49 protein-coding genes and 2 pseudogenes are annotated in these 57,671 nt (G+C 60.6%); 20 read left to right on the top strand and 31 right to left on the bottom strand.

Annotated elements, in window-relative coordinates; translation table 11 throughout:
* Window positions 1-35: 35 nt before the first annotated feature.
* The 7 genes from C8K63_RS08520 to C8K63_RS08490 all read right to left on the bottom strand — a co-directional run bounded on the left by C8K63_RS08520 (window position 36) and on the right by C8K63_RS08490 (window position 11,374).
* Window positions 36-1,049, bottom strand: a complete 1,014-nt coding sequence (locus tag C8K63_RS08520; protein ID WP_108216314.1) for a YhcG family protein — start codon at window positions 1,047-1,049, stop codon at window positions 36-38.
* 147 nt (window positions 1,050-1,196) lie between these two features.
* Complete coding sequence (locus C8K63_RS08515; RefSeq protein ID WP_108216313.1) at window positions 1,197-2,015, bottom strand: YfaP family protein; 819 nt, start codon at window positions 2,013-2,015, stop codon at window positions 1,197-1,199.
* Window positions 2,016-2,018: 3 nt separating this feature from the next.
* Complete coding sequence (locus C8K63_RS08510; RefSeq protein ID WP_371920739.1) at window positions 2,019-3,662, bottom strand: DUF2300 domain-containing protein; 1,644 nt, start codon at window positions 3,660-3,662, stop codon at window positions 2,019-2,021.
* Window positions 3,640-8,199, bottom strand: a complete 4,560-nt coding sequence (locus tag C8K63_RS08505; RefSeq protein ID WP_108216312.1) for an alpha-2-macroglobulin — start codon at window positions 8,197-8,199, stop codon at window positions 3,640-3,642. Before C8K63_RS08505 ends, C8K63_RS08510 begins: the two co-directional genes overlap by 23 nt.
* A complete protein-coding gene (locus tag C8K63_RS08500) occupies window positions 8,196-8,834 on the bottom strand; it encodes a DUF1175 domain-containing protein (protein WP_177413225.1) in 639 nt (212 codons plus the stop codon). The genes C8K63_RS08505 and C8K63_RS08500 overlap by 4 nt, the downstream gene beginning before the upstream one ends.
* Window positions 8,831-10,543 (bottom strand): DUF2138 domain-containing protein, encoded by a 1,713-nt coding sequence (locus tag C8K63_RS08495; protein WP_108216310.1) that lies wholly within the window; start codon window positions 10,541-10,543, stop codon window positions 8,831-8,833. The genes C8K63_RS08500 and C8K63_RS08495 overlap by 4 nt, the downstream gene beginning before the upstream one ends.
* Before the next feature lie 39 nt (window positions 10,544-10,582).
* Window positions 10,583-11,374 carry a YfaP family protein gene (locus C8K63_RS08490; RefSeq protein ID WP_108216309.1) on the bottom strand — a complete coding sequence of 264 codons (792 nt, stop codon included), beginning with the start codon at window positions 11,372-11,374 and terminating at the stop codon, window positions 10,583-10,585.
* 278 nt (window positions 11,375-11,652) lie between these two features.
* Here C8K63_RS08490 and C8K63_RS08485 point away from each other — a divergent pair, with 278 nt between their 5' ends.
* The 5 genes from C8K63_RS08485 (at window position 11,653) to C8K63_RS08465 (ending at window position 18,036) form a co-directional block, all read left to right on the top strand.
* Window positions 11,653-12,798: a Fic family protein gene (locus tag C8K63_RS08485; protein WP_108216308.1), complete on the top strand. Its 1,146-nt coding sequence runs from the start codon at window positions 11,653-11,655 to the stop codon at window positions 12,796-12,798.
* An 83-nt stretch (window positions 12,799-12,881) separates the two neighbouring features.
* Window positions 12,882-13,124, top strand: coding sequence for an exodeoxyribonuclease VII small subunit (locus tag C8K63_RS08480; RefSeq protein ID WP_108216307.1), 243 nt, complete (start codon window positions 12,882-12,884; stop codon window positions 13,122-13,124).
* Complete coding sequence (ispA, locus tag C8K63_RS08475; protein WP_108216306.1) at window positions 13,121-14,008, top strand: (2E,6E)-farnesyl diphosphate synthase; 888 nt, start codon at window positions 13,121-13,123, stop codon at window positions 14,006-14,008. The genes C8K63_RS08480 and ispA overlap by 4 nt, the downstream gene beginning before the upstream one ends.
* A gap of 91 nt (window positions 14,009-14,099) precedes the next feature.
* Window positions 14,100-15,998 (top strand): 1-deoxy-D-xylulose-5-phosphate synthase, encoded by a 1,899-nt coding sequence (gene dxs, locus C8K63_RS08470; RefSeq protein WP_108216305.1) that lies wholly within the window; start codon window positions 14,100-14,102, stop codon window positions 15,996-15,998.
* 151 nt (window positions 15,999-16,149) lie between these two features.
* Window positions 16,150-18,036 carry a TonB-dependent receptor domain-containing protein gene (locus C8K63_RS08465; protein WP_108216304.1) on the top strand — a complete coding sequence of 629 codons (1,887 nt, stop codon included), beginning with the start codon at window positions 16,150-16,152 and terminating at the stop codon, window positions 18,034-18,036.
* Window positions 18,037-18,098: 62 nt separating this feature from the next.
* Here C8K63_RS08465 and C8K63_RS08460 read toward each other — a convergent pair whose 3' ends face one another.
* The 11 genes from C8K63_RS08460 to nrdR form a co-directional block, all read right to left on the bottom strand.
* On the bottom strand, window positions 18,099-18,899 hold the full coding sequence (locus tag C8K63_RS08460) for a cobalamin-binding protein (protein WP_108216303.1): 801 nt from the start codon (window positions 18,897-18,899) through the stop codon (window positions 18,099-18,101).
* On the bottom strand, window positions 18,899-19,318 hold the full coding sequence (locus C8K63_RS08455) for an MFS transporter (protein WP_108216302.1): 420 nt from the start codon (window positions 19,316-19,318) through the stop codon (window positions 18,899-18,901). The genes C8K63_RS08460 and C8K63_RS08455 overlap by 1 nt, the downstream gene beginning before the upstream one ends.
* A complete protein-coding gene (gene ribA / locus C8K63_RS08450) occupies window positions 19,315-19,932 on the bottom strand; it encodes a GTP cyclohydrolase II (RefSeq protein WP_007984463.1) in 618 nt (205 codons plus the stop codon). The genes C8K63_RS08455 and ribA overlap by 4 nt, the downstream gene beginning before the upstream one ends.
* Before the next feature lie 247 nt (window positions 19,933-20,179).
* The gene (locus C8K63_RS08445; protein WP_108216301.1) at window positions 20,180-20,683 is read right to left on the bottom strand and encodes a phosphatidylglycerophosphatase A; all 504 of its coding nucleotides are present in this window, start codon (window positions 20,681-20,683) and stop codon (window positions 20,180-20,182) included.
* Window positions 20,680-21,645: a thiamine-phosphate kinase gene (gene thiL, locus C8K63_RS08440; RefSeq protein WP_108216300.1), complete on the bottom strand. Its 966-nt coding sequence runs from the start codon at window positions 21,643-21,645 to the stop codon at window positions 20,680-20,682. The genes C8K63_RS08445 and thiL overlap by 4 nt, the downstream gene beginning before the upstream one ends.
* A gap of 28 nt (window positions 21,646-21,673) precedes the next feature.
* Complete coding sequence (gene nusB / locus C8K63_RS08435; RefSeq protein ID WP_108216299.1) at window positions 21,674-22,174, bottom strand: transcription antitermination factor NusB; 501 nt, start codon at window positions 22,172-22,174, stop codon at window positions 21,674-21,676.
* Complete coding sequence (gene ribE / locus C8K63_RS08430; RefSeq protein WP_003228649.1) at window positions 22,171-22,647, bottom strand: 6,7-dimethyl-8-ribityllumazine synthase; 477 nt, start codon at window positions 22,645-22,647, stop codon at window positions 22,171-22,173. Before ribE ends, nusB begins: the two co-directional genes overlap by 4 nt.
* 91 nt (window positions 22,648-22,738) lie before the next feature.
* A complete protein-coding gene (gene ribBA / locus C8K63_RS08425; RefSeq protein WP_090325554.1) occupies window positions 22,739-23,830 on the bottom strand; it encodes a bifunctional 3,4-dihydroxy-2-butanone-4-phosphate synthase/GTP cyclohydrolase II in 1,092 nt (363 codons plus the stop codon).
* Between the two features lie 16 nt (window positions 23,831-23,846).
* Complete coding sequence (locus C8K63_RS08420) at window positions 23,847-24,512, bottom strand: riboflavin synthase (RefSeq protein ID WP_008059524.1); 666 nt, start codon at window positions 24,510-24,512, stop codon at window positions 23,847-23,849.
* 47 nt (window positions 24,513-24,559) lie between these two features.
* On the bottom strand, window positions 24,560-25,693 hold the full coding sequence (gene ribD / locus C8K63_RS08415) for a bifunctional diaminohydroxyphosphoribosylaminopyrimidine deaminase/5-amino-6-(5-phosphoribosylamino)uracil reductase RibD (RefSeq protein ID WP_108216298.1): 1,134 nt from the start codon (window positions 25,691-25,693) through the stop codon (window positions 24,560-24,562).
* The gene (gene nrdR, locus C8K63_RS08410) at window positions 25,690-26,154 is read right to left on the bottom strand and encodes a transcriptional regulator NrdR (RefSeq protein WP_003228656.1); all 465 of its coding nucleotides are present in this window, start codon (window positions 26,152-26,154) and stop codon (window positions 25,690-25,692) included. The genes ribD and nrdR overlap by 4 nt, the downstream gene beginning before the upstream one ends.
* Window positions 26,155-26,281: 127 nt before the next feature.
* Between nrdR and C8K63_RS08405 the strand changes: the two genes are divergently transcribed.
* From C8K63_RS08405 to trxA, 3 genes are read left to right on the top strand one after another with little or no spacing between them, the layout of a single operon-like run.
* Window positions 26,282-26,746: a YbaY family lipoprotein gene (locus C8K63_RS08405; RefSeq protein WP_108216297.1), complete on the top strand. Its 465-nt coding sequence runs from the start codon at window positions 26,282-26,284 to the stop codon at window positions 26,744-26,746.
* Window positions 26,743-27,399, top strand: coding sequence for a methyltransferase (locus C8K63_RS08400; protein ID WP_108216296.1), 657 nt, complete (start codon window positions 26,743-26,745; stop codon window positions 27,397-27,399). Before C8K63_RS08405 ends, C8K63_RS08400 begins: the two co-directional genes overlap by 4 nt.
* A gap of 39 nt (window positions 27,400-27,438) precedes the next feature.
* The gene (gene trxA, locus C8K63_RS08395) at window positions 27,439-28,311 is read left to right on the top strand and encodes a thioredoxin (protein WP_108216295.1); all 873 of its coding nucleotides are present in this window, start codon (window positions 27,439-27,441) and stop codon (window positions 28,309-28,311) included.
* Window positions 28,312-28,415: 104 nt separating this feature from the next.
* Here the strand turns inward: trxA and C8K63_RS08390 are convergent, their stop codons facing one another.
* Window positions 28,416-28,757 (bottom strand): hypothetical protein, encoded by a 342-nt coding sequence (locus tag C8K63_RS08390; protein ID WP_108216294.1) that lies wholly within the window; start codon window positions 28,755-28,757, stop codon window positions 28,416-28,418.
* A gap of 135 nt (window positions 28,758-28,892) precedes the next feature.
* On the opposite strand from C8K63_RS08390, the gene C8K63_RS08385 reads away from it, so the two are divergent.
* The 5 genes from C8K63_RS08385 to msrA all read left to right on the top strand — a co-directional run bounded on the left by C8K63_RS08385 (window position 28,893) and on the right by msrA (window position 32,889).
* Entirely contained in the window at window positions 28,893-29,471 is a 579-nt protein-coding gene (locus C8K63_RS08385; protein WP_108216293.1) for a DUF2796 domain-containing protein, read from the top strand.
* A 126-nt stretch (window positions 29,472-29,597) separates the two neighbouring features.
* Window positions 29,598-30,308, top strand: a complete 711-nt coding sequence (locus C8K63_RS08380; protein ID WP_108216292.1) for an ABC transporter ATP-binding protein — start codon at window positions 29,598-29,600, stop codon at window positions 30,306-30,308.
* Between the two features lies 1 nt (window position 30,309).
* Window positions 30,310-31,575, top strand: coding sequence for an ABC transporter permease (locus C8K63_RS08375; RefSeq protein WP_108216291.1), 1,266 nt, complete (start codon window positions 30,310-30,312; stop codon window positions 31,573-31,575).
* An 11-nt stretch (window positions 31,576-31,586) separates the two neighbouring features.
* On the top strand, window positions 31,587-32,105 hold the full coding sequence (locus C8K63_RS08370) for a DUF3299 domain-containing protein (protein ID WP_108216290.1): 519 nt from the start codon (window positions 31,587-31,589) through the stop codon (window positions 32,103-32,105).
* A gap of 133 nt (window positions 32,106-32,238) precedes the next feature.
* A complete protein-coding gene (gene msrA, locus C8K63_RS08365; RefSeq protein ID WP_108216289.1) occupies window positions 32,239-32,889 on the top strand; it encodes a peptide-methionine (S)-S-oxide reductase MsrA in 651 nt (216 codons plus the stop codon).
* A 118-nt stretch (window positions 32,890-33,007) separates the two neighbouring features.
* Here the strand turns inward: msrA and C8K63_RS08360 are convergent, their stop codons facing one another.
* Entirely contained in the window at window positions 33,008-33,844 is an 837-nt protein-coding gene (locus C8K63_RS08360) for a 23S rRNA (adenine(2030)-N(6))-methyltransferase RlmJ (protein ID WP_108216288.1), read from the bottom strand.
* Between the two features lie 207 nt (window positions 33,845-34,051).
* On the opposite strand from C8K63_RS08360, the gene C8K63_RS08355 reads away from it, so the two are divergent.
* A complete protein-coding gene (locus C8K63_RS08355) occupies window positions 34,052-34,546 on the top strand; it encodes a DUF2165 family protein (RefSeq protein ID WP_108216287.1) in 495 nt (164 codons plus the stop codon).
* An 80-nt stretch (window positions 34,547-34,626) separates the two neighbouring features.
* On the opposite strand, the pseudogene C8K63_RS31230 reads toward C8K63_RS08355, so the two are convergent.
* From C8K63_RS31230 to putP, 4 genes and pseudogenes are all read right to left on the bottom strand, one after another.
* Window positions 34,627-34,746: pseudogene (locus C8K63_RS31230) on the bottom strand (sodium:proline symporter); the annotation flags it as partial.
* A 21-nt stretch (window positions 34,747-34,767) separates the two neighbouring features.
* Window positions 34,768-35,097 carry a hypothetical protein gene (locus C8K63_RS08345; protein ID WP_108216286.1) on the bottom strand — a complete coding sequence of 110 codons (330 nt, stop codon included), beginning with the start codon at window positions 35,095-35,097 and terminating at the stop codon, window positions 34,768-34,770.
* A gap of 895 nt (window positions 35,098-35,992) precedes the next feature.
* On the bottom strand, window positions 35,993-37,399 hold the full coding sequence (locus tag C8K63_RS08335; protein ID WP_108216284.1) for a PAAR domain-containing protein: 1,407 nt from the start codon (window positions 37,397-37,399) through the stop codon (window positions 35,993-35,995).
* A 289-nt stretch (window positions 37,400-37,688) separates the two neighbouring features.
* A complete protein-coding gene (gene putP, locus C8K63_RS08330; RefSeq protein ID WP_108216283.1) occupies window positions 37,689-39,173 on the bottom strand; it encodes a sodium/proline symporter PutP in 1,485 nt (494 codons plus the stop codon).
* A gap of 461 nt (window positions 39,174-39,634) precedes the next feature.
* Here putP and putA point away from each other — a divergent pair, with 461 nt between their 5' ends.
* Both putA and C8K63_RS08320 read left to right on the top strand, forming a co-directional pair.
* Window positions 39,635-43,588 (top strand): trifunctional transcriptional regulator/proline dehydrogenase/L-glutamate gamma-semialdehyde dehydrogenase, encoded by a 3,954-nt coding sequence (putA, locus tag C8K63_RS08325; protein WP_108216282.1) that lies wholly within the window; start codon window positions 39,635-39,637, stop codon window positions 43,586-43,588.
* A gap of 255 nt (window positions 43,589-43,843) precedes the next feature.
* Window positions 43,844-45,646, top strand: a complete 1,803-nt coding sequence (locus C8K63_RS08320) for an acyl-CoA dehydrogenase (RefSeq protein ID WP_108216281.1) — start codon at window positions 43,844-43,846, stop codon at window positions 45,644-45,646.
* Between the two features lie 128 nt (window positions 45,647-45,774).
* Here C8K63_RS08320 and C8K63_RS31225 read toward each other — a convergent pair whose 3' ends face one another.
* From C8K63_RS31225 to C8K63_RS08305, 4 genes and pseudogenes are all read right to left on the bottom strand, one after another.
* Window positions 45,775-46,506 carry a methyl-accepting chemotaxis protein gene (locus C8K63_RS31225; protein ID WP_371920746.1) on the bottom strand — a complete coding sequence of 244 codons (732 nt, stop codon included), beginning with the start codon at window positions 46,504-46,506 and terminating at the stop codon, window positions 45,775-45,777.
* Window positions 46,507-46,638: 132 nt separating this feature from the next.
* Window positions 46,639-47,667, bottom strand: a pseudogene (locus tag C8K63_RS31220) (cache and HAMP domain-containing protein); the annotation flags it as partial.
* Window positions 47,668-47,812: 145 nt separating this feature from the next.
* Complete coding sequence (locus C8K63_RS08310) at window positions 47,813-48,115, bottom strand: cell division protein ZapA (RefSeq protein ID WP_095943229.1); 303 nt, start codon at window positions 48,113-48,115, stop codon at window positions 47,813-47,815.
* A complete protein-coding gene (locus C8K63_RS08305) occupies window positions 48,112-48,321 on the bottom strand; it encodes a hypothetical protein (RefSeq protein WP_108216486.1) in 210 nt (69 codons plus the stop codon). The genes C8K63_RS08310 and C8K63_RS08305 overlap by 4 nt, the downstream gene beginning before the upstream one ends.
* A 488-nt stretch (window positions 48,322-48,809) precedes the next feature.
* On the opposite strand from C8K63_RS08305, the gene C8K63_RS08300 reads away from it, so the two are divergent.
* From C8K63_RS08300 to selO, 3 genes are read left to right on the top strand one after another with little or no spacing between them, the layout of a single operon-like run.
* On the top strand, window positions 48,810-50,552 hold the full coding sequence (locus tag C8K63_RS08300) for a potassium/proton antiporter (RefSeq protein ID WP_108216279.1): 1,743 nt from the start codon (window positions 48,810-48,812) through the stop codon (window positions 50,550-50,552).
* 34 nt (window positions 50,553-50,586) lie between these two features.
* The gene (gene mscK / locus C8K63_RS08295) at window positions 50,587-53,955 is read left to right on the top strand and encodes a mechanosensitive channel MscK (RefSeq protein ID WP_108216278.1); all 3,369 of its coding nucleotides are present in this window, start codon (window positions 50,587-50,589) and stop codon (window positions 53,953-53,955) included.
* A gap of 48 nt (window positions 53,956-54,003) precedes the next feature.
* The gene (selO, locus tag C8K63_RS08290; protein WP_108216277.1) at window positions 54,004-55,467 is read left to right on the top strand and encodes a protein adenylyltransferase SelO; all 1,464 of its coding nucleotides are present in this window, start codon (window positions 54,004-54,006) and stop codon (window positions 55,465-55,467) included.
* 6 nt (window positions 55,468-55,473) lie between these two features.
* Here the strand turns inward: selO and C8K63_RS08285 are convergent, their stop codons facing one another.
* Window positions 55,474-55,875: a type II toxin-antitoxin system HigA family antitoxin gene (locus C8K63_RS08285; protein WP_108216276.1), complete on the bottom strand. Its 402-nt coding sequence runs from the start codon at window positions 55,873-55,875 to the stop codon at window positions 55,474-55,476.
* Complete coding sequence (locus tag C8K63_RS08280; RefSeq protein ID WP_108216275.1) at window positions 55,872-56,168, bottom strand: type II toxin-antitoxin system HigB family toxin; 297 nt, start codon at window positions 56,166-56,168, stop codon at window positions 55,872-55,874. The genes C8K63_RS08285 and C8K63_RS08280 overlap by 4 nt, the downstream gene beginning before the upstream one ends.
* Window positions 56,169-56,362: 194 nt before the next feature.
* On the opposite strand from C8K63_RS08280, the gene trxC reads away from it, so the two are divergent.
* Window positions 56,363-56,797 (top strand): thioredoxin TrxC, encoded by a 435-nt coding sequence (trxC, locus tag C8K63_RS08275; RefSeq protein WP_108216274.1) that lies wholly within the window; start codon window positions 56,363-56,365, stop codon window positions 56,795-56,797.
* Window positions 56,798-56,890: 93 nt separating this feature from the next.
* Here the strand turns inward: trxC and C8K63_RS08270 are convergent, their stop codons facing one another.
* Window positions 56,891-57,661: a ParA family protein gene (locus C8K63_RS08270; protein ID WP_015093167.1), complete on the bottom strand. Its 771-nt coding sequence runs from the start codon at window positions 57,659-57,661 to the stop codon at window positions 56,891-56,893.
* Window positions 57,662-57,671 lie beyond the last annotated feature (10 nt).

Raw genomic sequence — 57,671 nt, 5'->3', positions numbered from 1 at the left:
TTTAATGCCTGAAAGAAAGTGATTCACGACAAAAATCACCCAACCCCTTCGGTATTCAGCGCATAAAACTCCTGCAGCTTGGCTTGCAACAGTTTCTTATCCGGCAATTGCGTGTGGTACTCAGCGATCAATGCGGGCGACAGTGAGCGGTTCAGGGCGTACTCGACGATTTCGTCCTCTTTGCTTGCGCACAACAATACGCCGAGCGCCGGGTTTTCGTGTGGCTTGCGGACATTGCGGTCCAACGCTTCAAGATAAAAATCCATCTTCCCCAGGTATTCCGGCTCAAAGCGCCCGACCTTGAGTTCGATCGCCACCAGGCAGTTCAGCCCACGGTGAAAAAACAACAGATCCAGCGCAAAGTCACGCCCACCTACCTGCAACGGATATTGCGAACCCACAAAGCAGAAGTCCCTGCCCAGTTCAATCAGAAAGTCCCTGAGCTTATGCAATAGGCCTCCATGCAAATCTGTTTCTGCATGACCACGCTCCAGAGCCAGAAACTCAATCACGTAGGCATCCTTGAACACGTCCAGGGCCTGGGGATGAATTTGTCGCAGCAGTGCTGAGACTTTTGCCGGGCTGACCACTGAACGCTCAAACAGAGCCGCCTTGAACTGCCGCTCCAGTTCGCGGCTCGACCACTTCTCCTGGATTGCCATGCGCAGGTAAAACTCTCGTTCCTCCGGGCGTTTGCTCTGGTTGAGGATGATCAGATTCTGGGTCCAGGGCAAAAGTCGCAGCAGTGCTGCGACTTTTGCGTCATGCCTATAAGCCTCGTAAAACTTGCGCATGCGAAAAAGATTCGCACGGGTGAACCCCCGTAATCCAGGCTGCGTATAGGCCAGGTGCTGAGCCAGTTGTGCCACCACCCCATCACCCCACTCCGCCGCTTCAATTTTGCGACTGATATAGGCCCCAACCTGCCAGTGCAGCTCAATCAGCTCAGTGTTGACCGCCTGCATGGCGCGTTGTCGCGCGGTCACAATCAGTTGGGTGATTTCGCTGAAAGCAGAATCGAGCGAGGTATTGCCAGGAAGATCATTCACGTCAGGGCATTTCCATGTCGGTTGGAGGGCCCTCTCAATTACTCCTGATACTGACGCAGGAACAAACACAATGTATTTCTGCATGAAACAACACTAATAAGCCTCCACCTTGCCGTGTGCAAAGCCTGCGCAAGTTGCACCTCAACCTCACGGATAGCTGAACGACTTCACCATCGTCAACTCCCCCACCGCACGCATCGGCACCAGGAAAGTTTCCATCTTCTCGCTCGGCGTGCCTTCTTCGGTAATCACCGTCACTTGCGCGGTGGTCAACGCTTGCACCACGTCTTCCTGCCCCTCTTCATCACTGCTGTAGCCGCCGCCAAAGTAGTTCACGTAGACCAGATATTGCCCCTTGATCGGTGCGGGCATGGCGAAGATTTCCGGGCCGTAGCCGGTGGTGACATCGACGTCGAGCGCAGCGCCGTTGGAGGCGACGCGGTCGCCGTACCAGATGTGCGCGCCGTCGGGGGTGATCAGGTGCAAGTCGAGGTCGGTGTTGTCGCTGTCCCAGGACAGCAAAACGCGCAATTTGGCCGGGGTCGCACCGCCGCTGCTGTTGAGAAACTGCGTGCGGTGACGTTGTTGGCCATCAGGGCTGCGAACCTCGACGCTGTTGCTGCCGTTGGGGAACGAGAACGGGCGATCGAAGCGGCCGGCCGGGTCGATTTTCAGCGGCATGCTCACCCCGTTGACGATCAGCCGGCCAGGCTCTGGGGATTTGGATTTGGCTGTGGCTTTGATTTGCCCGCTGATGCGAGCGGTGTTGGCCTGCCCTGTCGAGGTATTCACCGACGAGGCCGGGTAGTTGACGGTCTGCCGGAAGTTTTCCCCTTCGCCCTCAGGCGCGCCGGTGCGCCAACCGCCGGCGGGGGTGTCGAGTTTGACGCTGTCAGCCGCCATCACTGATGGCAAGGCCACCAGCGAACAGAGCAACAGCAAGACCTGTGGATAACGGCGTGTCATGGTCTATTCCAGCAAGAGGTGGCGGGCAAGCCCTTCGATGTAGGTTTCATCCTGGCCGTTGGGGTGTGCTTCAAAAGCCAGGTGCAGGTATTCGTGGGTCAGGTCGAGACGGTCTTGTAGTGTCTGCGCGCCACGCACGTAGATGCGCTGGCGTTCGCGGTCGACATAGGGGCGGCCGAAGGCCAGACGGCATACGGCGAAGGTGCTGACTTCGCTGTACCCGGTTTCGCTTTCAAGCCTTGGGCGCCAGCCGCGCCGTTGTTTCTGCAGCCATGTTTGTGCGGCGGGCAACGCTTCGCAGGACGCGACCGGGTTGTCCCAGCGACTGAGACTGGCGCGAGGGTAGGCGTGCAGCAGGATGGCGTCGTAGCGCTGGCCGGCACGAGCCTGCTCGACGGCTTGCTGCCAGGACAGTTTGTCCGGGCCGGGCTGGTCGGAATGGTAGGTGACGGCGCTACCGGCCAGCACCAGGTCGCTGGTCCAGGCGGCGATGTCGCGAGACTCGGACGCCGCCGGACGCGGTGCGACCCGCTGACGGCTACTGCTGTCGTCGATGCTCAGGCAGTCACCGCTGCGCGTAGCGTTTTGCAGCAGGTAGGTGCGGATGGCCACGGTCAGGGCTTTGGCGGCTTCGACCGGTTCGGCACTGGCTTCGCGCTGGAGAACACGGGCGACGTATTCTTCGCGATCCAGCCGGGCGATGAGCTTGTCTTCCAGCAGAAACAGCTCGCCGTCGCTGTGAATATCCAGCGCATTGCCGTTGGCGAATTCGACGCGGTAGTCACCCTGCAACGCTCCGGAAGTCACCGCGGCGCCTCCTGACAGCACCCGCCGAAGTGGATAGCGGGAGAACAGGTCGACCTCTACGCATTTGCCTGCATCAGCAGGCCACGAAACGGGAATTACCGTAGACAATGCTTGCGCGTAATCACGCAGAACCCGCTGACTGGTGCCCCGTCCTCCAGCCCAGACCGGTGTGCCATCCGCCGTCCAACCGGCAAACCCGCCCTGACGCGATGTAGCATCCTGATCCGCCAACCAGCTCCAGGTCTTCACCCGCAAACGGCTGCCGAGTTCGCCGACGACATGGCCATCGGCGGCATTGAGTACCACATCGAGCAACACACGCCGCGCTTGATCCTGCGCCGGCAGCACGGCCAACACCTTCAACAGTTCCGCCACCGAAACCCGGGTAGCCGGTTGCAACGAAGGCAAATCCAGCAACCATTGCGGCGCCTGCCGCGCCTGCCAATAGGCTCGCCAGTCGGCATCGCCGATGCCCAACCGAGCGGGTTCGAAATACAGACCGCATGACTTCACCAACGCCTGATCTCGCTCGATCCTGCCGCCCGTCGTGCAGCAATACACCTCTTCTTTCGACTGGCCGCGGCATTCATAAGCCGGCTCACGCGCGCCGGTGTCCACTAGCCAGGCGTAGACGAACAACTTCCACACACTGCCCAGCGGTGTCTGCAAGGTCTGCGGCAACGGTTCGCGGGCGATCACCTGAGTTCGATTCAGCGACAACAAATCGCCCTTGAAGGCCAGGCGCAACGGTTCGTCCTGCGCCGTCGCCAGCGCAGGGATCAAACACAGCAAGCAACCTATCAGCAGCCTGTGCACGTCAGTGAACCGTGAGCTGGCCAAGAGCTGCTTTTTGCTCAAGCGCCTGATGCTGCGGCGCATAAACCTGGGTGAACCGCACCGGTGGCAAGTTGAACTGCCCCTTCTGCGAGAAACGCACCAAGTGCCGCAGGCGCAATTCGCCACTCAAGGCATCGACCGGAATGGCGTAGGCCATTTGTCCCGGTTCGAATCGCGCCTTTTCCAGTGACATCGGCTCAGTGCCGGCCTTGCCCATGAGTTTGATGCCCCAGGTCGTGCGTTCGACATCGGCACCCGGCGGCAGCGGCACTTCCAGCATGCCGTAACGCAACGGTCTGGCGGCTTTACTGGTGACGATCACTTCGTCGAGATAGAGGTTGTCGCTGGACAGCGGCGCGTTGCCGACCGCTTCAAGTTTGAAGGTGAAAGCCTCATCCCCCGGCACCAGTCGCGACAGGCGACGGGTGATGGTCACGGCCATCGGATCGACCACCGGCTGTTGGCTGCGGTAGCTCAATGCAGCGCGCAACGGACGCTCTTGCGCACCGGTCAGCGTCAATACCGCCGGCACGGGCGCAGCCCCCTGCCACGTCCAATACATCTCACCAGAAACTCCGTACTGCTTCTTCCAGCCTTCACCCGGCGCCAATGCAATGGTGGGCGATGCCTGCTCGATGCTGCGTTGCATCCAGGTAAGTGCCAATGCACGTTCCAGGGTCGATTGCTGTGGCAATAGACGTTGCAACAACGCTTGAGCGTGAGCCTGATCAAAGGGTTGCAGTGACAGGTTCAGCGCTTCGGCAAAGGGCTGGGAACTGACCGCCAGACGCTGCTGCGCGTCGGCCAGTTGCCGATTGAACGCGTCCGGCAAAGCGACCTTCGCTTGCCTGGCCAGCGATGCCGTCAGCACCCGTGCGGCCGCCAGCCCCAGGGCTGAATCCGGATCGCTCATGACGAGGCTGTCTTCGCCGCTGTCCATCAGGTTCGCGGCAGTGCCCTCGCCCGCTTTTGCCAGGTCATCCATCAGGCCACTGAGCAAGGTGTTGACCGGCAACTGCATCTGCCGGGCGAACGACAGGATCAGCGCCCGCTGCAACAGCGGCGTGTTCTTCGCCTGCTTGGCGTAGACCTCAAGCACCCGCTGCCAATGCTCCGGCGGCAGGCTCAGATCCAGCACCTGGCTGGCGTGCCAGTCGGCGTAATAGGCGTAGGCGGTGAGGAAGGCATCCGGCTCGCCGTCCATGCCCCACCAGGTGAAGCTCGCCGAAGGGCCGGCCATTTGCACCAGGCGCAAACGACTGTTTTGCATGATCAGGCGCAGGCGATCGCGGATCTGCGGATTCGCCGCCAGCGTCGGGTAGGCGATGCTCAACGGCAACAGGCGACTGGCCGTTTGCTCTACGCCACCGTAGGGGTAGCTCAGCAGGTCGTCGAGGGCGGAACGGAACAATGCTTGCGGGCTGTCATCCAGGCGCAGGCGGATATCACTGGCGTCTGTCGGCAGCGTCAGTGGCGTATCACCCTCACCCACATCAAGGCTCTGGGTTTGAGTCACCTGCCAGCCTTCGCCACTCGCGCTCAGGCGCACCGCCAGGGCATCTGCGGTTTTGCCGTCCTGCACCAGCTCGGCGCTCCACTCGCCATTGGCCAGTTCAAATGCTGGCAACGGGATGTAGTTGATGCCGCTGTTCAAGGTCACAGGCACGCGCTGGTCGTTGCCAGCGTAACGGGTCACCAGTTCGGCCTTGAGCGGTTTCTCGGCCTGGCTGAAGGCGAATACACCGAGGTCCGGTTTGTCGCCGGCGCGGAATCGGGTCGGCCCGCTCCACTTCAGGTACAAAGGTTTTTCCGAGCGCAGGAACTGCTTCTTCTGACCGACCTGACCACCATCAGCGATGGCCCTGGCGGTGATGCGCCAGCGGGTCAGGGAGTCGGGCATCTTGAAAGTGAAACGGGTTTTGCCGTTGGCATCGGTCAGCAACTCAGGTTGCCACGCCGCCGTGTCGACGTCCTCACGACGCGGTCGCTCCAGCACTTTCACGCCGCGCTCACTGCGATTGGCTTTGCCCGGTGCACCGGGGCTGCCCGGCAGGGCGACGTCATAACTGATGAACGACAAACTGGCGCTGGTGCGCACGTTGTTACGCCGTGGGTGATAGAAGAGCTGGTCGATGCTCGGCGCGACTTCCGGTTGCAGGGCGTAGACCATTTCATCGACCACGCTGACCGTCAGGTGTGCGGGAATCGCTTTGCCGGCGAACAGGGTGGTCAGGTCCACCGAGACGGTTTCACCCGGCTGATAGGTTTCCTTATCCGTGGTGATGGCCACGTCGATCTGTGGTGTCACCACCTTGATGCCGGCGTTCTGGAAGCTGTATTGGCCGCCCTTGGTGTACAGCACCGAGAAGGTCAGGTTCGGCGCGAAACCGTCCTTCACCGGGATGCGCGCGCGGTATTGGGTATCGCTGAGTTTTTCCAGTTTCAGCCAGTCACCGCCCCTGGATAGCAGCGCGGTCGCCTCGACCTTGTCGCGCTCCAGGGACAGCAGGGCATCGCTGACCGGTTCAGGGAGTGTGATCAACGCCAGCGCTTCATCGCCGGTAATGTACTCGGGCTTGTCGAGGACGATTTCCACGGTGCCGGGTACGGCTTTGACACCCTCGCCGGAAACCGAATGGCCGGTGGCACCGACCACCCGGCCATGATCATCCTTGAGTGTCAGGTTGTAGGTGCCCGGCCGGTCAAAGGCCAGGGTGAAACCCTTGTCCGTTGCTGCGAGTTTGCCTTCGCCGGTGCTCTGGTCCTCCAAACGCACCCAGCCAAAGCTACCCGGCGTAACGGCATCGGCCGGCTCGCCTTCGCGGGTGTAGCTGAACACAACCTTGTCACCCACCGAGCTGAAGCGTCGGGGTGCGCTCAAGCGGAAATTCGCCGCGCCACGGTCAATGAGGATTTCCTTGGTGGTCTTGACCCGATACGCCGCGCCGTCGCTGGCAAACACCGTGAGCATGTAGCGACTCGGTTTGTCGGCGGCCGGCAAATCGAGGGTCGCATTGCCCTTGGCGTCGGTGGCCAATTCGGTGCTGGTCAGCTCCACCGGGAATTGCCCGAGGTATTGCAGTTCGTTGTCGACCATCGACAGCTGTTGGGCGCGCAGGCTCAGGTTCAGTTTCGCATTGGCCACCGGCTTTCCGTCCGGGTACAGCAGCACCAGGTTGCCCTTGACCGGCTCGCCGGTGCGGTAATCCTGCTTGGCCAGATTGAGCGAAATTTCGAAGTGCGGCTTGATGTATTCAGCGACGCGGAAGGCGCTGCTGTAGGCCTGATCCTTGTAGTTGAAACGCAACTCGTAGCCACCGGCCACGGCGTTATCCGGCAGTTGGAACCGGCCCTGGGTGCCAGCCTTGGAATCGAGTTTCAACGCCAGACTTTGCAGTGCCGTTCCCGTCGCATCCAGCACGGTCACATTGACGTCGGCCGCGCTTGGCTGCACCGAGTCCCGTGCGTTCTTGAACTCCCGCCCGACGATTTTCAGCGACACCCAGTCCCCCGGCCGATACAGCGGCCGGTCGGTGAAGGCATAGAGTTTGGTGTCGTAGATTTCGCTGTCGTAGTAGAAATTCTCGGAGACAAACACCCCGCCCTCCTCGTCTTCGCCGATCACGAACGAACGCTCGGGGCTGACGTGTTTCAGGCGCAGCAGGCCGTCGGTATCGGTGGCACCGCTGCTCATCACGCCGAGGCCATCGGTCCACAGCACATTGACCTTCGGCACCGAGCTGCCTTCGTGTTTGCGCGCGGCCCACACCAGCAATTCGTCACCGGCGATCTTGCTCACCGCCACGGTGTTGGATACGAACACCATGGTGGTCGCGCGGTACTTGCCGATCAGCGCTTCCACCAGATACAGACCCGGTTTGAGATTGCCCAGCGGGATGTACACATTGCCCGGCGCGACGCTGACGAACTCGCTGGAAGACCCGGCCAGGTTCACCCCCTCAGGTGGCTGGATCGGCTTGGCCTGCCACAACGGATAGCGGAACTGGCTGACCACCGGCAAACCCGGTATCAGCGCGAATTGCGGCTGCGCATCGTAGGGCGTTGGCGCGGCCATCGCGTTGCCCATCTTCAGTTCCGGCACTTGCTCGGTGACTTGTTTACGCGACTCGTAGGAAAACGCCCGCTGCATCACCCGACGGGATTTGCGATACCAGTTGTCCCACAGGTAAGCGAGGGTATTGGACAGGCCTTCACCCTTGAACTGGCCATCGCTGACCACTCGATGCAGGTTCTTCTGGCGCTTGAGGAAGTCCAGCGGTTTGTCGATGCGGTACACCCGAATGTCGGCACCGCCGTAGGGTTCCATGCGAAACCGGCGATAGTCGCGTCCCGGTGCTTCGAGGCGCACCATCGCCTGTTCATCGCTGGCAAAACTGCTGTCGGCCAGCAGAAAAAAACTCTCGCCGGCCACCGGCACATAGCCGCTGGCCGGGACCGAATCTTCGGCGTCAACCGCCGAGAACGGCAGCAACAACACCAACATCAGAGACAGAAAACGCAGCATGCGGGCACCGGTCACGGGGAGAGAAAATTCAGTCGATAGACGCCGATGAAGTTGGGGTTGGCTGCGTCGGGTATCCATCGGGTGTCCTTCCATGTCATGAGTTGCTGCAGGCTTGCCGAACGCATGCCGTTGTCGGTGGGTGTGCTGGTGCCGGTGTGATAGGCGATGTAACGGCCCATCCAGATCATCAGGTGCTGGTCGTCGCCCTGATCGAAAAACATCAGGTCGCCAGGGCGCGCTTGAGCCACATCGCGGCTGACCAGATGGCTGTTGAACTGGATCAACTTGATCGCATTGACGTATGGCCCGACCTTGCCGCCGCCCTGCTGCCATTGCTGGGCAAGAGCGCGCTGGGCGTCGCTCAGTTGCAGCTCCGGCGGCAGGTAACGATTGGACAGGCCATTGCTGCGCAGCCATTTGTCGTCATGGACTTTCAGCGCCTCATTGGCAGCAAAGCGCACCAACCCGGCGCAGTCTTGCTGATACCAACGCGGGCTCGGGCCCTGGCTGAGTTGCTCCTGGGCGATGCGCACGAACCAGGCGCGAAACACCTGGGACTGCTGCGGGTCGAGCGACGGTGCCTCCACAGCGTGGGCACCCGCGATCAGCAACAGTGTCAGCAGGCCGAGACTTCGGATCAATGCCGTCACAGGGCTTTCCACTCCAGCGGCAGCCACTGCCAGTGGCCGTCGGGCTCGCTGCCTTCGGGCAAGGTCAGGGCGTATTTGCCGTAGCCGCCGAGCTTGCGCAGTTTCGGGATCAGGTAGGTTTGCGCGGCGTTGTAAAACACCGGTTCCATGTCCTGGGGCAGACTGTCGAGGGTTTCCTGCTGCATCAGTTGCGCCATGGAATCCGGACCGAAATAGACCGGCATCAGCAGGTCTTTCGGTACCACGTCGGCCATCGGCGGGAAGCGTTTGTCGAGGGTGCCGAGGGCCTTGTCCACCAGCTTGTCGTCGAGGGAAAACAGCAGCGTCGAACCGTGACGCGCCAGACGGACGTTCATGAACGCCTTGCCGGTGATGGCGTCGGGGTCTTCAGCGTCCTTGGCCGCATAGGGACCGAAACTGGAGCTGACCTGGCGTTGCCACTGATGGCTCTGGCCTTCCTGTTTTTCCACCACCGGGAAGGCGCCGTCTTCGACATTGGGCTCAAAGGCACCGACCATCGAGCCGAACAGGCTGCCCAAATCCCCATCCAGTTTGCCGCTGCCATCATCGTTGAGGCTGGCCACCAGCAAAGGCGTGTACAACCGCGAATCGGCATACCAGCACAGGCCCGCCGCGCCGGCCATGTGTTCGGTCAGCGCCTGGGCCACCTTCTCCTGCGCACCGAGTTTCACCAGCAGCGGCTTCTGTTGTTCGGCAGCCAGCGGCAACGCCACGCAAGCGCTGGCGCCCATGGGCATGGCTTGCCAGATCGGTTTGAAATCGAAGTCCGGCTGATTCTCCAGTTCATCCATGGCCAGAAAGCTGTGCCAGCCCTTGTCGTCCATGTCGAAACGCAGGCCGGCGAAGTTCGGAATGAAGCGCTGGTAACCCATCGCCAGCACGCTGGCATTGACTGACAGGCGTTGTTTCACCTGTGGCGTACGAGGCGGCAGGCCGAAGGCTTCGGGGAACAGTTTGTCGCCATTGAGCAACGCGGCAATGGCCGTGGTCGACACGCTGCCCGATTCTTCCGTTGCACCGCTTTGCGGATCGTAGAGTTTCGCCGGGTTGGACAGCACCACCAGTTTGTCGCCATGGGACGCAAACAGCAGCGCCTTGCTCGCGTTGTAGTTGAGTTGATAGAGCGCCACGTCGTCGGTACCGACCTTCAGTTCCGCGACCTTGCTCAGCTGCGAATCGTCCAGCGCCACTTTGGCCAGCGGCTCCAGCACCTTGGCCAGCCCGCCGCGATCCATCACCAGCAGGAAATCCTTGAGCCGCCCATCCGCCCCGCGCCACAACGCTACGTCGGCCGGTTGATCGAACAGCTGCTCGATCAAGGTGTCCTGCAGTTTCAGGTCATGTTCGTAGATGATCCGCCGCAAGCTGCCGATCAAGCCCAGGCGATCGGCGTGGCTTTCGTAATAGAAGACGAAATCTTCGGTCAGGGTTTCCTTGAGGAACGGCACTGCCAGCAAGTCCTTGGGCAACTGGCTCAGGGAATGGGTTTCCAGCAAGCCATCCGGGCGACTCATGCCCAGCTTGTCACTGGCCAACGCAGGCGCCGGGGCCTTGGGCTTGTGCATGAACCACCCCAACCCACCGGCCACAACGACGACCAGGCATAACCCGATCAGCAGCGTCGGCCAATGCAGGGAAGGTTTGGCCGCGGGTGCGCCAGCGGCCGGGGTAACAGTGCTATCACTCATGTTCACAAAACCCGATGTTCATCCGTGGAGCGGGGATGCTTAGTAGTTGAAAGTCTTGATCAGCAGCAGGTCGCCGATTGCGCGCAGGGGCACGACGAACGTCTCGCGTTTTTCATCGACGGTGTTTTCGTTGAGCACCAGGTTGATCTGCGAGGTAATCACCTCGTTCTGGTTGCTGGACTCATCGAAGTTATAGCCGTCGCTGCCGAAGTTGCCCCAATAGTTCACGTAAACCAGATAGGTGCCATGCAGCGGTGCGGTCATGGTGAACATTTCCGGACCCGGGCCATCGACGCCATCAGGGTCGAGGCCGCCGCCATTGGTCAAGGCCGGGTGCGCCCAGAAGGCATGCTGGCCATCGGGCGTGACGATGTGCAGGTCGAGTTCGGCCTTCGGATCGTCCCAACCCAACACCACGCGAATCCGCGCCGGTGTGCGCAGGTTGTTGGCTTCATAGAATTGAACACGCTTGAGGGACTGGCCTTCGGCACTGCGGATTTCGACGCTGTTGGAACCGGCACCAAACGCAAAGGGCCGGGCAAAACGCCCTTGCTCGTCGGTGTAGAGGTTCAGCGGATTGCCATTGACCGCCAACGTGTGCGGCCCGCGCTGGGTGCCGAGGGCCTTGAGGCGGCCTTCGATCATCGTGCGGTTGCGCCGCACGCCTCGGTCAATCGGTGGCGTGGGATAGGCGACTTGCGGGTTTTCGCTACGGTCCAGCAGACCGTTGTAACGCCAGCCACCCACCGGTTCCGATAACTCGGCATTCGGCGCAGCCAGAATCACGGGCGCGATAGTCAACCCGATCAGCAGCAAAAGAAATGAGCGCATGCGACGCCTCCTGCCATGCATGACGAAACCTTGCGCCCGATCCTCGGCGCGTTACAGATGTGGATACTGTGTTTCGTCTGAAAGACCCGTGACTATTGGGCCGTAGATGGCGCAAAGGTTAGCCAGTTGGTTGTTTCTTAACAATCGGATGGCTTCGAAATTGCGGTGGGAATCACGGTAACGGGTGGACGATGAGCCGAATACGCGTCATATTCGGCTCATTATGTGAGCCGAATAGCCCATCTAATCGGCTCACCCCTACTTAGAGCATCAAGTTCATGACACCTCAATGGATATGGCAGCAACCTGATTGGCCGGGTTTCACCTGGAGCGCCGAACGCTTGGCGCCCTTGTTACGCGAGTGCGTTCAAGCACAAGGTCGGCTAATGGGCATGGCCAGTTCCGTGGGCAGTTCGCTGAGCGCACAAAGTGAACTGGATGCATTGCTGCAGAACATCGTCACCTCGTCAGCGATTGAAGGCGAACAGCTGAATGTCGGTTCAGTTCGTTCTTCATTGGCGCGGCGATTGGGGTTGGAACTCAATGATGGCGACAACGTCAGCAAGCGCAGTGAAGGACTCGCGCAATTAATGCTCGATGCGACGCAGCGTTTTGCCGAGCCGCTGACACTTGAACGATTGCTGGATTGGCATGAGTGGCTGTTTCCAGAACAGGACATCGGCTTGGCCGCGCAAAGCATTCGTGTAGGTGCTTTGCGCGGCAATGGTCCAATACAAGTGGTTTCCGGTCGTCTCGACAGACCGACCGTGCACTTCGAAGCACCGCCTCGCCTGGGCCTTGAGCGCCAACTCGATGCCTTCCTCGACTGGTTTGAATCCAGCCGAAATCAGTCCGGGCTCGACCCTTTGCTGCGAGCTGGCATCGCACACTTCTGGTTTGTCACACTCCACCCGTTTAACGACGGCAACGGTCGCCTGACCAGGACGATCACCGACCTTGCATTGGCTCAAGGCGAGGCTCAGGCGATCCGTTTTTATGCCATGTCGGCGAGTATTCTCGATGATAGATCTGGCTATTACCGGGTGCTGGAAACCTGCCAGAAATCCAACACGGACATTACGGTTTGGCTCGAATGGTTCCTGCAAACTCTATTGTGCAGCCTGCAAGAAGCCATGGCACGGATCGAATCCGTGCTGGGCAAAGCGCGCTTCTGGCAGGCGCACCGGGAGTCCGAGCTGTCGACCGAGCAGACCAAAGTACTGAATCGTTTGCTGGACGGGGGGGAACATGGATTCGAAGGCGGGATCAGTGCGGCGCAGTATCAAGCCGTAGTGAAAGTCTCCAAAGCAACCGCGACCCGGCATCTGGCCGAACTTCTGGAAAAGGAATGCCTGCAACGCCTGCCGGGTGGCGGGCGTAGTACGCGGTATCAGATTCGCTATCCTGATAACTCGCCACTGTAGGAGAGTGCGTCGCTGTGAGTTTGCCCATGAACCCCCTATCTGCTAGTGTCGCGCCGGTTTAACGTCAACCGGAAATCGCCGCCATGGCCCGCAAAAAAGCTGCACTGGATTTCGAACAATCCCTCGCCGACCTGCAAACGCTGGTGGAGCGTCTGGAGAATGGCGAATTGTCGCTGGAGGAGTCGCTGGCCGCTTTCGAGCAGGGCATCGGTCTGACCCGCGATTGCCAGGCGGCGCTGGCCCAGGCCGAGCAAAAGGTTCAAGTGCTGCTCGAGCGTGATGGCGAGTTGGCCGAGGAACCCTTCGACGCGGATCAGCCAGAATGATTGCAGCGTACTCCGCCACCAGCCAGGCCCGCGTCAATGCGGCTCTGGAAACCCTGTTCATCGCGCCGAGCCCTGAGCTGGCGCGACTGTATGAGGCCATGCGCTACAGCGTGATGAATGGCGGCAAACGCGTGCGTCCACTGCTGGCCTACGCCGCGTGTGAAGCGTTGGGCGGCAAGGCCGAGCAAGCCAACGGCGCAGCCTGCGCGGTGGAGTTGATTCACGCCTATTCGCTGGTGCATGACGACTTGCCGGCCATGGACGATGACGATCTGCGTCGCGGCCAGCCCACTACCCACAAGAAATTCGATGAAGCCTGCGCGATCCTCGCCGGCGACGGTTTGCAGAGCCTGGCCTTCAGCGCCCTGCTCGATCCACGCCTGAGCACGTCGGATGCTGAAATCCGCTTGCAAATGGTCAGCGCCCTGGCACTGGCGGCAGGCCCGGCGGGCATGGTCGGCGGTCAGGCCATCGACCTCGGTTCGGTCGGCCTGAAGCTTGATCAGAAAGCCCTGGAATACATGCATCGGCACAAGACCGGGGCGCTGATCGAAGTCAGCGTCAAGCTCGGTGCACTGGCCAGCGGCCGTGCCGAGAAAGACGAACTCAAGTCCCTGCAGACTTATGCACAGGCCATCGGCCTGGCATTCCAGGTGCAGGACGACATTCTCGACGTCGAAAGCGATACCGAAACCCTCGGCAAACGCCAGGGCGCCGACATTGCCCGGGACAAACCGACCTACCCGGCCCTGCTCGGCCTCGACGCCGCCAAGGCCTATGCCCTGGAGCTGCGCGACCAGGCCCTGCATGCACTGCGACCGTTTGACGCGGCGGCCGAGCCGTTGCGCGATCTGGCCCGGTATATCGTCGATCGCCGCAGCTGACGGCGAATCCGCCAAAAAAAACCAACGCGTGGGCAGGGACCGATGCATCAGGTAAACTGCCGCATCTTTTATACCTATAACGATTCGCCTGATGCCCACGACGTTTCATGAGATTCCCCGCAAACGCCCGACCACGCCCCTGCTCGACCGCGCGAATACGCCGGACGGCCTGCGCCGGTTAGGCGAAGCCGAGCTGGAAACCCTGGCCGATGAGTTGCGCCTGGAATTGCTCTACACGGTCGGCCAGACCGGTGGGCATTTCGGTGCCGGGCTGGGCGTGATCGAGCTGACCATCGCGCTGCATTACGTCTTCGACACCCCGGACGACCGTCTGGTGTGGGACGTGGGTCATCAGGCTTATCCACACAAGATCCTCACCGGTCGTCGCGAGCGCATGGCCACCCTGCGCCAGAAGGACGGCGTCGCTGCGTTCCCGCGCCGCTCCGAGAGCGAATACGACACCTTTGGCGTCGGCCACTCCAGCACCTCGATCAGTGCCGCGCTGGGCATGGCGATTGCCGCCCGCCTGCAGAACAGCGAGCGCAAGGCGATCGCGGTGATCGGCGACGGCGCGTTGACTGCGGGCATGGCGTTCGAGGCGCTGAACCATGCGCCGGAAGTGGACGCCAACATGCTGGTGATCCTCAACGACAACGACATGTCGATCTCGCGCAACGTCGGTGGCTTGTCCAACTATCTGGCGAAAATCCTTTCCAGCCGCACCTACGCGAGCATGCGCGAAGGCAGCAAGAAAGTGTTGTCGCGCCTGCCCGGTGCCTGGGAAATCGCCCGTCGCACCGAAGAATATGCCAAAGGCATGCTGGTTCCCGGCACGCTGTTCGAAGAGCTGGGCTGGAACTACATCGGCCCGATCGATGGTCACGACCTGCCGACCCTGATCGCCACGCTGCGCAACATGCGCGATCTGAAAGGTCCGCAGTTCCTGCACGTCGTCACCAAGAAAGGCAAAGGCTTCGCCCCGGCGGAAGTCGACCCGATCGGTTACCACGCCATTACCAAACTCGAACCGCTGGACGCCCCGGCCGTTGCGCCGAAAAAGGCCAGCGGGCCGAAATATTCCGGTGTGTTCGGTGAATGGCTGTGCGACATGGCGGCTGCCGATCCGCGCCTGGTCGGGATTACCCCGGCGATGAAGGAAGGCTCGGATCTGGTCGCTTTCAGCGAACGATTCCCGCTGCGCTACTTCGACGTGGCCATTGCCGAGCAGCACGCCGTCACCTTCGCGGCCGGCATGGCCTGCGAGGGCGCCAAACCCGTGGTAGCCATTTATTCGACCTTCCTGCAGCGCGGCTACGACCAGTTGGTGCATGACGTCGCCGTACAGAACCTCGACGTACTGTTCGCCATCGACCGCGCAGGCCTGGTGGGCGAAGACGGTCCAACCCACGCCGGCAGTTTCGACCTTTCGTACCTGCGCTGCATCCCCGGCATGCTGGTGATGACCCCGAGCGATGAAAACGAGCTGCGCAAGATGCTCACCACGGGGCACCTGTATGAAGGCCCGGCGGCCGTGCGTTATCCACGCGGTAATGGCCCGAACGCGACCATCGAGAAAGACCTCGAACCAATCGAGATCGGCAAGGGCGTAGTCCGCCGCCAGGGCAGCAAAGTCGCCCTGCTGGTGTTCGGCGTGCAACTGGCCGAAGCCCTGAAAGTCGCCGAGACACTGGACGCGACCGTGGTCGACATGCGTTTCGTCAAGCCGCTGGATGAAGCGCTGGTTCGCGAAATCGCCGGCAGCCATGAATTGCTGGTGACCGTCGAAGAAAACGCGATCATGGGCGGCGCCGGTGGCGCGGTCAGCGAATTCCTCGCTCGCGAGAACATCCTCAAGTCGATGCTGCACCTGGGCTTGCCCGACATCTACGTCGAACACGCCAAGCCTGCGCAAATGCTGGCCGAGTGTGGTTTGGATGAAGCCGGGATCGAGGCTTCGATCCGCGAGCGCCTGCAACTGCTGAACATCTAAACGCAAAGCCCCGTGTAGGAGCTGCCGAAGGCTGCGATCTTTTGATCCAGGCCTTCGGCAACTCCATATCTGCAAAAATCAAAATCAAAAGATCGCAGCCTTCGGCAGCTCCCACGGGGAGTTGCGTCGCATCTGAAATCCCGGATCCTCCATGAAACTCTCTCCCTTCGCCCTGACGCTGACCCTGCTGCCGGCCGGTCAACTGCTGGCCGACACCTTCGAACGCGATCAGGCCCTGAAGCTGCCCGATGTGTTGATCAGCGCCAACCGCCAGGTCGAAGCGCGCAATGACAGCAGTGCCGCCAACACCGTGTTCACCCGCGCAGACATCGATCGCCTGCAACCCGATAGCGTCACCGACCTGCTGCGTCTCGTACCGGGCGTGCAAGTCGTGCAAACCGGCGGGCGCGGCAGCTTGCCGGGGGTTTACATTCGCGGCACCCAGTCGGCCCAGAGCCTGGTGCTGGTGGACGGTCAGCGCATCGGCAGTTCGACCTCCGGGGACAGCAACCTGCAACACATCAACATCGAGCAGGTCGAGCGCGTGGAAGTGCTGCGCGGCTCCCGCTCGGTGATTTATGGCAGCGATGCGATTGGCGGGGTGATCCAGATCTTCACCCGTCGTAGTGGCGAACAGGGCCTGCAACCTCGACTGCACATGGGCTTTGGCAGCAACCAGACTTGGGAGCGCAGCCTCGGCTTGTCCGGTGGCGATGCACACACCCGCTTCAACCTCGGCGCCAGCCTCGACGAAACCGCCGGGATCAATCGCACCCACGAGTCGTATCCCAGCGACGGCGACCATGACGAATACCGCAACAAATCCGTCAGCCTGAGCCTCAGCCATGCGCTGACCGATGACATCGAAATCGGCGCCAACGCGTTGGATAACCGCGGCAAAAGCGAGTTCGACAACCCGTTCGGGCGCTTCGACATGAATACGTTCGAGTCGGTCCAACAGCAGCCCTACAACGAATTCGATGTGAGCAGTGTCAGCAGTTACATAGACGCGCGCATCAATGATCTGTGGAAAACCCGCATCGAGTTCGGCCATAGCGAAAACCGCGAGAAGACCCTGGACAAGCTCAGCGATGAGCGCAGCGTGTTCAACACCTACCGCGATTCGGTGAACTGGCAGAACGACCTGACGCTCAACGAGCGCAACAGTTTGCTGCTCGGAGGTGACTGGTATGAAGACCGCATCAACAGCAGCACCGCATTCGATGAGGACAGTCGCTGGAACCGTGCGGCGTACATCCAGCACCGCTATCAGGCCGACAGCTTTTCCACGGAGTTGGGCCTGCGTCATGACGATAACCAGCAGTTCGGCAGCCAGAATACCTGGAGTGGCACCTTCACCCTGCCGCTGAACCCGGACAACGAAGTGCTGCTGACTTACAGCGAAGGCTTCCGCGCGCCGACGTTCAACGATCTGTATTACCCCGGCTTCAGCAACCCGGACCTGAAGCCTGAAACCTCAAAAAGCTATGAGCTGCAATGGCGCAGCCAATTGACTGAGGACAGTCGCCTGGAGACGTCGCTGTATCGCACCGACCTTGAAGACGCGATCATCTTCGGCAGCAACTTGCGCCCCGAGAACGTCGCCTCGGCGCGAATCAACGGCTTTGAAGCGGCATTGAAGCAGGAATGGTTCGGCTGGCAGAGCAACCTTGGCGTCGCGATCATCGACCCGAGGGATCGCGACACTGGCCATACCCTGGCCCGTCGCGCGCGGCGCACTTTGAGCTGGGATCTGGACCGTCAGTTCGATCGCCTGGGCCTCGGCGCCAGTTGGCAGGCAGTCAGCAGCAGCTATGACGACCTGAACAATCAACAGCCGCTGGACGGTTATGCCTTGTTGGGGCTGCGCAGCAGTTGGGCGCTCAATCGTGAAATCAGTCTGGAGCTGAAGGTCGATAACCTGCTGGACAAGGGTTACAGCCGGGCGTTGTACAGCCATCAAGGTAGCCAGTACGGGTATCGCGAGGAAGGTCGGGCGTGGATGTTCGGGGTGACCTGGACGCCTGAAATCCACTGAGATCAGTTGTAGGAGCTGCCGAAGGCAGCTCCTACAGAGGTAGTGTGTCGGTACGCCGTAATTCAGCGCTCAGGGTCGATAAGTTGACACAGCTTTGCAGTCGCCTCAATCATCTGCCCACTCGGCCGCTCCAGGCCTTTGTCCGTCACCATTCGTAACTGTCCTTGTGCCACGGCCACCACCTGCGGCCAGGCTTTCCACGCATCGAGTTGCGCCTGATCGCTGGCCAGAATCACCTCGGGATTACGCTGCAATACGGCTTCCACACTGACCTGCGGTGCCGGCAGTTTCAGGTCGGCAAACACGTTTTGGGCACCGCAGACTTCCAGCGCATCGCTGATGATCTGCTCGCCACCGACGGTGTACAACGGCCGATCCCAGACCTGATAGAACACCCGTAACGGCTTGTCCCGTCGATAGCGCTGACGCAACTCATCCAGCCGCTGGCGTAAATCGCTGGCCAATGAAGTTCCGCGTTCGGGCCGTCCAAGCTGAGCGGCAATGGACTCGATCTGTGCGGTGAGCTGGTCCAGGCTGTGGGGTTCGGCGACGAAGGTGGGAATATTCAGGCGCTTGAGCTGGTCACGCTGGGCCGGGCCGACACTACCGGGCCATAGCAGCAACAGGTCAGGTCTCAGGCTGAGCAGGCGCTCCATGTCCAACTGGCCATAGCGGCCAACGGAGGGCAGGTTCTTGAGTTCGGCAGGTCGTTCACCGGCGTCCAGCACACCGACCAGAAGGTCGGCGGAACCCAGTTCTACGACGATTTCAGAGAGCGATGGTGCAAGGCTGACAACCCGCTCGACTGCAATGGCCGTGCTGCTGGCGGCCAGCAGCGACACCGCCAGCCAGACCGCGCGCATCAACCGAGTTGACGCGGAATACGGTAGAGGTAGAACAGCACGGCGGTCGACAGCGCCAGCAGCATCAGCGGCACCGCTTCAAGACCGACGAACACCGCCAGGGCACCGATCCAGGCCGGCAGGCTGGCGGCAAGGAATGCCGTACGCCGCTTGGCCGACAGACTGATCCAGGCAGCAGGCTCATCCGGAGTGTCGAAGGCTTTCTGGGTGGCGATCAGCGCGTGTTTGTAGGCGCCGAAGAACCTCAGGCTGACAAACATCGAGGCGACTCCGGCGATGAACAACGGCATCGCCAGCACCGGCAGGATGGCTTCGCTCTGGCCGAACACCGCGTTGATCACAAACAGCGGCAACAAGGCCAGTGCCAGGTACTGCCACCAGTTGACAGACAGTCGCCGCCGCACCTGACCGCGGGTCACGCCCGGTCTACCTCGCCCTGATGCTCATTGCCCATCATGTGATCGAGCTTGCTGGCCTTGGTCGCCAGGTAGAGTCGGTTATGCGGGTTGTGGCCGGTGTGCAGCGGCACGCGCTCGGCGACCGCGATACCCATGTCGGTCAGGGCTTTGACCTTGCGCGGGTTGTTGGTCATCAGGCGCAATGACTTCACGCCCAGGTGCTCCAGCATCGGCAGGCACATGGCGTAGTCACGCTGATCGGCGGCAAAGCCAAGGCGCTCGTTGGCTTCGACGGTGTCGGCACCACCGTCCTGCAGCTCATAGGCGCGGATCTTGTTCAGCAGGCCAATGCCCCGGCCTTCCTGACGCAGGTAGAGCAAAACGCCGCGACCTTCACGGGCAATGGCCTGCAAGGCGGCCTCCAGTTGCGAGCCGCAGTCGCAACGCTGGCTGAACAAGGCATCGCCCGTCAGGCATTCGGAGTGCAGCCGGCCGAGTACCGGGGCACCGTCGGCGAATTCACCCAGGCTCAGCACAACGTGCTCGCGGCCGGTGGCTTCATCGAGAAAGCCGTGCATGGTGAATTGCGCAAAAGGCGTTGGCAGCTTGGAAGCGGCGACAAAAACGACAGGCACCGGTGTGCTCCTGATCTAAAGAGTCTGAAGATTCGCAGAGCCGGCATTGTAACAGCAGGTTCCGAGCGACGCTTAGGCTGAATTATCGGCGATAACTATCAAAAAGTTTGATATTCGCCCGCAAGACACTACCCCTGTGGGAGCGAGCTTGCTCGCGATAGCGGTGTATCGGCAGCGTATTCGTCAACTGAAAGTCCGCCATCGCGAGCAAGCTCGCTCCCACAGAGTGACGGCGGTGTCCCCCCGGTCAGGCGAAAAACCACACCAGTCCCTGCATCGCCAGCCAGGCGAACACCCCGGCCAGGACATCATCGAGCATGATCCCGACGCCGCCATGTACGTGCCGGTCAATCCAGCGAATCGGCCACGGCTTGAGGATGTCGAAGAAGCGGAACATCAAGAAACCCACGAGCAACCATTGCCAACCTTCCGGCACCAGCCACAGGGTGATCCACATCCCGACCATTTCGTCCCAGACGATGCCTTCATGGTCGTGTACCCGTAAATCGTCGGCCACTTTGCCGCACAGCCAGAAGCCGAACAACATGGTGATGCCCAGCATCAACCAGTACCCCCAGTCGGGCAGCATTTGCCACAACGGGATAAAAGGCAGCGCAACCAACGACCCCCAAGTGCCTGGCGCCTTTGGCAAGGTGCCCGAGCCGAAGCCGAACGCCAAAAAATGCCACGGATTACGCCAGACCGATGGCGGTACGTTTTCCGCCGGGACCTGATTGGGATGATCTGTCACGGTGACTCCCGAAAATGTTGATAACCCCGGGTTTGCGGGGTGATGTCTTTGCCGTCGGCGTCCAGCAACGTCACGCCCTGCCCCGTTACCACCCGCCCAATCACATGGATCGGCCAACCGTCGGCCAGCAATAGAGGCAACTCGACGGACGGTAAGGTGAAGGTCAGGACGTAATCGTCGCCGCCGCTCAGGGCCGCAACTTGTGCGCCCGCTTGACCGAGAAAGTCGAGCAGCGCTTTGGAGAGCGGCAGGCGATCTCGTTCGACTTGGATACCGACCTTTGAAGCCAGCGCGATATGCCCGCAATCAGCGAGCAAGCCATCGGAGATATCCATTGCCGAAGTGGCCTTGCCCCGCAGCGCCTGACCCAAGCCAAGCTGCGGTTGCGGCGACCAGTAATGCGCCAGCAATGGCTCGGCGATGCTCGCTTGGGCCGTGCGCTGGCCGAGCACCAATGGCAAGGCACCCGCAGCATTGCCCAGGTCGCCGCCGACACACAGCAGATCGCCCGGTTGCGCGCCACTGCGGGTTAGCGCCAGACCGGCCGGCACGCGCCCGAACACAGTCATGGTCATGCTTAACGGCCCACGGGTGGTATCGCCACCCACCAATGCCACACCGCAGCATTGCGCCATGGTGTTCAAACCACGGGCATAGGCCTGCAGCCAATCGGCAGTCACCGTCGGCAAGGTCAGGGCAAGGGTAAAGGCAACGGGGGTGGCGCCCATGGCCGCCAAGTCGCTGACGGCCACGGCCAGCGAGCGCTGACCGAGCAGAAACGGATCGCAGGGATCGGCGAAGTGCACGCCGGCCACCAACGTATCGGTAGAGATCGCCATCTGTTCCCCTGGGGGAACAGTCAGCAAGGCGCAGTCATCGCCAATCCCGAGGGCAACGCCTTCGCCGCCCTGCGCACAAGGCGCGGCGGCGAAGAAATTGCGGATCAGCTCAAACTCGCCCATGGCTTCGTGTCGACATTCCAAGCGCCAATCAGCGCTTGAACGCCTTCACTTCAGCTTCACGCAGACGCGGGGCCAGCTTGTCGAGCACACCGTTGACGAACTTGTGGCCGTCGGTGGAACCGAAGACCTTGGCCAGTTCGATACCCTCGTTGATCACAACGCGGTACGGCACGTCGGCGCGCTTGAGCAGTTCCCAGGTGGACAGGCGCAGAACCGCCAGTTCAACCGGGTCCAGCTCTTCGATGGTCAAGTCCAGGCATGGCGTGAGCGCGGTGTCGATTTCGCTCTTGAACTGCGGAACCCCGTGGAGGATTTCGCGGAAGTATGCGCCGTCGACATCGCTGAAATCGTTATCGACCCGGAACTGCGCTTCGATCTCGTTCAGCGACTGCTTGGCCATGTGCCATTGGTACAGCGCCTGGGTCGCGAGCTGACGGGCTTCGCGACGCTTGACGCTTTTCGATGGCTTGCCGGCATCCGCAGGCTTTGGATCGCGCGGGTTGAAACGATCGCTTTCGTCGCTAATCACTTGGCCTCCAACTGCGCCAGCAGGCTGACCATTTCCAGAGCGGACAGGGCAGCTTCAGCACCTTTGTTACCGGCCTTGGTGCCGGAACGTTCGATGGCTTGCTCGATGGAGTCAACGGTCAGCACGCCGAATGCGACCGGAACGCCGAACTCCATGGACACCTGGGCCAGGCCCTTGGTGCATTCGCCAGCCACGTATTCGAAGTGCGGAGTGCCGCCACGAATGACCGCGCCGAGGGCGATGATTGCCGCGAACTCGCCTTTCTGGGCGACTTTCTGCGCAACCAGCGGAATTTCGAAGGCGCCAGGTGCGCGGATGATGGTGATGTCGCTTTCGCTCACGCCGTGGCGAACCAGGGCATCGACTGCACCGCTGACCAGGCTTTCAACGACGAAGCTGTTGAAACGGCCCACTACCAAAGCGTAGCGGCCTTTAGGGGCGATGAAGGTACCTTCGATGGTCTTCAGGGTCATTCGATAGATCTCTTAAAGAGCCGGGACGCGTCTCGTACGCGCCCCTCGGTGATATTTGAACCGCGAATTCAAGGCCGGAAACAACCGGTCATTATTCGGAGGGCACGTATTCTACAACTTCCAGATCGAAACCGGATATCGCATTAAACTTCATCGGCGCCGACATCAGGCGCATTTTGCGTACACCCAAGTCACGCAGGATCTGCGAACCGGCACCGACAATGCTATAGGTGGTCGGTTTTTTCACGGCGGCGTGGTCGGCGGTTTCGCGGATGTGCGCCAGCAACACGTCGCCATCGAGCGGGTGACCCAGCAACAGCACCACACCACTGCCCGCCTCGGCAACCGCAGCCATGGCGGCGCGCAGGCTCCAGCGGCCCGGCTGCTTGACCATCAGCAGGTCGCGCAGCGGGTCCATGTTATGCACCCGAACCAGGGTCGGTTCTTCGGCACACACGTTGCCCAGGGTCAGTGCCATGTGCACGTCGCCTTCCACGGAATCACGGTAGGTCACCAGGTTGAATTGGCCCAACTCGCTGTCCAGTGGCTGCTCGGCAATCCGCTGAACGGTACGTTCGTGGATCATCCGGTAGTGAATCAGGTCCGCGATGGTGCCGATCTTGATGTCGTGTTCGGCGGCAAAAGCTTCCAACTCGGCGCGACGGGACATGGTGCCGTCGTCGTTCATCACTTCGCAGATCACGCCGCTCGGCTCGAAACCGGCCATGCGCGCCAGATCACAGGCGGCTTCGGTATGGCCGGCGCGGGCCAGGGTACCGCCGGCCTGGGCCATCAGCGGGAAGATGTGACCGGGGCTGACGATGTCTTCAGCCTTGGCATCACGGGCGGCGGCAGCCTGCACGGTGCGCGCGCGGTCGGCGGCGGAGATGCCGGTGGTCACACCGGTGGCTGCTTCGATCGATACGGTGAACTTGGTGCCGAAACCGGAACCGTTGCGCGGCGCCATCAACGGCAGCTTGAGCAGTTCGCAACGCTCGCGGCTCATCGGCATGCAGATCAGGCCACGGGCGTGCTTGGCCATGAAGTTGATGTGCTCGGGCTTGCAGCACTCGGCGGCCATGATCAGGTCGCCTTCGTTCTCGCGGTCTTCGTCATCCATGAGGATGACCATCTTGCCTTGGCGGATGTCTTCAACCAGTTCTTCGATGCTATTGAGCGCCACAAGGCACCCCCTTGAGTCAGGATTTGAGATAGCCGTTGGCGGCCAGAAAGCTTTCGGTGATGGTGCTGCCCGCAGTCGGTTCTGCAGCCTTGTCGCCCAGCAACAGACGCTCCAGATAACGGGCCAGCAAGTCGACTTCCAGATTCACCCGGCGACCCGGCTGGTACGACGCCATGATGGTTTCGCTCAGGGTGTGCGGAATGATGGTCAGCAGGAACTCGGCTCCATCGACCGCGTTCACAGTGAGGCTGGTACCGTCGACGGTGATCGAGCCTTTATGGGCGATGTACTTGGCAAGTTCTTTCGGCGCACGGATGCGGAATTCCACGGCGCGCGCGTTTTCGGTACGGGCAACCACTTCGCCCACGCCGTCGACGTGACCGCTGACCAGATGCCCGCCGAGGCGAGTGGTCGGGGTCAGGGCTTTCTCCAGGTTGACCGGGCTGCCGCTCTTCAGGTCGTTCATGGCAGTGCAGTCGAGAGTTTCGCGACTGACATCGGCTGCGAAGCCGTTGCCCGGCAACTCAACGGCGGTCAGGCACACGCCGTTGACCGCGATGCTGTCGCCCAGTTTGACGTCGCTCAGGTCGAGCTTGCCGGTTTCGACGTGTACCCGCACATCACCGCCCTTTGGGGTCAATGCACGAATACTGCCGATGGATTCGATGATGCCGGTAAACATGAGGTTCTCCTCGAGAACAAGGCCCGCGCTTGCGCGATGGCCGCAAATTATACGCTTGCTGCTGGCAAGGGAATGGCAGTGACTCGCCAATCATCGCCAACTGCACGAATTTCGGTGATTTTGAGTTCCGGCGCATCCTTCATTTGCGCGAGCGGCCAGTCCAGCAGCGGCCGCGCCGAGGAACCCAAAAACTTGCCGGCGATGAAAATCTGGAACTCGTCCACCAAACCCAACTGGGCAAAAGCACCCGCCAGACGCGGACCGGCTTCGACCAACACCTCGTTGACGCCACGGCTGGCGAGTTCGACCAGTAGCTGACGCAAATCGACCTGGCCGTCATAGCCCGGCACGATCAGGCATTCCGGACCATTGGCATATTGCTCTTCCACCGCCACGCAGGTGGCGACCAGCGCCGGGCCGACCTTGAAGAACGGTGCATCCAGCGGCACCCGCAGGCGACCGTCAACCAGGACTCGAAGCGGGGGACGACTCATGGCCAGTGCGGTTTGCTCGGCATCAAGCCCCAACTCATCGGCGCGCACCGTCAACCGCGCGTTGTCCGCCAGTACCGTATCGGCGCCGGTCAGTACCACGCTCGCCTGCGCGCGCAGACGCTGAACGGCCGAGCGCGCCGCCGGGCCAGTGATCCACTGGCTTTCGCCACTTTCCATCGCCGTACGGCCGTCCAGGCTCATGGCCAACTTGACCCGCACGAACGGCAAGCCTTGCTCCATGCGCTTGAGGAAACCTTGATTGAGCTTGCGCGCTTCACCTTCCAGCACACCGCTTTCGGTAGCGATGCCCGCTTGTTCCAGGCGCAGCAGACCTCGACCGGCGACTTCCGGATTCGGGTCCTGCATCGCCGCGACCACCCGCGCCACACCGGCATTTACCAGTGCATCGGCGCAAGGCGGTGTGCGGCCGTGGTGGCTGCAAGGTTCAAGGGTCACGTATGCGGTGGCGCCACGGGCCAACTCACCGGCCGCGCGCAGGGCGTGGACTTCGGCATGGGGTTCACCGGCGCGCTCGTGCCAGCCTTCGCCGACAATCTGCCCACCTTGCACGATCACGCAGCCGACCCGCGGATTGGGGTGCGTCGTGTAATGACCCTTGCGCGCCAGTTCCAGGGCGCGGGCCATGTAGTGGGCATCGAGGATGGCAAGCTCTGCGGGCGTGTTCATTCTTTCACCGGTTCACGGGCCAGGCGATCGATCTCTTCGCGGAACTCGTTGAGGTCCTGGAAGCGACGATATACCGAAGCGAAGCGGATGTAGGCGACTTCGTCGAGTTTCTGCAACTCGGCCATCACCAGCTCGCCGACCACGAGGGATTTGACCTCGCGTTCGCCGGTCGCGCGCAGTTTGTGTTTGATGTGCACCAGCGACGATTCGAGGCGCTCGACGCTCACCGGGCGCTTTTCCAGCGCACGCTGCATGCCGGCGCGGAGTTTTTCTTCGTCGAACGGCTGGCGACTGCCGTCGGTTTTAATCAGGCGCGGCAACACCAGTTCAGCCGTCTCGAACGTCGTGAAACGCTCGCCGCAGGCCAGGCATTCACGCCGGCGGCGCACCTGTTCGCCCTCGGCGACCAGACGCGAGTCGATGACCTTGGTGTCGTTGGCACCGCAGAAGGGACAGTGCATGGTGGCAGGCAACAAAAAAAGGGAGGGCCATGGTAGCGCATCCCGGTGGCAAGACAAGCCATAGGGTTTGCGGTATACAGACGGGATGATCACTTGATCCATGGAATTCAGCTTTATGGAGCCACCAATGTCGTTACGTCCGCTCATTTTGCTCAGTGTTTTCAGCCTGCTGGTGGCTTGCGGCAGCGATGCACCCAAACCCCAGCCGCCAACGCCAGGCCCGGCGCCGCAGCAAGCGCAGAAAAAGGCCCGGGAGGCCGCCGAACTTGGCCCGCTGCCCGCGTATCAGCGCGAATTGAGCGGCACGTTGCAAGGTGTGCCGGCCGGCGCCGAGGTCGAGCTGGCGCTGTTGGTGATCGACGATAAAGACCGTCCGCAACAATTACTCGCCAGTTCCAGCCTGATTGGCAACAACCAGGTGTTGCCATTTCACCTGCGCTTCAACCCGGATGCCTTTCCGGTCGGCGCCCGCGTTGAACTGCGAGGCCGCGCCAGCCAGTCCGGGCAGTTGATCCTGCACTTGCCGTCGCAGCTGATTACCCAGCCGACCACCCAGGCCCTGGGCCAACTGCAATTCGTCAAAGCCCCATGAGTGCACCGCTCGACCTGCAACGGGCCTTGGCTGAATTGCTTGGTGATGCGCAACTGGTAGCCTGTCCGTTGCCGGAAACCGACTTGCAGCTATGGCTGATCGACGGCGATAACATGGACCGCGCGTTCAGCCCGGAAGAAACCCGGCGCATCCTGCATGAGCCGCCGTATTGGAGTTTCTGCTGGGCCAGCGGCCTCGCCGTGGCCCGTTATCTGGCCGCAAACCCGCATTGGGTCGAAGGCAAGCGGGTACTGGATTTCGGTGCCGGTTCCGGGGTGGCAGGGATTGCCGCGGCCAAGGCCGGCGCGCTGGAAGTGCTGGCCTGCGACCTCGACCCGCTGGCGATTGCCGCGTGCCGGGCCAATGCCGAGCTCAATGACGTACAACTTGATTACTCGACGGATTTTTTCGCCGAGGCCGATCGCTTCGATCTGATCCTGGTAGCGGATGTGCTGTACGACCGGGCGAACCTGCCACTGCTCGACCAGTTCCTCAGCCGCGGCCGAGAGGCGCTGGTGGCGGATTCCCGAGTGCGGGATTTTCGCCATCCGTTGTACCGGCGCATCGAAATGCTCGAAGCCATGACCCTGCCGGATCTGGCCGAGCCCCACGAGTTTCGGCATGTGAGCCTCTACCATGCCGCCCGCGCCTGACCGTATAGTTGCCCCATTCACGCTTTTACGAGATCCCCCATGAGTCAGCAAACGCCGTACATCTTCGACGCCACGACTGCCGATTTCGACCAGTCGGTGATCGAGAACTCTTTCCACAAACCGGTGCTGGTGGATTTCTGGGCCGAATGGTGCGCGCCCTGCAAGGTGCTGATGCCCATGTTGCAGAGCATTGCCGAGAGCTACCAGGGCGAATTGCTGCTGGCCAAGGTCAACTGTGACATCGAGCAAGACATCGTCGCCCGCTTCGGCATCCGCAGCTTGCCGACCGTGGTCCTGTTCAAGGACGGCCAGCCTGTCGACGGCTTTGCCGGTGCCCAGCCGGAATCCGCCGTCCGCGCCTTGCTCGAACCCCATGTGCAAATGCCGCCACCGGCCGCTGCCGATCCGTTCGAACAGGCCCAGGCGCTGTTCGACGACAGCCGCTTTGCCGATGCCGAAGCCCTGCTCAAAGTACTGCTGGGTGAAGACAACACCAACGCCAAGGCACTGATCCTGTACGCCCGCTGCCTGACCGAGCGCGGTGAACTGGGCGAAGCGCAAACCGTGCTGGATGCGGTCAAGAGCGACGAGCACAAGGCTGCGCTGGCCGGCGCCAAGGCACAGATCAAGTTTCTTGGTTTAGCCAAGGACTTGCCGGATGCCGCCGACCTGAAGGCCCGACTGGCGAAAGACCCGCTGGACGATGAGGCGGTCTATCAACTGGCGATCCAGCAACTGGCCCGTCAGCAGTACGACGCCGCGCTGGACGCATTGCTCAAGTTGTTCATCCGCAACCGCAGCTACAGCGAAGGCTTGCCGCACAAAACCTTGCTGCAGGTGTTCGAGTTGCTGGGCAATGACCACCCGCTGGTCAGCACGTACCGCCGCAAATTGTTTGCCGCCCTGTACTGATCACGACCTTGTAGGAGCGAGCTTGCTCGCGATGGACGTCAACGATGACGAGGGCTGCCTGCATGGCCGAAGCGCCCTGACGCTTTTCGCGAGCAAGCTCGCTCCTACAACAACCAGCTGTAGAGCGGCGTATCCCCGCCGCTTTCCACCTTCACATCCGGACTGTGGCGCAAACGAACCAGCAGGCGCTTGCCCGCCGCCGCACTGCCGGTCAATCCTTCCAGCTGATCGAGCAGATCCGGTCCGCTGAGCTGCCCGGCCTTGCGCAGCAAATCCCTGGCGATCTGCCACAGCGCATCATCCTGATTCAGCGGTTTGGCCGCTGGCGCGCTGACCTCGGATTTTTCCACTTGCAACTGCGCTCCTAGTCGCGCCCAGTCCGCGTCGTCCATCTCCAGGGTCAGATCCACCGGCCAGTCGCCGATGCTTCCGCGAATTCGCAACATAGGTCTGCTCCCGCACTTTTCTTCCCTGCATGCTCCCATGGGACTTGTGCAACGCCAAGCAGGCAGTCAAACTCTCCGCGCTTACGTTATAAGATCACATAACATTTTCTTCATTTTACTTTTCGGAGACTCGCCATGCGTCGTCTGCTTCTCGCCCTGCCGTTTGCCATGTTGCCGCTGATTGTCGCCCATGCCGCCGACGAACACGATCATGAGCATGGCAGCCTGAGTGCCCACGAACATGGCGTTGGACGCCTGAACGCCGGGCTGGACGGGCAGACCCTGGAGCTGGAACTGGAAAGCCCGGCCATGAACCTGGTGGGTTTCGAGCACATCGCCACCAGCGATGCAGACAAGGCCAAAGTTGCCGCTGTCCGTGCTCGGCTTGAGCAACCACTGGGCTTGTTCAACCTGCCAAAAGCCGCCGGTTGCGTGGTGGAAAACCAGGAACTGGAAAGCCCGCTGTTCGGTGATAAGCCAGAAGCCGATGAAGATCACGATGAGGACGCCCAGGACGAGCACCACCACGACCACAGCGAAATCCACGCCCACTACCAATTCACCTGCGCCACACCGGGCGCGCTGAAGACCCTGGACCTGGCGAACATTTTCAACACATTCCCGGCGACCCTGAAAATTCAGGTACAACTGATCGGCCCGAGCGGGCAGCAAGGGGTTGAAGTGACGGCCAAGGCTGCTGCGCTGAAATTCTGAATTCACCCCAGATCCCTTGTAGGAGCTGTCGAGTGAAACGAGGCTGCGATCTTTTGAATTTCAAGATCAAAAGATCGCAGCCTGCGGCAGCTCCTACAGGTCATCAATATTCTTGAAATCGGCGCCATGACCCAAGCACTCATCGAACTGTCCGACCTGGGCTTCAGTTGGCCCGGTCACCCGCCACTGCTGGACATCCCGTCGTTCCGCCTGGAGCGCGGGGAAACCCTGTTCCTCAAAGGCCCCAGCGGCAGCGGCAAGACCACCCTGCTCGGCCTGCTCGGCGGCGTGCAAAAGCCTGATCGCGGCAGCATCCGCCTGCTCGGCCAGGAGCTGACCCAACTCTCGGCCGGTGCCCGCGACCACTTCCGTGTCGATCACACCGGCTACATCTTCCAGCAGTTCAACCTGCTGCCATTTCTGTCGGTGCGCGAAAACGTCGAACTGCCCTGCCACTTCTCGAAACTGCGCGCCGAACGGGCGAAACAACGTCACGGCAGCGTCGACAAAGCGGCTGCGACGCTGCTTGCCCACCTGGGGTTGAAGGATGCAAACATCCTCGGTCGCCGCGCCGATGCGCTGTCTATCGGCCAGCAGCAACGGGTCGCCGCTGCCCGCGCGCTGATCGGCCAACCGGAACTGGTGATCGCCGACGAGCCGACCTCGGCCCTCGACTACGATGCCCGCGAGAACTTCATTCGCCTGCTGTTCGCCGAGTGCCGCGAAGCCGGGTCGAGCCTGTTGTTCGTCAGCCATGACCAGAGCCTGGCGCCGCTGTTCGACCACAACCTGTCGCTGGCCGAACTCAATCGTGCCGCCACCCCGTCCGAGGTCTGAGATGTACTTGTTCCGTCTAGCCATGGCCAGCCTGGCTAACCGCCGCTTCACCGCGATCCTCACCGCGTTCGCCATCGCCTTGTCGGTGTGCCTGTTGCTGGCGGTAGAGCGTGTGCGCACCGAAGCCAAGGCCAGTTTCGCCAGCACCATCAGCGGCACCGACCTGATCGTCGGCGCCCGCTCCGGCTCGGTGAACCTGTTGCTGTACTCGGTGTTCCGCATCGGCAACGCCACCAACAACATCCGTTGGGACAGCTTCGAACACTTCGCCAGCAACCCGAAAGTGAAGTGGGCAATCCCGATGTCCCTCGGCGATTCCCATCGCGGCTACCGGGTGATGGGCACCACCGAAGCCTACTTCGAGCATTACCAGTACGGCCACCGGCAACACTTGGACCTGGCCGATGGCCGGGCGTTTGCAACCGACCCGTTCGAAGTGGTGCTCGGTGCCGAAGTGGCCGAGGCACTGCACTACAAACTCGGCGACAAACTGGTACTGGCCCACGGCGTGGCGGCGATCAGCCTGGTCAAGCACGACGACAAACCGTTCACCGTGGTCGGCATTCTCAAACGCACCGGCACGCCGGTAGACCGCACGCTGCACATCAGCCTTGGCGGCATGGAAGCGATTCACATCGACTGGCAAAACGGCGTGCCGGCCCGGGGCGAGGGTCGCATCACGGCCGACCAGGCGCGCAACATGGACCTCACGCCGCAAGCGATCACCGCGTTCATGCTCGGTCTCAACAACAAGATTTCGACTTTTACCCTGCAACGGGAAATCAACGAATTCCGTGGTGAGCCGATGCTGGCGATCCTGCCGGGCGTGGCGTTGCAAGAACTCTGGAGCCTGATGGGCACCGCGGAAAAAGCCTTGTTCGTGGTCTCGCTGTTTGTGGTGCTGACCGGATTGATCGGCATGCTCACGGCCATTCTCACCAGCCTCAACGAACGCCGCCGGGAAATGGCGATCCTGCGCTCGGTGGGTGCTCGGCCATGGCACATCGCAACGCTGTTGGTGCTCGAAGCCTTTGCCCTGGCGCTGTCGGGCGTGATCGCCGGCGTGGCGCTGCTGTATGTGTGCATCGCGGCGGCCCAGGGATATGTGCAAGCCAACTACGGCCTGTTCCTGCCGCTGTCCTGGCCGAGCGAGTATGAATGGACGCTGCTCGCTGGCATCCTGATCGCCGCGCTGCTGATGGGCAGCGTGCCGGCCTGGCGCGCCTATCGCCAATCCCTGGCCGATGGCCTGTCGATCCGTTTATGAGGACGTTGAAAATGCCCCGCGCCGTACTTGCGCTGTTGATGCTGGTCGCCCTGCCCCTATGGGCGGCCCAGCCAAAAGACCTGACCTGGTCGGAGATGATTCCGCCCGACGCGCCGAAAGAAGTGCCGAACATGACGCCGCTGCATGATCTGTCGCAAATGAGCAGCACGCTCTCGGCAGAGTCGGCGCCAGCAGCCAAACAGGACATGCCCAACGCACCGGTGGTCAAGACCCTCGACGGCCAGAACATTCGCCTGCCGGGCTACATCGTGCCGCTGGAAGTGAGCGAGGAAGGACGTACCACGGAGTTCCTGCTGGTGCCGTATTTCGGCGCCTGCATCCATGTGCCGCCACCGCCGTCGAACCAGATCGTGCACGTCAAAAGCGAAGTCGGCGTGAAGCTCGACGAGCTCTATCAGCCGTACTGGATCGAAGGCGCGTTGCAGGTCAAGGCGTCCACCAGCGAGCTGGCGGATGCGGGGTATCAGATGGAAGCGGAGAAGATTTACCTGTATGAACTGCCGGAGTGAATACCCGCCAGCCTGAAGTTGCAGGGTTGCCCTGCAACATGGAACCTCCCACCTGGCTAGTGATTATCTGAAAGGTATTGGGCACACTGACGGTCTGTTTATTTACAACCCAACCTGACTGAGAGGACTGATCATGGTTCTGCGCTCGGAAATCCTGGTGAACAAAAACGTGCTCCCGACTAAAGAACAAGCTCTGCCCGGCCGCGAAACCGCGATGACCCTGCCTGAAAAGCACTTTGTGTTTAAAGACACCCCCTTGCTCGGCCCGTTCTTCGAAGACGTCGACTTCGCGATCTTCGGCCTCGGCTGCTTCTGGGGCGCGGAACGCCGCTTCTGGCAACGTGAAGGCGTGGTCAGCACCGTGGTCGGCTACGCCGGCGGTTTCACGCCGAACCCGACCTACGAAGAAGTCTGCTCGGGCCTGACCGGCCACGCGGAAGTGGTGTTGGTGGTGTATGACAAGGCCAGGGTCAGCTACGAAGAACTGCTGGCGATGTTCTGGGAACTGCACAACCCGACGCAGGGCATGCGCCAGGGCAATGACATCGGCACCCAGTACCGTTCGGTAATCTACGCCACCAGCCAGGAACAACTGGACGCGGCGCTCAAGAGCAAGGAAACCTACCAGGCCGAGCTGACCAAGGCTGGTCTCGGTGAAATCAGCACCGAAGTCGACCAGGCCCCGACCGTCTACTTTGCCGAGGCGTATCACCAGCAGTACCTGGCGAAAAATCCGGAAGGCTATTGCGGGATTGGCGGTACCGGTGTGACCTGCCCGATCTGATCAACTGGATCGACTGTAGGAGCTGGCTTGCCAGCGAAGGCGACCGATAGGTCACCACAAGGCTCTCAGGCCTCTTCGCCGGCAAGCCGGCTCCTACAGGGTTGGTAGCTTGCAGCTACTACTCGGCAATCAACCAATCCATCCGCCACCCACCCTGGGTCTGCCCAAGCTTCTCGGACAACCACGGCAGCAACTCACGCAACTCTTCCTCCAGCCCCCACGGCGGATTGGCAATCGCCAGCCCCGAACCGTTCAGGCTGTTCGGCGTATCCAGCGGATGCACCAGCAACTCCACCCGCAACAACTTCGGCGCACCGGTACCGGCCAGGTCCTGGTAGAAGCGGCGCAGCGCACGCTGATCCTTCACCGGGTACCAGATCGCCGCCACGGTCTGACGCATCCGGCCAATCGCTTCCTTCAACGAAGCGGCACAGCGCTGCATCTCGTCGAGCTTCTCGAACGGCGGATCGATCAACATCACCGCGCGCTTCTCCGGCACCGGCAGCAAGGCCCGCGGCACATGCCAGCCTTCACCCAGGTGCACCTTGACCCGGCGATCACCAGCCATGTTGTCCTTGAGCAGCACGCCGTCTTCCGGGTGCTTCTCGTTGAGTAACACACGATCCTGCGGGCGAGTCAGGCGCCGCGCCAACTCCGGCGAACCCGGGTAATAGCGCAACTGGCCATCCGGGTTCATCTCGTGCAGCACCTGCATGTAATCAGCGGTCAGGATCGGCAGATCCGGCTGATCCCACAAACGCGCAATGCCTTCCAGGTACTCACCGGTACGGCTGGCCTGATCACCCTGAAGGTCATACAGACCGATGCCGGCGTGGGTGTCGAGATAGGCAAACGGCTGCTCCTTGCGCGACATCAGGGCGATGAGGCGGGTCAAGGTCAGGTGTTTGAACACATCGGCGTGATTGCCGGCATGGAAGGCGTGACGATAATTCATGGCTGCTCCTGCGAAGGCCGGGGAGTTTACCTTTTACCGGCCGGCAAGTCAGGGGTTGGCAGCCAAGCGGACACTTCGAGCACTCATAGCGGCGACAAGCACGCACCATCACTCGACAAATTCAGAAACGCCTCACAACAGGAAGATTCCCGAACCTGCAAACCGGCGTGATAGCGTTCTTTGTCGAAACAAGCAAAGGACGCACAAATGACCATTCGCTACGCAAAGATTGCAATGACCCTGGCGCTCGCCGCATTCGCCTTCATGACCGTGTTCAACAACATCACCGACTACGGTTCCAACTTCAACTTCGTCCGGCACGTGCTGAGCATGGACACCACCTTCCCTGACAACGCCGCCCGGTATCGCGCAATTGATCTGCCTTGGGTGTGGCATGGGGCCTACTGGCTGATCATCCTTGGCGAAGCCATTACCTGTGGACTTCTTGGCTACGGCACATTACAGCTCTGGCGCTCACGGTCAGCCGGTGGGCATGAGTTCAGACTGGCCAGGAAGTGGGCCGTAGCGGGTTTGACGACTGGGTTTTTCGTGTGGTTTTTTGGCTTCATGGTTGTTGGAGGTGAGTGGTTTCTGATGTGGCAATCCGACATCTGGAATGGTCAGGACGCAGCCTTCAGGTTCTACATGGCAATACTGGGCGTGCTGATCTTTCTGAATCAGCCCGATGCCGATCTTGACTGATCCCCAATAAAAAACGGCCCGCATCCATCGGATGCGAGCCGTCTCCTGCAATCAGGAAGCTAAAAGCCTCGCTGAAAGCCTCATTTGTTCAGCATGATGTCCTTTTCCGCCGTGGCGAATCGCTGCAGCATGCCGGCAGACAGCGCGCCCAATTTGCTGACGATGTAGATCGCCAGGCTGGCAAAGATGAAGCCCGGGATCTTTTGATCTTGTGGCGACGCCTACGCCGCCGCTGTAGGCCGCCCCCGCAACCGCCGCCCAACCACATCCAGCACATCACAGCCATCGCGCAACGAGATTGCGCAGAGCAAGGCAAAATCGCTGAGGATGAACGACTCACACTCGATCGAACCGCGCATCGACAGGTTCTCAAGCACTTGGGTTACTGCGCGGATTCTGTAGTTGGCGGCGTCGGTGAGGATGTCGAGTGGCACGTGGGTGTCGACGAACAGCGTAGGCATATCGGTGCAGTTGCTGGTCAATGCCATGAAGCGGTTGTCGGGATGGGGGGTTGGTTTTTCGTAGGGTGGGTCGGGATGAATGGATTTCATTTTTAACGCTCTAAGGAAGAAATGGACCTGCCATTAGCCTTCCTACGGGCCAGGGTGGCAGCTATGCACGGGGTAGGAATATCGAGACCCTTAGAGCAAAACTCGACCACGCCGAAGCGTGCCCGCGCATAGCCGCCGCAACTGATCTTACGGCCGCATGCAAACGGCCGCAAACCAGGCAGTGACGCCAATGTAGCTCTAACGGTCTTGAGAGGTTCCTACACCCCACCACTGAATTGTCAGTGACCGCCAAAGACTATCGACGGAACTCGCATCGCACCAGTTCATGAAAACCGATAGGTTTTGAAGGAAACGTCCTAGGACCTTGCCCAGAAAATTTACAACCTGCCTGACGGGTGAGGAGTGGCATGAAGAACGGGCACACCAACAAGATTGGGTAATGCCGATCAGTTAAGCGAAAGGGAATCACTGTAGGAGCGAGCTTGCTCCTACAGAGTCCTTAACTGATCGGTATTAACCAGATTGGGTGCCCATTTTTTATGGGTCAGTTACCTGAGTATCCCCGACATCACTATCAGGCCAAGTAGCACCATGCCGGATAGAACCCCTAGAAGAGTCCATTGCAGTACTACGAGCTTTTGCCTGAGGTCATGGGGAAAGTTGTCGAGATCTTCAGCAGTGACCATACCGTGCTTCAGAAAAAATTGGGGAAACGTAACGACGCTAGATATTGAATAAACCAGTCGAGTCTTACCTCTAAGCCCTGCGTCAATACGCGCGGAGACAGTTATAAGTGGAGAACTGTTTTGGAAATGCTCTGAAAGGGCATCTCCCTTGGTGTAGCCCAAGTGCAGCGCAACCCCAAAAACAACAAGTGCCCCACCGAAAACTATTAGTCCTGATGCCAGGAATAGTGCGTCTGCAACGCTAATGTTCATTGAGTGGCCTCGAAAATCCGCTCGCCCATTTTTTCACCAATAACGCTCCCAATAGCGCTGGAAGAAAAAGAGCCTGCCCCGACCACAACAATACTGCAGACCAGTAATCCCAAGCCGCCAGTTGGCACACCCAACCCAACACAAAGCCCGCCGACAGCTGAGGTTGATAGAGCAGCACCTACAATTCCGCCACCTACGATCCCCCCGGTAAAACTCCCCGTTTCAGTAAATTTAACCCGCTCGCACGTTTCAGTATTTCCCGCAGTACACACATCCTGAACCTTCACGGCAGATGCCCCGCCACCAATGGCAGTACCTAGCCAACCACCGTATTTGATGTATTTAGTTGCCTTTGCCACACTTTCTAGATGAGTGGCGTGACCCGGTATTTGCCCCGCAGGACTGGCATTGGTCCAGTGGTGAACCAGACTTTGGCTGGAGATGCCCAACATTTTTTTCAAATTGATGTGGTTTGGGAATCCAATACCCTTGCGGGTTAGGGTCGTCATATGGCTGTTGAGTTGTGCCAGTAAACGCTGTCGTTCTACGAAGAAGGCCGGCGAACGAAGGTGCCCATCTCTTTGGAGCGTCGTCTGTTGCAATACTTCAATTTCCCTCAAGGCATTACCGACGTTATCCAGATTATTCTTGAAAATGCTCGCGCCGACGCCCACAGCGTCTGAGCCATAGCCCAAGATCGTCTGAATGGCATCCCGGTGTTGCATCATGAAATCCGCCTCTTCCGGGCTAAGCGTCTCCAGTATTTGATTGGTCCGTGCCGCCACATCCATGAGCAGCGCTTCTTCACGGGTGCATTGGTAGTTGTTGGGGTCGCTCAGCACGATCATCGAGCCGGCCTTGACGTCGCGCAGGTTGGGATTGAGCAACTTGAATTTGCCCATCACCGCCGGGTCGCGCAGGGTGAACAGCGAGGCCTCGAGTTGTTCGCGGGTGGTGCTTTTGGGAACGACGTAAAAACCAGGCTCCTGGACCGATGTATTGAACGGTATCGGTTTCGGATTGCTCCGCGCGGTCGCGAGTGATGATGGCGATGCTACCGGGTTGCTCGTGGCTAGGGCAGACGGTTGTCTAACGGCCCGTGCGGCGTGCGGTGCAGCACTTCTGCTGGATCCATACGAGCCTGTGAAGTCCGATGCGATAAGAGTCGCCTTGCAAGGGCAACCGCTGAAACTGTCCAGCGTGCCGGCCACCAATCGCCCATGACTCACCATGTTGGAAATACCGCCCTCACTCCTGTAGGTTTGGCCGTCCACGCCGCAGGTGACCGGATCGCCTTCGCGCGCATGGGCGAGGCCATACATCATGACGCGTGTATCGGCGTCCTTTACCTTGCCTCCGCACGTGGTCTTGTCGCCCAAGCGGATAAAATGCCCTTCAGCCATTGATTGATCTCCCTTTCTACTGCCGCTCCAGTCATGGGCAGCGCACCACTGTTAACGATCGGTAAGCCGACTCGGGATGAGTGGCTTGACGCAAAGTACGTGGACAGAGATGAAACTCAAGATGGCCGAGAAAATCAGGAAATGTCTTACGACCAGCACTGAAAAGGACCACGGATATTGGAGGGCCAATGTCTGTTTTCGGACCTGGCTTGCAAAAAAAAACGGCCCGCAGCATAAAGCTGTGAGCCGTTCTTTTATCAGAGATGGGTAGAGTTCAACCCATCACTCATCACTTGTTCAAACGGTAATCACTCTCGGCAGCCGCAAAACGCTGGAACATGCCAGCAGTCGGCGTGCCCATTTTGCTGACGAAGTAGATCGCCAGGCTGGCGAAGATGAAACCAGGGATGATTTCGTACAGGCCCAGCAGTTCGAAGTGTTTCCAGACCACAACGGTGATCGCGCCGACCAGGATGCCGGCCAGTGCGCCGTTGCGGGTCATGTCTTTCCAGATCACGGAGATCAGTACGACCGGACCGAATGCGGCACCGAAACCGGCCCAGGCGTAGCTCACCAGACCCAGTACACGGTTTTCCGGGTTGGCCGCCAGCGCGATAGCAATCAGGGCAACCAACAGCACCATGGCACGGCCGACCCACACCAGTTCAACCTGGGAAGCGGATTTGCGCAGGAAGGTCTTGTAGAAGTCTTCGGTCAGGGCGCTCGAGCACACCAGCAACTGGCAGCTCAGGGTGCTCATGACGGCAGCCAGAATGGCCGACAGCAGGATACCGGCAATCCATGGATTGAAGAGGATCTTGGCCAGTTCGATGAACACACGCTCGTGGTTTTCACTCACTGGCATGGCCACAGCCGGGTTGGCCGAGAAGTAGGCGATACCGAAAAAGCCGACTGCCACGGTGCCGCCCAGGCACAGGATCATCCAGGTCATGGAGATACGACGGGCCTTGGCGATCGATTTAACCGAATCGGCAGCCATGAAACGCGCCAGGATGTGCGGCTGGCCGAAGTAGCCCAGACCCCAGCCCATCAGCGAGATGATGCCGATGAAAGTGGTGCCCTTGAGCATGTCGAAGTTGCTTGGATCTTGCGCTTCGATGGCCAGGAAAGTGGTGTCGACGCCGCCAGTGGCCAGCAGCACGATAACCGGCGTCAGGATCAACGCGAAGATCATCAGGGTGGCTTGTACGGTATCGGTCCAGCTCACGGCCAGGAATCCGCCGACGAAGGTGTAGGCAATGGTCGCCGCAGCACCGGCCCACAGCGCCGTCTCGTAGGACATGCCGAAGGTGCTTTCAAACAGACGGGCACCGGCCACGATGCCGGAAGCGCAGTAGATGGTGAAGAACACCAGGATCACGACCGCAGAGATGATCCGCAGCAGGCCGCTTTTGTCTTCGAAACGGCTGGCGAAGTAGTCCGGCAGGGTCAGTGCATCACCGTTGTGCTCGGTCTGTACACGCAGACGGCCGGCGACGAACAGCCAGTTCAGGTAGGCGCCGATGATCAGGCCGATGGCGATCCAGCTTTCGGAAAGACCGGACATGTAGATCGCGCCGGGCAAGCCCATCAACAACCAGCCACTCATGTCGGAGGCACCGGCGGACAGTGCGGTCACGACGCTGCCCAGGCTACGGCCGCCCAGGATGTAATCGGAAAGGTTGTTGGTGGAGCGATAGGCCATCAAGCCGATCAGCACCATTGCTGCGATGTAGATCACGAACGTGATCAGGGTTGGATTGCTTACGCTCATTGAGTTACGCCCTGGCTTTGTTTTTATGTAGCGGCGGCTGGTGAACCGTTCGCAAACGCATACGTTTGACAGACGATCCGGATTCCCGCGCATTTATGACTGATGTTTCCCCAGGAAAGCCATCAGCCGGAGCACCCGGATTTTGTCCGGGTTGCACCTTGGGCGCAAATGCTATTCAACAAAGCAAATAAGGTGCAACCAGTTTCTCTGAATTAAGTTGCACCTAGTCGGAAATAAACGTTAAAAATCGTTTTTTGCTCCTTTTCGGAGCAAAAACGAGTGTTAACTCTCTGGAAAAGCACCAAGCAAATGCAGCGCAGCCGTCCCAGAATTTATTTCCTGACGAGCTGCGTAATATTCCGACAAAAAAAGGGTTGCACCCGGTTGCACCTCAACAGTCTCACGGCTAATCTTGCCGTCAGCTGATGCCACGCAGTCGTGGCAAACATGAGGATAAAAACATGGCTACCACCACCCTTGGGGTCAAACTTGACGACCCGACCCGCGAACGCCTCAAGGCCGCCGCGACCTCGATTGATCGCACGCCGCACTGGCTGATCAAGCAGGCAATCTTCAATTACCTGGAAAAACTCGAGGGTGGTGCAACCCTGTCCGAGCTGAGCGGTTTGAACGGCAAGGAAGTTGACGAAGCGGGTGAGATCCACGTCGATCACGCCCACCAGTGCTTTCTTGAATTCGCCGAAAGCATCCTGCCGCAATCGGTACTGCGTGCTTCGATCACCGCCGCCTACCGTCGCCCTGAGCCGGAAGTGGTGCCGATGCTGATCGAGCAGGCGCGCCTGCCGGTACCGATGGCCGAAGCCACCAACAAACTCGCCGCGTCCATCGCGGAAAAACTGCGCAATCAGAAGAGCGCCGGCGGCCGCGCCGGCATCGTTCAGGGCCTGCTGCAGGAATTCTCCCTGTCGTCCCAGGAAGGCGTGGCGCTGATGTGCCTGGCCGAAGCGCTGCTGCGCATCCCGGACAAAGGCACCCGCGACGCCCTGATCCGCGACAAGATCAGCACCGGCAACTGGCAGCCGCACCTGGGCAACAGCCCGTCGTTGTTCGTCAACGCTGCCACCTGGGGCTTGCTGCTGACCGGCAAGCTGGTGTCCACGCACAACGAAGCCGGCCTGACCTCGTCCCTGAGCCGTATCATCGGCAAGAGCGGCGAGCCGATGATCCGCAAGGGCGTCGACATGGCCATGCGCCTGATGGGCGAGCAGTTCGTGACCGGCGAAACCATCGCCGAAGCCCTGGCCAACGCGAGCAAATTCGAAGCCAAAGGCTTCCGTTATTCCTACGACATGCTGGGTGAAGCCGCACTCACCGAGCACGACGCGCAGAAGTACCTGGCCTCGTACGAACAAGCCATCCACTCGATCGGCAAAGCCTCCCACGGTCGCGGGATTTATGAAGGCCCGGGCATTTCGATCAAGCTGTCCGCCCTGCACCCGCGCTACAGCCGCGCCCAGTACGAGCGTGTGATGGAAGAGCTGTACCCACGCCTGCTGTCGCTGACCCTGCTGGCCAAGCAATACGACATCGGCCTGAACATCGATGCCGAAGAAGCCGACCGCCTCGAGCTGTCGCTGGATCTGCTCGAACGCCTGTGCTTCGAGCCGCAACTGACGGGCTGGAACGGCATCGGTTTCGTGATCCAGGCTTACCAGAAGCGTTGCCCGTACGTGATCGACTACGTGATCGACCTGGCTCGCCGCAGCCGTCATCGCCTGATGATCCGCCTGGTGAAAGGCGCGTACTGGGACAGCGAAATCAAGCGCGCCCAGGTCGAAGGCCTGGAAGGCTACCCGGTCTACACCCGCAAGGTGTACACCGACGTGTCCTACATCGCCTGCGCCCGCAAACTGCTGTCGGTGCCGGAAGTCATCTACCCGCAGTTCGCCACACACAACGCCCACACCCTGTCGGCCATTTATCACATCGCCGGTCAGAACTATTACCCGGGCCAGTACGAGTTCCAGTGCCTGCACGGCATGGGTGAACCGCTGTACGAACAAGTTGTAGGCAAAGTTTCCGAAGGCAAGCTGAACCGTCCGTGCCGCGTGTACGCTCCGGTCGGCACCCACGAAACCCTGCTGGCTTACCTGGTGCGTCGCCTGCTGGAAAACGGCGCGAACACCTCGTTCGTCAACCGCATTGCCGACCAGTCGATTTCGATCCAGGAACTGGTAGCCGACCCGGTGGCCAGCATCGAGCAGATGGCGACCGTGGAAGGTGGTTTCGGTCTGCCGCACCCGCGCATTCCGCTGCCGCGTGATCTGTACGGCTCCGAGCGCGCCAACTCCAGCGGCATCGACCTGGCCAACGAACATCGTCTGGCGTCGCTGTCTTGCGCCCTGCTGGCTACCGCGCACAACCACTGGAAAGCCGCGCCGATGCTCGGTTGCGCTTCCAGCAACGAAGCTCCAGCCCCTGTGCTGAACCCGTCCGACCTGCGTGACGTGGTCGGCCATGTACAGGAAGCGACCGTCGAAGACGTCAACAACGCCATCCAGTGCGCCCTGAACGCTGCACCGATCTGGCAGGCCACGCCGCCCGCCGAACGCGCCGCGATCCTGGAACGCGCCGCCGATCTGATGGAAGCCGAGATCCAGCCGCTGATGGGCCTGCTGGCCCGCGAAGCCGGCAAGACCTTCGCCAACGCCATCGCCGAAGTGCGTGAAGCCGTGGACTTCCTGCGTTATTACGCAGTGCAGGCACGCAATGATTTCACCAATGACGCTCACCGCCCATTGGGCCCCGTTGTGTGCATCAGCCCGTGGAACTTCCCGCTGGCGATCTTCAGTGGCCAGGTGGCTGCCGCTCTGGCTGCCGGTAACCCGGTATTGGCCAAGCCTGCGGAACAGACGCCACTGGTTGCCGCTCAAGCCGTGCGCCTGCTGCTCGAAGCCGGGATTCCGGAAGGCGTGCTGCAATTGCTGCCGGGTCGCGGTGAAACCGTCGGTGCCGGCCTGGTCGGCGACGAACGCGTCAAAGGCGTGATGTTCACCGGCTCCACCGAAGTCGCGCGCTTGCTGCAACGCAACATCGCCGGCCGCCTGGACAGCCAGGGTCGTCCGATCCCGCTGATCGCCGAAACCGGTGGCCAGAACGCGATGATCGTCGACTCTTCGGCACTGACCGAACAGGTTGTGATCGACGTAGTGTCCTCGGCGTTCGACAGCGCCGGCCAGCGTTGCTCGGCCCTGCGCGTCTTGTGCCTGCAGGAAGACTCCGCTGATCGCGTCATTGAAATGCTCAAAGGTGCCATGGCCGAAAGCCGTCTCGGCAACCCTGAGCGCCTGTCCGTGGACATCGGCCCGGTGATCGACGCCGAAGCCAAGGCCGGCATCGAGAAGCACATCCAGGCCATGCGCGACAAAGGTCGCAGCGTGTACCAGGTGGCCATCGCCGACGCTGAAGAAGTCAAACGCGGCACCTTCGTGATGCCGACGCTGATCGAACTGGAAAGCTTCGACGAACTGCAGCGGGAGATCTTCGGCCCGGTGCTGCACGTGGTGCGCTACAAGCGCAAGGACATCGATCAACTGATCGGCCAGATCAACGCTTCGGGTTACGGCCTGACGCTGGGCGTGCACACTCGCATCGACGAGACCATCGCCAAGGTGATCGACAACGTCAATGCCGGTAACGTCTACGTCAACCGCAACATCGTCGGTGCCGTGGTCGGTGTGCAGCCGTTTGGCGGCGAAGGCCTGTCGGGTACCGGCCCGAAAGCCGGCGGCCCGCTGTACCTGTACCGCCTGTTGTCGACCCGCCCTGCGGATGCGATCGAACAATCCTTCGCACGCGGCGATGCTGCCGCAGCTCCGGACGTTCGTCTGCGCGACGCCATGAGCAAACCGCTGACCGCCCTGAAAGCCTGGGCTGACAGCCACAAGTTTGCCGACCTGAGCACCCTGTGCGTGCAGTTCGCCGCGCAATCGCAAAGCGGCATCACCCGCGTTCTGGCCGGCCCGACCGGCGAGCGCAACAGCTACGCGATCCTGCCACGTGAGCACGTGTTGTGCCTGGCGGAAGTGGAAGGCGATCTGCTGACTCAACTGGCGGCGGTATTGGCTGTCGGTGGTTCGGCGGTATGGCCGGAAGCTGACATGACCAAAGCCTTGTTCGCACGTCTGCCGAAGGATATTCAGGCGCGCATCAAGCTGGTTTCCGACTGGAACAAGGACGAAGTGGTGTTTGATGCGGTTGTGCATCACGGCCATTCCGACCAGTTGCGTGCGGTGTGCCAGCAGGTTGCCAAGCGTGCCGGCGCCATCGTTGGCGTGCAGGGTCTGTCGCAGGGCGAAACCAACATTGCGCTGGAGCGTTTGGTGATCGAGCGTGCGTTGAGCGTTAACACGGCTGCGGCGGGTGGTAATGCCAGTTTGATGACGATTGGCTAAGCCCGATAAGCCGGGCAGCCGCAATGGCTGCCTGGCAATCAAATCTCTGTAGGAGTGAGCCTGCTCGCGATAGCGGTCTGTCGGTCACATCTGTTTCGGATGTGCCGCCGTCATCGCGAGCAGGCTCACTCCTACAGTTGTTTTGTGGTGCCTGCAAAGTTGCTGCGCTGGCCCATTATCACGCTCATCAATCATCCTGTTCAGCCTTTATTCCCCCGCCTAGACTCGGCCTATTCTCATAAAAGGTAGGCCGCCATGTCCGAGACGTTGCTCAGTTCCCGCAATCTGGCTTTCGAGCTATATGAAGTCCTCGATGCCGAGGGCCTGACCCAGCGTGAGCGTTTCGCCGAGCACAACCGCGAAACCTTCGATGCGGCCATTGGTACGGCCCGCAGCATCGCCGAGAAGTTCTTCGCCCCACACAACCGCAAGGGCGACGAGAACGAGCCGCGCTATGAAAACGGTCAGGCGATTCTGATTCCGGAAGTGAAACCGGCGGTGGATGCCTTCCTCGAAGCCGGTTTCCTCAACGCCGCGCGCAGTTTCGAGGCGGGAGGCATGCAGCTTCCTACACTGCTTTCGCAGGCCTGCTTCGCACACTTCCAGTCGGCCAACGCCGCTTCGACCTCTTATCCGTTCCTGACCATGGGCGCGGCGAACCTGATCGAAAGCTTCGGCACCGATGAGCAGAAGCGCCGCTTCCTGCAACCGATGATCGACGGCCGTTTCTTCGGCACCATGGCCCTGACCGAATCCCACGCCGGCTCGTCGCTGTCGGATATTCGTACCCGCGCGGAACCTGCGTCCGACGGCACTTATCGCCTCAAGGGCAACAAGATCTTCATCTCCGGTGGCGATCATCCGCTGTCGGAAAACATCGTGCACATGGTGCTCGCCAAGCTGCCGGACGCACCGGCCGGGGTGAAGGGCATATCGCTGTTCATCGTGCCAAAGTTCCTGGTCAACGACGATGGCAGCCTCGGCCAACGCAACGATGTTTTACTGGCCGGGTTGTTCCACAAGATGGGCTGGCGCGGCACCACGTCCACCGCGCTGAATTTCGGCGATAACGGCGAGTGCGTCGGCTATCTGGTGGGCAAGCCGCACCTGGGCTTGAGCTACATGTTCCAGATGATGAACGAAGCGCGGATCGGCGTCGGCATGGGCGCGGTGATGCTCGGTTACGCCGGCTATCTGTACTCGCTGGAATATGCTCGCGAGCGTCCGCAAGGCCGCGTGCCGGACAGCAAGGACCCGAACACCGCGCCGGTGGCGATCATTGAGCACGCCGACGTCAAACGCATGTTGCTGACACAAAAGGCCTACGTCGAAGGCTCGTTCGACCTTGGCCTGTACGCGGCGCGGCTGTTCGATGACACCACCACCCTTGGGACCGAAGCCGAACGCAAACAAGCTCATGAACTGCTGGATTTGCTGACACCCATCGTCAAATCCTGGCCGTCGGAGTTCTGCCTGAAGGCCAACGAACTGGCGATCCAGATCCTCGGTGGCCACGGCTACACCCGCGAATACCCGGTGGAACAGTACTACCGCGATAACCGCCTGAACCCGATCCACGAAGGCACCCACGGCATTCAGTCACTGGACCTGCTGGGTCGTAAACTGGCGCAGAACGGCGGTGCGGGGCTCAAGCAACTGATCCGTCTGATCGCCGACACTGCCGAGCGCGCCCAAGCGTTTGATTCGCTGACGCTGCTGCGCGAACCGCTGGAGAAACTGGTGGCGCGCCTGCAAACCGTGACCATCGGCCTGCTGACTGATCTGGCCCAGGGCAAGGTCAACAGCAGCCTGGCGAATTCGGCGCTGTACCTGAAGGTGTTCGGGCACACGGTGATCGGCTGGCGCTGGCTGGAACAGGCGATCCGTGCCGAGGAAGGCCTGGCCAAGGGTAATGCGGCGGATGTGAGCTTCTATAAAGGCAAGCTGCAGGCGGCGCGCTACTTCCTGACGTGGGAAGTACCGGGGTGCCACCATGAGCTGGCGATTCTTGAGGCGCGGGATGATGTGTGCCTGGGGATGCAGGATGAGTGGTTCTGATCCCGACCTTGTGCTGCAGCTGAAATCCATTCGCTGGCAAGCCAGCTCCTACAGGGTTTGGTGTGAACGCACCGGCCTTGTAGGAGCTGGCTTGCCAGCGAAGGCGTCAGCATAGCCAACGCGCTTGTTCAGTTCAGCTTGAACCCACCCATCTGCCGCGCCAGATCATCCGCCAACCGCTGCAACGTCTGGCAATCTTCCAGGCAAGCCCTGACCTCCCCCGCCGTCGCCCGCGCCAGGTCGGAAATCCCCTGTACGTTCCGGTTGATTTCCTCGGTAACCGCCGATTGCTCTTCCGTCGCCGTTGCCACCTGATGATTCATGTCGCTGATGCGCTCAACCTGCCCGGTGATCGCGGTCAACGAGGTGCCGGTACGCTGGCTCGACTCGACACCCGTGCCCGTCGCGGCTTGCCCGGAATGCATCGATGACACCGCGTTTTCCGCGCCTTGCTTGAGGCTGCCGATCATTTGCTGGATTTCATCGGTGGAGGCTTGAGTACGTCGCGCCAGGGTCCGAACTTCATCGGCGACCACGGCAAACCCGCGCCCCATGTCCCCGGCCCGCGCCGCTTCAATGGCCGCATTGAGCGCTAGCAAATTGGTTTGCTCGGAAATCCCGCGAATCACCGCCAGCACCTGATCGATGGACGCCACTTGATGGGCCAGTTCACCCACCGCCGTGGCCGCGACGCCGATTTCCCGAGACATACTCTCAATGTGGCGGATCGAACTACCCACCACTTCCCGCGCCTGCATCGCTTCGTCACGGGCAGTTTGCGATGCGAACGCTGCATTGCCGGCGTTTTGGGCGATGTTCTGAACGGTCAGGCCCATTTCGTGAACCGCAGTGGCGACCATGTCGGTCATTTCCTGTTGGCGGCCGGAGCGTTCGGCGGTGTTGTCCACCACTCGCGCCACCTGCCCGACAGCGGTGCGCAAGCGTTCGCTGGTGGTCAGCACTTCGCCGATCATGTCGCGCTGGCTATCCAGGAACCGATTGAAGCCGCGAGCCAGATCACCCAGCTCATCGGCGCGACTGGAATCCAGCCGGTGGGTCAAATCGCCACCGCCGCTACCGATGGCCACCAGCGCGGCTGTTACCTGACGGATCGGTCGTACCAGCCCACGGGCCAGCAACACCACCAGCATCAGGCACACAATCGCCACCGCCAGGCCGATGCCGCTGCTCATCCACATGGCGCGGCGGGCTTCGGCGTAGATCTGCGATTGCGGCACTTCGGCCACCAAGGTCCAGCCGAGATCGCGCAATGGCAGGCTTAGCGCAAGAAAGTCCTCGCCGTCACGGGTAAAGCTGCTGTTTGTGGCAGTTTTTTGACCAATGACGGCTTGCGACGCTGGCTCGCCAATCTGCTCAGCCAACGTGCGCTTGCCACTCAATTGCGCCTCGGGATGGACCTGGATCAAACCGTCGGAACGCACGAGATAGACCTTGCCGCGCTCACCGAAGCTGAAGTTGTGAATCAGCTCCGACAGCTCTTTCATGCTCAGGCCAAGCCCGGCAACGCCCACGACTTTACCGGCCTGCTCGACTTTGAAGTCGATGAAAAGCGCCAATTCTCCGGTCGCCGTGTCATTGTCGATATTGAAGGTGCGCGGCTGGTTACTGTCGAGAAATGAGTAGAACCAGGCGTCTTTCGGATTGGATCGGCTGAGGGTCCGGTCCAGGCCTTTTTCGGTGAAGTAATGGTTGGACGCGGTGCCGACAATAATCGCGGTAAAAGCCTTGTGCTCGGCGCGGATGCCTTCGAGATAGGTAGTAAAGGTGCTGGCCCGGGCACTGTCTTCACCCCCAGCCAGCCAGTCGCGCACCATGCTGTTGCTGGCGATGTCCTTGGCGGCGGTGAGCGGTTGGACGAGGATGCGCTCGATGTCGTTGCGCATCGCTTCGATGCTCGACGGCAAGGCTTGCTCGACCAGATAGCTCTGGGCGAGACGATTGACCACCAGGGTATAAATGCCCACCACGATCAGAATACTGACCAGCAAGGCGCTGCCCATACTCAGGATCAACTGCCATTGAATACTGCGTCGCCAGAACTGCATGGAGCACCCCCAAAGAATAAGAGGCTGAAACACTGCAACAGCCGTGCCGATTGTATACAAGCCAACCGACAATTTATTCTTTGGTTGTGCGCAAAGCCGATCAGGCCTGATTGATCGTCTTGGAGATCACTTCAACCGTGGCGCTGACTTGCTCTTGGTAACGGTCGAGTTCGAGCTTGTGCTGCTTCTGCATTTCGATCTGCTGGGAGCACAGATTCATCGCCGCCAGCACCAGCAGTCGGTCACCGATCAGCGTCGGGTACTTCCTCTTGGTTTCGGCCAGGGCTGCCTTCAACATCAATGCGGCGTCCAGCAGGGTCTGCTCTTCCCCGGCCGGTGCCTTGATTGAATAGTCCTCTCCCAGGATCGAGACGACCTTTACCCCTGCGGCGTTGTAACTCATGCGCTGACAGGACCTGCGCTAACACGCTCAACCAGAGCCTGGATGCGAGCCGCCGTGGTGCCTTGTTTCTCTTCGTATTCCATCAGGCTCAGTTGCAGGCTTTCGTTTTCATCTTTGGCCTGGGCCAGTTCCGCGCTCAGGTTCTGGTTCTGTTGCACCAGGTCGCTGACCAGTTGTTCCAATTGGCTTAGGGATGCTTCCAACATTTTGATTTTCCGGGCTTTTTCAAAGGGCGCGTACGATAAAGAAAAGTCACCCTGGATGCCAGGGTTATACAGGCGCAAAGCCTTGATTTTGCTGACGGGCAACCTTCCTCGCGAGTTTTAAAGACTGTGATTGGCCAATCTGGTTCCTGCACTTCGTCGCCGTGGCGTTTGTACGACGCCCCGGCAGCGGATTTTCACCTCTCACCATTTGGCCTCCCTGACCCAGCAAAACTACGATGGTTGGGCGGTTTAGCCTTTAACCCTCTTTTGTAGGAGCGAGCTCGCTCGCGATGATCTCAATGACGGCGCACTGAATCAGACAGCACGCGTCATCGTTGACGCCCATCGCGAGCAAGCTCGCTCCTACAAGGGTTCCGGGATGACGCAAAAGCTTTTTGACAGCATCACATTTCAACAGGTTAGAATCGCTGGCACGCAGACTGCATGGTCAGTTTGCGCCCGCCTTTCAGCTTTCTGGAGTACTGCCTTTGAATGCGACGACCATCAACAGCCTGTTCTTGATCGGCGCGTTGCTGGTAGGTGCGAGCATTCTGGTGAGCTCACTTTCGTCCCGTCTCGGCATCCCGATTCTGGTCATCATCCTGGCCGTCGGCATGGCGGCCGGTGTCGATGGCGCCGGCATTCTTTTTGATAACTACCCCACGGCCTATCTGGTGGGCAACCTCGCGCTGGCGGTGATCCTGCTCGATGGTGGCTTGCGCACCCGGGTGTCGAGTTTCCGCGTGGCGTTATGGCCGGCGCTCTCGCTGGCCACGGTCGGGGTGCTGATTACCACCGGGCTGACCGGCATGGCGGCCGCCTGGCTGTTCAACCTGAACCTGATCCAGGGCCTGCTGATCGGCGCCATCGTCGGCTCCACCGACGCCGCGGCGGTGTTCTCGCTATTGGGTGGCAAAGGCCTGAACGAACGGGTAACCGCCAGCCTTGAAATCGAATCCGGCAGTAACGACCCGATGGCGGTGTTCCTCACCGTCACCCTGATCGACATGCTCGCCAGCGGCCAGACCGGCCTGCACTGGAGCCTGCTGACCCATCTGCTGCGCGAGTTCGGTATCGGTGGCGTCATTGGCCTGGGCGGTGGCTGGCTGATGCTGCAACTGGTCAACCGCATCAACCTGGCCACCGGCCTGTATCCGATTCTGGTCATCGCCGGTGGCCTGGTGGTGTTTGCCCTGACCAACGCCCTGCACGGCAGCGGCTTCCTGGCGGTGTACATCTGCGGCCTGGTGATCGGCAACCGCCCGGTGCGCAGCCGTCACGGCATCCTGCACATGCTCGACGGTATGGCCTGGCTGGCGCAGATCGGCATGTTCCTGGTGCTGGGGCTGCTGGTGACGCCTCACGATCTGCTGCCTATCGCCTTACCGGCACTGGCACTGGCGTTGTGGATGATTCTGTTTGCCCGGCCACTGTCGGTGCTGGTTGGCCTGCTGCCGTTCAAAGCCTTCCATGGTCGCGAGAAAGCGTTCATCTCCTGGGTCGGCCTGCGCGGCGCGGTCCCGATCATTCTGGCGGTGTTCCCGCTGATGGCCGGCCTGCCCAATGCCCAGCTCTACTTCAACCTCGCGTTCTTTATCGTGCTGGTGTCGCTGCTGGTTCAGGGCACCAGCCTGCCGTGGGTCGCCAAGCTGCTGAAGGTGACGGTGCCCCCGGAGCCTGCGCCCATTTCCCGCTCGGCCCTGGAGGTGCACGTCACCAGTGAGTGGGAGCTGTTCGTTTATCGCCTCGGCGCGGAAAAATGGTGCATCGGCTCGCCCCTGCGCGAGCTGAAAATGCCCGAAGGCACCCGTATCGCTGCCCTGTTTCGCGGTCAACAATTGCTCCATCCGTCGGGTAGTACGGTGCTCGAAGTCGATGACTTGCTGTGTGTCATCGGCCATGAACACAACCTGCCGGCCCTCGGAAAACTCTTCAGCCAGGCGCCACAACGGGGCCTCGATCTGCGCTTCTTCGGCGACTTCGTGCTCGAAGGAGACGCCCAGCTGGCTGCGGTTGCGGCCCTCTATGGCCTGAAAGTCGAAGGCATCGATCCGGACATGTCCCTGGGCCACTTCATTGCCCAGAAGGTCGGTGGCGCGCCGGTGGTGGGTGACCAGGTGGAATGGAACAACACCATCTGGACCGTGGCGGTCATGGAAGGGAACAAGATCGGCAAAGTGGGCGTCAGATTCCCCGAAGGAAGTCGCCCGGGTCCCGGACTCTTCCTCTAAACTGCTTCCACTATCACTTGCTTGACCGGTCTTTATGCCTAACCTGCGCTCCATTTTCGCCATTGCCCTTTTGGGCTTGAGTCTCTCTGTCGGCACCCTTGGTTTATCGCAAGTGGTGCAGGCGGCCGAACCACCCTCCAGCGAAGCCGTGCAGGCGAGCCTGGACAAGATCGCCGACCGCAAATTGCCGGAAGCCGATCAGAAGGCCCTGCAAACCGTTCTGCAAAACACGCTGAGCCAGCTCAACAACAAGCGTGACTACGAGCAGAAACTGACCGCGCTCAAGCAGCAATTGAACAATGCGCCCAAACAGACCGTCGAGAACCAGCGGGAACTGACCCGTCTCAAGGCCAGCACCGTAGTGCCGGTGGCGCAGCGTTTCGCCAAAGAACCGATCCAGCAGCTGGAACAATTGCTCACCGAGCGTTCCACCCAGCAAGGCGACCTGCAAAAAGCCCTGGCCGATGCCAACAGCCTGATCATCACCGCCCAGACCCGCCCCGAGCGTGCTCAAGCGGAGATTTCCAGCAGCCAGACGCGCATTCAGCAGATCAACACCCTCCTCAAGAACGGCAAGGACGGCGGCAAGGCCTTGAGCGCCGAGCAGCGTGACCAGCTCAATGCCGAGCTTGCAGCGCTGAACGCCCTGATCCCGCTACGGCGCCAGGAACTGGCCGGCAATACCCAATTGCAAGACCTCGGCAACAGCCAGCATGACCTGTTGTCGGAGCGGTCCGACCGCCTGGATCGGGAAATCCAGGAACTGCAAACCCTGATCAACCAGAAGCGTCTGGCGTTGTCCCAGGAAACGGTCACCCAGCAATCCATCGAAGCGCAGAAGGCCGGCGGCAGCAGCCTGCTGGCCACCGAAAGCGCGACCAACCTGAAGCTTTCGGACTACCTGCTCAAAAGCACCGACCGCCTCAACGAAGTCACCCAGCAAAACCTGCAAACCAAGCAACAGCTGGACAGCCTGACCCAGAGCGATGCAGCCCTGGACGAGCAAATCAACGTGCTCAAAGGCAGCCTGCTGCTCTCGAAGATTCTCTACAAACAGAAACAGGCGTTGCCGCGCCTGCGGCTCGACCGCAACCTGGCCGACCAGATCGCCGACATTCGCCTGTACCAATTCGAAGTCAGCCAGCAACGAGAGTTGCTGAGCAATCCGACCACCTACGTCGAAAACCTGCTGTCGACCCAGCCGCCCGAGCAAGTCACGCCGCAACTGCGCAAAAGCCTGATGGAGCTGGCCACCACCCGCGCCGACCTGCTGGAGCGACTGAACCGCGAACTGAGCGCGGTGCTCAATGAATCCATCACCCTGCAACTGAACCAGAAGCAATTGCTCAGCACTGCGCAAAGCCTGCGGGCGACGCTCGATGAGCAGATGTTCTGGATCCCGAGCAACAAGCCGCTGGACCTGGAGTGGATTCACAGCGTGCCGGACCGCCTCGAGCGGCAACTCGACTCGCTACCAGTACTTTCGAGCCTGAGCGAACTGACCGACGGCCTGACTCAGCGCCCGTTGCTGTTCCTGCCGCTGGCATTGCTGATCGGCGCATTGCTGTGGCGGCGCAAGAATCTGTACGCGCGACTGAACAAGGTTCACCAGGACATCGGTCACTTCAAACGCGATAGCCAGTGGCACACGCCGCAGGCGATTCTGATCAATATTCTGCTGGCGATGCCGGTTTCCCTGGGCCTCGCCTTGTGCGGGCTGGCCCTGCGAATCGACGCCCGTGGGCAGAACGCCAATATGGGCGCGGCGCTGCTGCAAATGGCCGGAGCCTGGCTGGTGTTCTACACCGCCTACCGGATCCTCGCGCCGGGCGGTGTGGCAGAACTGCATTTCCGTTGGGAAAAGCCTCAGGTGGAATTCCTGCGCAGCTGGGTCCGCCGCCTCGGCATAGTGGTGATGGCACTGGTGACCGTCGTCGCCGTTGCCGAGCTGCAACCGGCGGCGCTGGCCGATGACGTGATCGGCATGCCGGTGGTGCTCACCTGCTACGCCTTGATGACCTTGCTGCTCAGCCGCTTGCTCATCAGCAGCCCGACCCATGAGAACGCCTCGCTGTTCCGCAAGCTCGTAGGGATCCTGTTCACCGCCCTGCCCGTCGCGCTGTTCGTGGCGGTGTGCTTCGGCTACTACTACACCGCGCTGAAGCTCAGCGACCGCCTGATCAACACCCTGTACCTGCTGATGTTCTGGCTGGTGATCGAAGCCACCTTCGTGCGAGGCCTCAGCGTTGCGGCGCGTCGCCTGGCTTATCAGCGCGCCCTGGCCAAACGTAACGCAGCGAAAGAGACCGCCGACGGCGAAGCAATCATCGAAGAGCCGACGATGGACATCGAGAAGGTCAACGAACAGTCCCTGCGCCTGATCCGCCTGGCATTGCTCGGCGGCTTCATGGCGGCACTGTATTGGGTCTGGGCCGACCTGATCACGGTGTTCTCGTACCTGGACAATGTCACTCTCTACGAATACACCAGCGGCACCGGCGCCAACATGAGCATGGTGCCGATCAGCATCGGCGACATGCTCGGCGCGCTGATCATCATCGGTATCACCTTCGCCCTGGCGCGCAACCTGCCCGGTCTGCTGGAAGTGTTCGTGCTGTCCAAGCTCAACCTGGCCCAGGGCAGCGCCTACGCGACCACCACGTTGCTCTCGTACGTGATTGCCGGCGTCGGTTTCGTCTCGACGCTGTCGACCCTCGGCGTAAGCTGGGACAAGTTGCAATGGCTGGTGGCGGCACTGTCGGTCGGCCTCGGTTTCGGCATGCAGGAGATCTTCGCCAACTTCATTTCCGGCATCATGATCCTGTTCGAACGCCCGGTGCGGATCGGTGACACCATCACCATCGGCAACCTCTCGGGCACCGTGAGCAAGATTCGCATCCGTGCCACGACCATCACCGACTTCGATCGCAAGGACATCATCGTCCCGAACAAGACGTTCATTACCGGGCAACTGATCAACTGGTCGCTGACCGACACCATCACCCGGGTGACCCTCAAGCTCGGCGTCGACTACGGCTCGGACCTGGACCTGGTGAAAGAGCTGCTGCTCAAGGCCGCGCGCGATAACCCGCGCGTGCTGAAAGACCCGGAGCCGCACGTGTATTTCCTGAACTTCGGCGAAAGTACCCTCGACCACGAGTTGCGCATGCACGTGCGCGACCTCGGTGACCGCAACCCGGTACTCGATGAGGTCAACCGCTTCATCAACCGCGAGTTCAAGAAGCAGCACATCAACATCTCGTTCCGGCAGATGGAGGTCTACCTCAAGAACCTGCACGGCCAGGAATACAAGATGGTGCCAATCGAACCGGAAGCGAAAACCATCGTGCCGTTGGTCGACGGCAAGCCACCGAAAGAGCCGCCCGCCGCCGAACTCGACTAACCAGCCATTCCCCAGCAGAATGCTCGGACATTCTGCTGGAGCCGGCCCTTGAAAGCCCTCGACGAACTCACTTTCGATAATCGCTTCGACCGCCTGGGCGATGCGTTTTCCGCCCATGTGCTGCCCGAGCCCATCGATAATCCACGCCTGGTGGTGGCCAGCCCCGCCGCCATGGCGCTGCTGGACCTCGACCCGGCCGTGGCCGAAACCCCGGAGTTCGCCGAACTGTTCAGCGGCCACAAGCTCTGGGCCGACGCGATCCCAAGGGCGATGGTCTATTCCGGGCATCAGTTCGGTTCCTACAACCCGCAACTGGGCGACGGTCGCGGCCTGTTGCTCGGCGAGGTGTACAACGAGGCCGGCGAACACTGGGACCTGCACCTCAAGGGCGCCGGCCAGACACCGTTTTCACGCATGGGCGACGGCCGGGCGGTGCTGCGTTCATCGATCCGCGAATTCCTCGCGTCCGAAGCCCTGAATGCCCTGAACATCCCGACCACCCGCGCCCTGTGCGTGATCGGCTCCGACACCCCGGTGTGGCGCGAAAAGCAGGAGCGTGCGGCCATGATCCTGCGCCTGGCGCCGAGCCATGTACGCTTCGGCCACTTCGAATATTTCTACTACACAAAACGCCCCGAGCAGCAGAAAGCGCTGGGTGATCACGTGCTGGCCATGCACTTCCCGCAGTGCCTGGAGCAACCGGAGCCGTACCTGGCGATGTTCCGTGAAATCGTCGAACGCAACGCCGAACTGATCGCCAAATGGCAGGCCTATGGCTTCTGCCACGGGGTGATGAACACCGACAACATGTCGATCCTGGGGATTACTTTCGACTTCGGCCCGTTCGCCTTCCTCGACGACTTCGACGCCAACTTCATCTGCAATCACTCCGACGACCAGGGCCGTTACTCTTTCAGCAACCAGGTGCCGATTGGCCAGTGGAACCTCAGCGCGTTGGCCCAGGCCCTGACGCCGTTCATCAGCGTCGAAGCCCTGCGCGAAACCCTCGGCCTGTACCTGCCGCTGTTCCAGGCCCATTACCTGGACCTGATGCGCCGCCGCCTCGGCCTGACCACTGCCGAAGACGACGACCAGAAGTTGCTGGAGGGCCTGCTGCAACTGATGCAAAACAGCGGCGTCGACTACAGCCTGTTTTTCCGTCGCCTGGGTGATGAAGCACCGCAACAGGTCATCACCCGCTTGCGTGATGACTTCGTCGACCTCAAGGGTTTCGATGCCTGGGGCGAGCTCTACGTCGCCCGGGTGGCCCGTGAAGGCACCCTTGATCAACAGCAGCGCCGCCAGCGGATGCACGCGGTCAACCCGCTGTACATCCTGCGCAACTACCTGGCGCAAAAGGCCATCGATGCAGCAGAGAGCGGCGACTACTCGGAAGTCCGCCGGCTGCACGCAGTGCTGAGCAACCCGTTCGAGGAGCAGCCAGGGATGGAAAGTTATGCAGAGAGGCCGCCGGAATGGGGCAAGCATCTGGAGATCAGTTGTTCGTCGTGAGGCGGGTCAGATAAAGACCTCTGCCGACACACTAAAGCGCTCGGCCAGCCAGCGGATCTGTCGCAGGTTGAGCTGGCGCTTGCCGCTCAGGATCTCCGAAACGACCGACTGAGGGCCGACGCCAGGCAGGTCACTCTGACTCAGGCCGTGTTCACGCATCAAGTAGCCAAGAACCTCGACCCCGCTGGGTTTCGGCATCGGGTGATGCTTATGATCCCACTCCTCAATCCAGTCACCGATGATATCCACCAGACTCATCAGCGGGTGGGACTCATCATCGCCGGTCATCTCAAGCAACTCGTCCAGCGCATGCGCCAGCAGGTCATAGTCATCTTCGCTTTTCGGCTTTCGAAGCAGCGGTGAGACGAATTCCCAGTGCTCGGCAGCTCTTTTGATCAGGACACTCATGCTCTTTCCTCCTTCCATTTGCCACGGTCATATTCGCGGTGATCCAGCACATGCTTGATATAAAGCTTTTGCGATCGATATCTGACAAAAGCTATCAGCCGCAACTTGTTGCCACCAATATCGAAAACATGAAACTCACCTACCTTGTCGACAGCAGGGAATGTAGCTCTCATCGCCGCAAAATCCGGCGGTTTGCTTCCTTTGGCTAATTGATACCAATGATCCAGCGCGTTGGCCGCCATTGGCCATTTGGCCTTGGCTTCACGTACTCTTTTTTCGGTGAGAACATGCATGCAACATCCTTATCGCATTTTGCTATGGTGAGTTAATCATAGATCAAAAATATCGCAAGTTGCGATAATTCTTGGCAGACCAGCGGTATGGCTCGGCACGACTCAGCCTAGTTTCATCGGCGGGCACTGCGTGATTGAAAACATGAGCAAACGTCTCCAACTAGGTGTTATCAGCTTCCCATTGGATCTTGCTCATGACCGACCCACTCCACATCCCCTGCCCCCACTGCAACGGCCTCAACCGCATCCCTGCCGAGCGTCTCGACGATCATCCAAAATGCGGTCGCTGCAAGGCCGAAGTCCTGCTGAACAAGCCGTTTGAATTGAAGCAAGGCGACTACGCCAGCCAGATCAAGGGCGATCTGCCGCTGCTGGTGGATGTATGGGCGGACTGGTGCGGGCCGTGCAAGTCGTTTGCACCGGTGTTCGAGCAGGCCGCCGGGCAACTGGCGGGCAAGTGCCGATTGGCCAAACTGGACAGCGAGGCGAACCAGCAGTTGTCGGCGCAATTGGGGATTCGCTCGATTCCGAGCCTGATCCTGTTCAAGAATGGCCAGGAAGTCGCCCGACAGAGCGGGGCCTTCCCGTTACCGCAACTGATGAGCTGGTTGCGTAGCCAGGGGATCTGAGACAGCCGGGAAAGATCGCAGCCTGCGGCAGCTCCTACAGATCGGGCGCTGATGTCCTTGTAGGAGCCGCCGCAGGCTGCGATCTTTTGATCTTCAGGCGTTTTCCAGCAAGTTGTGCAGCTCGACGAACTGCTGGGTCAGCTTGTGCCGCGGATCGAGATGGATCAGCGGCGTGTTGGCCTGGTGGGATTCGCGCATGCGTACCGAGCTGGCCAGGTACACCGGCAACACCGGCAGGCCTTCGGCGATCAGTTCGTCGAGGATTTGCTGGGGCAGGCTGGCGCGGGCCTGGAACTGGTTGACGACGATGCCTTCGACTTCCAGGCCTTCGTTATGGTCGTCCTTCAACTCTTCTATTTCCGCCATCAGGCCGTACAGTGCCTGACGTGAAAAACTGTCGCAATCGAAGGGAATCAGCACACGATCGGCGGCAATCAACGCTGAAACCGCGTAGAAATTCAGCGCTGGCGGAGTATCGAGGTAAATCCGGTCGTAGTCTTCGCTCAGCTCTTCGAGCAACTTACGCAGCTTGTTGATCTTGTGCTTGGCCTCAAGCTTTGGCTGCAAGTCCGCCAGCTCGGCGGTGGCGGTAATGACATGGAGGTTATCGAACGGGGTTTCGTAGATGTCGACCTGATTCTTTTTGGAGAACGGCCCGGAAGACAGCGTCTGCTTGAAGAAATCGGCGATGCCCATCGGGATATCGCTACCGGTGAGCCCCGTCAGGTACTGAGTGGAGTTGGCCTGGGCATCGAGATCCACCAACAAGGTGCGAAAACCCTCGCTGGCACTGACCGCCGCCAGATTGCAGGCGATGCTGGATTTGCCAACGCCACCTTTCTGATTGAACACCACGCGCCGCATGTCAAAACCT

The organism is Pseudomonas sp. GV085, assembly GCF_003050925.1.
In the GTDB taxonomy this organism is placed as follows: Bacteria; Pseudomonadota; Gammaproteobacteria; order Pseudomonadales; family Pseudomonadaceae; genus Aquipseudomonas.
Note: the sequence above shows the minus strand (reverse complement) of the source record. Positions and strands in the feature narration are given on the sequence as shown.

Excerpts from the sequence above, each read along its gene's own strand:
- ribE (WP_003228649.1), bottom strand. The coding sequence starts at position 22,647 with ATGACCCTGAAGACCATCGAAGGTACCTTCATCGCCCCTAAAGGCCGC.
- C8K63_RS08405 (WP_108216297.1), top strand. The coding sequence starts at position 26,282 with ATGTCGTTACGTCCGCTCATTTTGCTCAGTGTTTTCAGCCTGCTGGTG.
- C8K63_RS08310 (WP_095943229.1), bottom strand. The coding sequence starts at position 48,115 with ATGAGTTACAACGCCGCAGGGGTAAAGGTCGTCTCGATCCTGGGAGAG.
- msrA (WP_108216289.1), top strand. The coding sequence starts at position 32,239 with ATGGTTCTGCGCTCGGAAATCCTGGTGAACAAAAACGTGCTCCCGACT.
- thiL (WP_108216300.1), bottom strand. The coding sequence starts at position 21,645 with ATGGGCGAGTTTGAGCTGATCCGCAATTTCTTCGCCGCCGCGCCTTGT.
- C8K63_RS08280 (WP_108216275.1), bottom strand. The coding sequence starts at position 56,168 with ATGCATGTTCTCACCGAAAAAAGAGTACGTGAAGCCAAGGCCAAATGG.
- trxA (WP_108216295.1), top strand. The coding sequence starts at position 27,439 with ATGAGTCAGCAAACGCCGTACATCTTCGACGCCACGACTGCCGATTTC.
- trxC (WP_108216274.1), top strand. The coding sequence starts at position 56,363 with ATGACCGACCCACTCCACATCCCCTGCCCCCACTGCAACGGCCTCAAC.
- nrdR (WP_003228656.1), bottom strand. The coding sequence starts at position 26,154 with ATGCACTGTCCCTTCTGCGGTGCCAACGACACCAAGGTCATCGACTCG.
- C8K63_RS08320 (WP_108216281.1), top strand. The coding sequence starts at position 43,844 with ATGTCCGAGACGTTGCTCAGTTCCCGCAATCTGGCTTTCGAGCTATAT.
- C8K63_RS08490 (WP_108216309.1), bottom strand. The coding sequence starts at position 11,374 with ATGCGCTCATTTCTTTTGCTGCTGATCGGGTTGACTATCGCGCCCGTG.
- C8K63_RS08305 (WP_108216486.1), bottom strand. The coding sequence starts at position 48,321 with ATGTTGGAAGCATCCCTAAGCCAATTGGAACAACTGGTCAGCGACCTG.
- dxs (WP_108216305.1), top strand. The coding sequence starts at position 14,100 with ATGCCCACGACGTTTCATGAGATTCCCCGCAAACGCCCGACCACGCCC.
- ribD (WP_108216298.1), bottom strand. The coding sequence starts at position 25,693 with ATGAACACGCCCGCAGAGCTTGCCATCCTCGATGCCCACTACATGGCC.
- C8K63_RS08385 (WP_108216293.1), top strand. The coding sequence starts at position 28,893 with ATGCGTCGTCTGCTTCTCGCCCTGCCGTTTGCCATGTTGCCGCTGATT.
- putA (WP_108216282.1), top strand. The coding sequence starts at position 39,635 with ATGGCTACCACCACCCTTGGGGTCAAACTTGACGACCCGACCCGCGAA.
- C8K63_RS08485 (WP_108216308.1), top strand. The coding sequence starts at position 11,653 with ATGACACCTCAATGGATATGGCAGCAACCTGATTGGCCGGGTTTCACC.
- C8K63_RS08380 (WP_108216292.1), top strand. The coding sequence starts at position 29,598 with ATGACCCAAGCACTCATCGAACTGTCCGACCTGGGCTTCAGTTGGCCC.
- putP (WP_108216283.1), bottom strand. The coding sequence starts at position 39,173 with ATGAGCGTAAGCAATCCAACCCTGATCACGTTCGTGATCTACATCGCA.
- C8K63_RS31225 (WP_371920746.1), bottom strand. The coding sequence starts at position 46,506 with ATGGTCGCCACTGCGGTTCACGAAATGGGCCTGACCGTTCAGAACATC.
- ispA (WP_108216306.1), top strand. The coding sequence starts at position 13,121 with ATGATTGCAGCGTACTCCGCCACCAGCCAGGCCCGCGTCAATGCGGCT.
- C8K63_RS08285 (WP_108216276.1), bottom strand. The coding sequence starts at position 55,875 with ATGAGTGTCCTGATCAAAAGAGCTGCCGAGCACTGGGAATTCGTCTCA.
- C8K63_RS08400 (WP_108216296.1), top strand. The coding sequence starts at position 26,743 with ATGAGTGCACCGCTCGACCTGCAACGGGCCTTGGCTGAATTGCTTGGT.
- C8K63_RS08420 (WP_008059524.1), bottom strand. The coding sequence starts at position 24,512 with ATGTTTACCGGCATCATCGAATCCATCGGCAGTATTCGTGCATTGACC.
- C8K63_RS08355 (WP_108216287.1), top strand. The coding sequence starts at position 34,052 with ATGACCATTCGCTACGCAAAGATTGCAATGACCCTGGCGCTCGCCGCA.
- C8K63_RS08370 (WP_108216290.1), top strand. The coding sequence starts at position 31,587 with ATGCCCCGCGCCGTACTTGCGCTGTTGATGCTGGTCGCCCTGCCCCTA.
- C8K63_RS08480 (WP_108216307.1), top strand. The coding sequence starts at position 12,882 with ATGGCCCGCAAAAAAGCTGCACTGGATTTCGAACAATCCCTCGCCGAC.
- C8K63_RS08465 (WP_108216304.1), top strand. The coding sequence starts at position 16,150 with ATGAAACTCTCTCCCTTCGCCCTGACGCTGACCCTGCTGCCGGCCGGT.
- C8K63_RS08495 (WP_108216310.1), bottom strand. The coding sequence starts at position 10,543 with ATGAGTGATAGCACTGTTACCCCGGCCGCTGGCGCACCCGCGGCCAAA.
- C8K63_RS08515 (WP_108216313.1), bottom strand. The coding sequence starts at position 2,015 with ATGACACGCCGTTATCCACAGGTCTTGCTGTTGCTCTGTTCGCTGGTG.
- C8K63_RS08375 (WP_108216291.1), top strand. The coding sequence starts at position 30,310 with ATGTACTTGTTCCGTCTAGCCATGGCCAGCCTGGCTAACCGCCGCTTC.
- C8K63_RS08360 (WP_108216288.1), bottom strand. The coding sequence starts at position 33,844 with ATGAATTATCGTCACGCCTTCCATGCCGGCAATCACGCCGATGTGTTC.
- C8K63_RS08460 (WP_108216303.1), bottom strand. The coding sequence starts at position 18,899 with ATGCGCGCGGTCTGGCTGGCGGTGTCGCTGCTGGCCGCCAGCAGCACG.
- C8K63_RS08345 (WP_108216286.1), bottom strand. The coding sequence starts at position 35,097 with ATGAAATCCATTCATCCCGACCCACCCTACGAAAAACCAACCCCCCAT.
- C8K63_RS08270 (WP_015093167.1), bottom strand. The coding sequence starts at position 57,661 with ATGCGGCGCGTGGTGTTCAATCAGAAAGGTGGCGTTGGCAAATCCAGC.
- mscK (WP_108216278.1), top strand. The coding sequence starts at position 50,587 with ATGCCTAACCTGCGCTCCATTTTCGCCATTGCCCTTTTGGGCTTGAGT.
- C8K63_RS08335 (WP_108216284.1), bottom strand. The coding sequence starts at position 37,399 with ATGGCTGAAGGGCATTTTATCCGCTTGGGCGACAAGACCACGTGCGGA.
- C8K63_RS08390 (WP_108216294.1), bottom strand. The coding sequence starts at position 28,757 with ATGTTGCGAATTCGCGGAAGCATCGGCGACTGGCCGGTGGATCTGACC.